The 57,366-nt window shown below is 31.2% G+C and carries 58 protein-coding genes and 1 pseudogene (1 of these 59 only partly in view); 45 read left to right on the top strand and 14 right to left on the bottom strand.

From position 1 onward, the window contains the following. The 4 genes from ftsY to ELQ11_RS00285 all read left to right on the top strand — a co-directional run. Positions 1-544, top strand: partial view of a signal recognition particle-docking protein FtsY gene (gene ftsY, locus ELQ11_RS00300; RefSeq protein ID WP_134225070.1) — the 3' portion only. 323 nt of this gene lie to the left of the window's left edge; only the last 544 of its 867 coding nucleotides appear in the window; its start codon lies off the left edge, out of view; its stop codon occupies positions 542-544. Next, complete coding sequence (gene radA, locus ELQ11_RS00295; protein WP_002870828.1) at positions 544-1,884, top strand: DNA repair protein RadA; 1,341 nt, start codon at positions 544-546, stop codon at positions 1,882-1,884. The genes ftsY and radA overlap by 1 nt, the downstream gene beginning before the upstream one ends. A 68-nt stretch (positions 1,885-1,952) precedes the next feature. Next, complete coding sequence (locus tag ELQ11_RS00290; protein ID WP_002870827.1) at positions 1,953-2,633, top strand: F0F1 ATP synthase subunit A; 681 nt, start codon at positions 1,953-1,955, stop codon at positions 2,631-2,633. Continuing rightward, on the top strand, positions 2,630-2,821 hold the full coding sequence (locus ELQ11_RS00285) for a hypothetical protein (RefSeq protein WP_002870826.1): 192 nt from the start codon (positions 2,630-2,632) through the stop codon (positions 2,819-2,821). The genes ELQ11_RS00290 and ELQ11_RS00285 overlap by 4 nt, the downstream gene beginning before the upstream one ends. Before the next feature lie 21 nt (positions 2,822-2,842). Here the strand turns inward: ELQ11_RS00285 and metF are convergent, their stop codons facing one another. The 5 genes from metF to luxS all read right to left on the bottom strand — a co-directional run bounded on the left by metF (position 2,843) and on the right by luxS (position 8,555). Beyond that, positions 2,843-3,691, bottom strand: a complete 849-nt coding sequence (gene metF / locus ELQ11_RS00280; protein ID WP_052949266.1) for a methylenetetrahydrofolate reductase [NAD(P)H] — start codon at positions 3,689-3,691, stop codon at positions 2,843-2,845. Between the two features lie 9 nt (positions 3,692-3,700). Further along, positions 3,701-5,965, bottom strand: a complete 2,265-nt coding sequence (gene metE / locus ELQ11_RS00275) for a 5-methyltetrahydropteroyltriglutamate--homocysteine S-methyltransferase (RefSeq protein WP_134225069.1) — start codon at positions 5,963-5,965, stop codon at positions 3,701-3,703. Between the two features lie 11 nt (positions 5,966-5,976). Next, positions 5,977-6,747 carry a MetQ/NlpA family ABC transporter substrate-binding protein gene (locus ELQ11_RS00270; protein ID WP_002870823.1) on the bottom strand — a complete coding sequence of 257 codons (771 nt, stop codon included), beginning with the start codon at positions 6,745-6,747 and terminating at the stop codon, positions 5,977-5,979. Between the two features lie 10 nt (positions 6,748-6,757). After that, positions 6,758-7,750 carry an isopenicillin N synthase family oxygenase gene (locus tag ELQ11_RS00265; RefSeq protein ID WP_072223525.1) on the bottom strand — a complete coding sequence of 331 codons (993 nt, stop codon included), beginning with the start codon at positions 7,748-7,750 and terminating at the stop codon, positions 6,758-6,760. Positions 7,751-8,060: 310 nt separating this feature from the next. Continuing rightward, positions 8,061-8,555 (bottom strand): S-ribosylhomocysteine lyase, encoded by a 495-nt coding sequence (gene luxS / locus ELQ11_RS00255; RefSeq protein ID WP_002870821.1) that lies wholly within the window; start codon positions 8,553-8,555, stop codon positions 8,061-8,063. A gap of 114 nt (positions 8,556-8,669) precedes the next feature. Here luxS and gatB point away from each other — a divergent pair, with 114 nt between their 5' ends. From gatB to ELQ11_RS00240, 3 genes are read left to right on the top strand one after another with little or no spacing between them, the layout of a single operon-like run. After that, positions 8,670-10,088: an Asp-tRNA(Asn)/Glu-tRNA(Gln) amidotransferase subunit GatB gene (gene gatB / locus ELQ11_RS00250; protein ID WP_002870820.1), complete on the top strand. Its 1,419-nt coding sequence runs from the start codon at positions 8,670-8,672 to the stop codon at positions 10,086-10,088. After that, on the top strand, positions 10,085-10,981 hold the full coding sequence (locus ELQ11_RS00245; protein ID WP_134225068.1) for an NAD(P)H-dependent glycerol-3-phosphate dehydrogenase: 897 nt from the start codon (positions 10,085-10,087) through the stop codon (positions 10,979-10,981). The genes gatB and ELQ11_RS00245 overlap by 4 nt, the downstream gene beginning before the upstream one ends. Positions 10,982-10,990: 9 nt before the next feature. Next, a complete protein-coding gene (locus ELQ11_RS00240) occupies positions 10,991-12,169 on the top strand; it encodes a metal-dependent hydrolase (RefSeq protein WP_002870818.1) in 1,179 nt (392 codons plus the stop codon). 7 nt (positions 12,170-12,176) lie between these two features. On the opposite strand, the gene ELQ11_RS00235 is transcribed toward ELQ11_RS00240, so the two are convergent. Beyond that, positions 12,177-13,703, bottom strand: coding sequence for an inorganic phosphate transporter (locus tag ELQ11_RS00235; RefSeq protein ID WP_002870817.1), 1,527 nt, complete (start codon positions 13,701-13,703; stop codon positions 12,177-12,179). A 141-nt stretch (positions 13,704-13,844) separates the two neighbouring features. Between ELQ11_RS00235 and ELQ11_RS00230 the strand changes: the two genes are divergently transcribed. Next, complete coding sequence (locus ELQ11_RS00230; protein ID WP_002870816.1) at positions 13,845-14,651, top strand: inverse autotransporter beta-barrel domain-containing protein; 807 nt, start codon at positions 13,845-13,847, stop codon at positions 14,649-14,651. On the opposite strand, the gene ELQ11_RS00225 is transcribed toward ELQ11_RS00230, so the two are convergent. Further along, on the bottom strand, positions 14,648-16,024 hold the full coding sequence (locus ELQ11_RS00225; protein WP_126210824.1) for a cation:dicarboxylase symporter family transporter: 1,377 nt from the start codon (positions 16,022-16,024) through the stop codon (positions 14,648-14,650). The two genes, ELQ11_RS00230 and ELQ11_RS00225, sit on opposite strands and share 4 nt — an antisense overlap. Before the next feature lie 269 nt (positions 16,025-16,293). Between ELQ11_RS00225 and ELQ11_RS00220 the strand changes: the two genes are divergently transcribed. The 17 genes from ELQ11_RS00220 (at position 16,294) to argS (ending at position 33,838) form a co-directional block, all read left to right on the top strand. Continuing rightward, positions 16,294-16,788, top strand: coding sequence for a PAS domain-containing protein (locus ELQ11_RS00220; protein ID WP_070252870.1), 495 nt, complete (start codon positions 16,294-16,296; stop codon positions 16,786-16,788). A 119-nt stretch (positions 16,789-16,907) separates the two neighbouring features. Beyond that, positions 16,908-18,287 carry a bipartate energy taxis response protein CetA gene (cetA, locus tag ELQ11_RS00215; RefSeq protein WP_052949272.1) on the top strand — a complete coding sequence of 460 codons (1,380 nt, stop codon included), beginning with the start codon at positions 16,908-16,910 and terminating at the stop codon, positions 18,285-18,287. A 17-nt stretch (positions 18,288-18,304) separates the two neighbouring features. Then, a complete protein-coding gene (cetB, locus tag ELQ11_RS00210) occupies positions 18,305-18,802 on the top strand; it encodes a bipartate energy taxis response protein CetB (protein WP_002861897.1) in 498 nt (165 codons plus the stop codon). 87 nt (positions 18,803-18,889) lie between these two features. Next, entirely contained in the window at positions 18,890-20,749 is a 1,860-nt protein-coding gene (gene mnmG, locus ELQ11_RS00205) for a tRNA uridine-5-carboxymethylaminomethyl(34) synthesis enzyme MnmG (protein WP_126217544.1), read from the top strand. After that, entirely contained in the window at positions 20,750-22,036 is a 1,287-nt protein-coding gene (locus ELQ11_RS00200) for an arsenic transporter (protein WP_044779087.1), read from the top strand. It begins immediately after the preceding gene. Between the two features lie 89 nt (positions 22,037-22,125). After that, positions 22,126-22,629 (top strand): ubiquinol-cytochrome c reductase iron-sulfur subunit, encoded by a 504-nt coding sequence (petA, locus tag ELQ11_RS00195; protein ID WP_002852880.1) that lies wholly within the window; start codon positions 22,126-22,128, stop codon positions 22,627-22,629. A 1-nt stretch (position 22,630) separates the two neighbouring features. Then, on the top strand, positions 22,631-23,881 hold the full coding sequence (locus ELQ11_RS00190; protein ID WP_002852758.1) for a cytochrome bc complex cytochrome b subunit: 1,251 nt from the start codon (positions 22,631-22,633) through the stop codon (positions 23,879-23,881). Beyond that, positions 23,878-25,002 carry a cytochrome c1 gene (locus ELQ11_RS00185; protein ID WP_002852693.1) on the top strand — a complete coding sequence of 375 codons (1,125 nt, stop codon included), beginning with the start codon at positions 23,878-23,880 and terminating at the stop codon, positions 25,000-25,002. Before ELQ11_RS00190 ends, ELQ11_RS00185 begins: the two co-directional genes overlap by 4 nt. 125 nt (positions 25,003-25,127) lie before the next feature. Beyond that, complete coding sequence (locus ELQ11_RS00180; protein WP_038402156.1) at positions 25,128-26,291, top strand: cyclopropane-fatty-acyl-phospholipid synthase family protein; 1,164 nt, start codon at positions 25,128-25,130, stop codon at positions 26,289-26,291. A gap of 115 nt (positions 26,292-26,406) precedes the next feature. Then, positions 26,407-27,198 (top strand): 30S ribosomal protein S2, encoded by a 792-nt coding sequence (gene rpsB, locus ELQ11_RS00175; RefSeq protein ID WP_002870699.1) that lies wholly within the window; start codon positions 26,407-26,409, stop codon positions 27,196-27,198. Then, entirely contained in the window at positions 27,198-28,271 is a 1,074-nt protein-coding gene (gene tsf, locus ELQ11_RS00170; RefSeq protein ID WP_002852901.1) for a translation elongation factor Ts, read from the top strand. The genes rpsB and tsf overlap by 1 nt, the downstream gene beginning before the upstream one ends. 12 nt (positions 28,272-28,283) lie before the next feature. Continuing rightward, on the top strand, positions 28,284-28,919 hold the full coding sequence (locus tag ELQ11_RS00165; RefSeq protein ID WP_002870701.1) for an ABC transporter ATP-binding protein: 636 nt from the start codon (positions 28,284-28,286) through the stop codon (positions 28,917-28,919). Continuing rightward, positions 28,906-29,673: a flagellar biosynthetic protein FliR gene (fliR, locus tag ELQ11_RS00160; protein WP_002859266.1), complete on the top strand. Its 768-nt coding sequence runs from the start codon at positions 28,906-28,908 to the stop codon at positions 29,671-29,673. The genes ELQ11_RS00165 and fliR overlap by 14 nt, the downstream gene beginning before the upstream one ends. A gap of 56 nt (positions 29,674-29,729) precedes the next feature. Further along, positions 29,730-31,373 (top strand): highly acidic protein, encoded by a 1,644-nt coding sequence (locus ELQ11_RS00155; protein WP_134225067.1) that lies wholly within the window; start codon positions 29,730-29,732, stop codon positions 31,371-31,373. Positions 31,374-31,375: 2 nt separating this feature from the next. Further along, on the top strand, positions 31,376-31,993 hold the full coding sequence (gene gmk / locus ELQ11_RS00150; protein ID WP_134225066.1) for a guanylate kinase: 618 nt from the start codon (positions 31,376-31,378) through the stop codon (positions 31,991-31,993). A gap of 1 nt (position 31,994) precedes the next feature. After that, positions 31,995-32,234, top strand: coding sequence for a twin-arginine translocase TatA/TatE family subunit (locus ELQ11_RS00145; protein WP_002852866.1), 240 nt, complete (start codon positions 31,995-31,997; stop codon positions 32,232-32,234). Between the two features lie 11 nt (positions 32,235-32,245). Further along, a complete protein-coding gene (argS, locus tag ELQ11_RS00140) occupies positions 32,246-33,838 on the top strand; it encodes an arginine--tRNA ligase (protein WP_126229202.1) in 1,593 nt (530 codons plus the stop codon). Positions 33,839-33,855: 17 nt separating this feature from the next. Here the strand turns inward: argS and ELQ11_RS00135 are convergent, their stop codons facing one another. Together ELQ11_RS00135 and ELQ11_RS00130 are read right to left on the bottom strand one after the other, a co-directional pair. After that, the gene (locus tag ELQ11_RS00135; RefSeq protein ID WP_002870473.1) at positions 33,856-34,164 is read right to left on the bottom strand and encodes a multidrug efflux SMR transporter; all 309 of its coding nucleotides are present in this window, start codon (positions 34,162-34,164) and stop codon (positions 33,856-33,858) included. Then, a complete protein-coding gene (locus tag ELQ11_RS00130) occupies positions 34,164-34,505 on the bottom strand; it encodes a multidrug efflux SMR transporter (protein ID WP_002861885.1) in 342 nt (113 codons plus the stop codon). Before ELQ11_RS00130 ends, ELQ11_RS00135 begins: the two co-directional genes overlap by 1 nt. A 105-nt stretch (positions 34,506-34,610) precedes the next feature. On the opposite strand from ELQ11_RS00130, the gene ELQ11_RS00125 reads away from it, so the two are divergent. The 11 genes from ELQ11_RS00125 to copA all read left to right on the top strand — a co-directional run bounded on the left by ELQ11_RS00125 (position 34,611) and on the right by copA (position 43,276). Beyond that, entirely contained in the window at positions 34,611-35,318 is a 708-nt protein-coding gene (locus tag ELQ11_RS00125; protein ID WP_002787769.1) for a YebC/PmpR family DNA-binding transcriptional regulator, read from the top strand. 10 nt (positions 35,319-35,328) lie between these two features. Then, positions 35,329-35,802: a peptidylprolyl isomerase gene (locus ELQ11_RS00120; RefSeq protein ID WP_070274780.1), complete on the top strand. Its 474-nt coding sequence runs from the start codon at positions 35,329-35,331 to the stop codon at positions 35,800-35,802. Between the two features lie 145 nt (positions 35,803-35,947). Further along, the gene (locus tag ELQ11_RS00115) at positions 35,948-37,360 is read left to right on the top strand and encodes a DUF3373 family protein (protein WP_134225065.1); all 1,413 of its coding nucleotides are present in this window, start codon (positions 35,948-35,950) and stop codon (positions 37,358-37,360) included. 10 nt (positions 37,361-37,370) lie between these two features. After that, positions 37,371-37,598, top strand: a complete 228-nt coding sequence (locus ELQ11_RS00110) for a hypothetical protein (protein WP_002822505.1) — start codon at positions 37,371-37,373, stop codon at positions 37,596-37,598. 79 nt (positions 37,599-37,677) lie between these two features. Then, positions 37,678-38,277: a DedA family protein gene (locus tag ELQ11_RS00105; protein WP_070288301.1), complete on the top strand. Its 600-nt coding sequence runs from the start codon at positions 37,678-37,680 to the stop codon at positions 38,275-38,277. An 81-nt stretch (positions 38,278-38,358) separates the two neighbouring features. Further along, on the top strand, positions 38,359-39,135 hold the full coding sequence (locus ELQ11_RS00100) for a threonine/serine exporter ThrE family protein (protein ID WP_002852826.1): 777 nt from the start codon (positions 38,359-38,361) through the stop codon (positions 39,133-39,135). Continuing rightward, positions 39,132-39,626, top strand: coding sequence for a threonine/serine exporter family protein (locus tag ELQ11_RS00095; RefSeq protein WP_002831613.1), 495 nt, complete (start codon positions 39,132-39,134; stop codon positions 39,624-39,626). Before ELQ11_RS00100 ends, ELQ11_RS00095 begins: the two co-directional genes overlap by 4 nt. A gap of 72 nt (positions 39,627-39,698) precedes the next feature. Further along, positions 39,699-39,962 carry a zf-TFIIB domain-containing protein gene (locus ELQ11_RS00090; RefSeq protein ID WP_002870479.1) on the top strand — a complete coding sequence of 88 codons (264 nt, stop codon included), beginning with the start codon at positions 39,699-39,701 and terminating at the stop codon, positions 39,960-39,962. Positions 39,963-40,036: 74 nt separating this feature from the next. Further along, entirely contained in the window at positions 40,037-40,987 is a 951-nt protein-coding gene (gene czcD / locus ELQ11_RS00085; protein ID WP_070261264.1) for a CDF family cation-efflux transporter CzcD, read from the top strand. Further along, a complete protein-coding gene (locus ELQ11_RS00080) occupies positions 40,977-41,171 on the top strand; it encodes a cation transporter (protein ID WP_002870481.1) in 195 nt (64 codons plus the stop codon). Before czcD ends, ELQ11_RS00080 begins: the two co-directional genes overlap by 11 nt. Next, on the top strand, positions 41,171-43,276 hold the full coding sequence (gene copA / locus ELQ11_RS00075) for a copper-translocating P-type ATPase CopA (protein ID WP_072223533.1): 2,106 nt from the start codon (positions 41,171-41,173) through the stop codon (positions 43,274-43,276). Before ELQ11_RS00080 ends, copA begins: the two co-directional genes overlap by 1 nt. Here the strand turns inward: copA and ELQ11_RS00070 are convergent. From ELQ11_RS00070 to rho, 3 genes are all read right to left on the bottom strand, one after another. Then, positions 43,266-45,167 (bottom strand): NAD(P)/FAD-dependent oxidoreductase, encoded by a 1,902-nt coding sequence (locus tag ELQ11_RS00070; protein WP_079755050.1) that lies wholly within the window; start codon positions 45,165-45,167, stop codon positions 43,266-43,268. The two genes, copA and ELQ11_RS00070, sit on opposite strands and share 11 nt — an antisense overlap. A gap of 75 nt (positions 45,168-45,242) precedes the next feature. Then, complete coding sequence (locus ELQ11_RS00065) at positions 45,243-46,775, bottom strand: DNA polymerase III subunit gamma/tau (RefSeq protein ID WP_134225064.1); 1,533 nt, start codon at positions 46,773-46,775, stop codon at positions 45,243-45,245. Between the two features lie 3 nt (positions 46,776-46,778). Continuing rightward, positions 46,779-48,077 carry a transcription termination factor Rho gene (gene rho / locus ELQ11_RS00060; RefSeq protein ID WP_002853705.1) on the bottom strand — a complete coding sequence of 433 codons (1,299 nt, stop codon included), beginning with the start codon at positions 48,075-48,077 and terminating at the stop codon, positions 46,779-46,781. A gap of 108 nt (positions 48,078-48,185) precedes the next feature. On the opposite strand from rho, the gene ELQ11_RS00055 reads away from it, so the two are divergent. Both ELQ11_RS00055 and ccoS read left to right on the top strand, forming a co-directional pair. Next, entirely contained in the window at positions 48,186-50,543 is a 2,358-nt protein-coding gene (locus tag ELQ11_RS00055) for a heavy metal translocating P-type ATPase (RefSeq protein ID WP_072223536.1), read from the top strand. After that, positions 50,540-50,746 carry a cbb3-type cytochrome oxidase assembly protein CcoS gene (gene ccoS / locus ELQ11_RS00050; RefSeq protein WP_002852798.1) on the top strand — a complete coding sequence of 69 codons (207 nt, stop codon included), beginning with the start codon at positions 50,540-50,542 and terminating at the stop codon, positions 50,744-50,746. The genes ELQ11_RS00055 and ccoS overlap by 4 nt, the downstream gene beginning before the upstream one ends. A 22-nt stretch (positions 50,747-50,768) precedes the next feature. On the opposite strand, the gene ELQ11_RS00045 is transcribed toward ccoS, so the two are convergent. Beyond that, positions 50,769-51,071 (bottom strand): cytochrome c, encoded by a 303-nt coding sequence (locus ELQ11_RS00045; RefSeq protein ID WP_002870485.1) that lies wholly within the window; start codon positions 51,069-51,071, stop codon positions 50,769-50,771. A gap of 80 nt (positions 51,072-51,151) precedes the next feature. Between ELQ11_RS00045 and gmhB the strand changes: the two are divergent. The 5 genes and pseudogenes from gmhB (at position 51,152) to ELQ11_RS00020 (ending at position 55,366) form a co-directional block, all read left to right on the top strand. Further along, positions 51,152-51,713 (top strand): annotated as a pseudogene (gene gmhB / locus ELQ11_RS00040) (D-glycero-alpha-D-manno-heptose-1,7-bisphosphate 7-phosphatase). After that, positions 51,714-52,667 carry an ADP-glyceromanno-heptose 6-epimerase gene (gene rfaD, locus ELQ11_RS00035; protein ID WP_072223538.1) on the top strand — a complete coding sequence of 318 codons (954 nt, stop codon included), beginning with the start codon at positions 51,714-51,716 and terminating at the stop codon, positions 52,665-52,667. After that, positions 52,660-54,045, top strand: a complete 1,386-nt coding sequence (gene rfaE1, locus ELQ11_RS00030) for a D-glycero-beta-D-manno-heptose-7-phosphate kinase (RefSeq protein ID WP_072223539.1) — start codon at positions 52,660-52,662, stop codon at positions 54,043-54,045. Before rfaD ends, rfaE1 begins: the two co-directional genes overlap by 8 nt. Beyond that, entirely contained in the window at positions 54,042-54,602 is a 561-nt protein-coding gene (gene gmhA / locus ELQ11_RS00025; RefSeq protein ID WP_002787744.1) for a D-sedoheptulose 7-phosphate isomerase, read from the top strand. The genes rfaE1 and gmhA overlap by 4 nt, the downstream gene beginning before the upstream one ends. Then, positions 54,602-55,366, top strand: a complete 765-nt coding sequence (locus ELQ11_RS00020) for a glycosyltransferase family 25 protein (protein WP_072223540.1) — start codon at positions 54,602-54,604, stop codon at positions 55,364-55,366. The genes gmhA and ELQ11_RS00020 overlap by 1 nt, the downstream gene beginning before the upstream one ends. Here ELQ11_RS00020 and waaF read toward each other — a convergent pair. Beyond that, positions 55,352-56,302, bottom strand: coding sequence for a lipopolysaccharide heptosyltransferase II (gene waaF / locus ELQ11_RS00015; RefSeq protein WP_134225063.1), 951 nt, complete (start codon positions 56,300-56,302; stop codon positions 55,352-55,354). The two genes, ELQ11_RS00020 and waaF, sit on opposite strands and share 15 nt — an antisense overlap. Before the next feature lie 58 nt (positions 56,303-56,360). Here waaF and ELQ11_RS00010 point away from each other — a divergent pair, with 58 nt between their 5' ends. Together ELQ11_RS00010 and ELQ11_RS00005 are read left to right on the top strand one after the other, a co-directional pair. Further along, a complete protein-coding gene (locus tag ELQ11_RS00010) occupies positions 56,361-57,182 on the top strand; it encodes a glycosyltransferase family 2 protein (protein ID WP_072223542.1) in 822 nt (273 codons plus the stop codon). A 70-nt stretch (positions 57,183-57,252) separates the two neighbouring features. Continuing rightward, a partial coding sequence (locus tag ELQ11_RS00005) for an NAD-dependent epimerase/dehydratase family protein (protein ID WP_126264416.1) occupies positions 57,253-57,366 on the top strand: 114 nt, incomplete at its 3' end.

Raw genomic sequence — 57,366 nt, 5'->3', positions numbered from 1 at the left:
AAACCAAAATCAAAAAGTGGTTTTAGGAGCGTGTGATACTTTTAGAGCAGGTGCGATTGAGCAATTAAAACTTTGGGCGCAAAAAGTGGATGTAGATATAGTTTTAACTGCACAAGGGCATGATCCTTCAGCGGTTGCTTTTGATACCATTTCTAAAGCAAAAGCAAAGGATTTTGATAGAGTTATTATCGATACAGCAGGGCGTTTCCAAAATCAAAAAAATTTAGCTCATGAGCTTGAAAAAATTGTAAGAATTTCAAACAAAGCTTTAGAAGGCGCACCCCATAGAAAAATTTTAGTTTTAGATGGAACACAGGGAAATGCTGGAATTTTACAAGCTAAAGCTTTTAATGAGCTTGTAAAACTTGATGGTGTGATTATTACAAAGCTTGATGGGACAGCTAAAGGGGGTGCACTTTTTAGTATAGCAAGAGAGCTTGAGCTTCCTATTTTTTATGTAGGCGTGGGTGAGCAAATGACGGATTTACAAGAATTTAATGCAAATGCTTACTTAGATACTTTATTAGATCCTATTTTTGAATAATGGCAAAAAATAAAGCACTTTTTGAATGCCAAGCTTGTGGAAATCAACAAAGCAAATGGCTTGGAAAATGTCCTGATTGTGGAGCTTGGGATAGTTTTATAGAATTAAAAGCTGAGCAAATTAAAGTTTTAAAAGAGCTTGCACAAGTTAGTATGAAAACAAGTGAGGCTGTTTGTATTGAAGATGTGGAGTTAGAACATTTTACAAGATACAGCACAGATGATAATGAGCTTGATTTGGTTTTAGGTGGAGGGCTTGTTGAAGGTTCTTTAGTGCTTATAGGCGGAAGTCCAGGTGTGGGAAAATCTACGCTTTTGTTAAAAATTGCTTCAAATTTAGCTAAACAGGGTAAAAAAGTGCTTTATGTCAGTGGCGAAGAAAGTAAAGCCCAGATTAAATTAAGAGCTGATCGTCTTGAGGCTAATACTCCGAATTTATTTTTACTTACTGAACTTTGCCTTGAAAATATTTTAGAAGAATTGCACAAAAAAGATTATAGCATTCTTATCGTTGATTCTATACAAACTCTATATTCAAATAAAATCACTTCAGCAGCAGGAAGCATCACTCAGGTGCGTGAGATTACTTTTGAACTTATGCGTGTTAGCAAGGCTTATAATATCAGTACTTTTATCATAGGGCATATTACTAAAGAAGGTGCTATAGCAGGGCCTAGGGTTCTTGAGCATATGGTAGATGTGGTGCTTTATTTTGAAGGAGATGCCACTAAAGAAATCAGACTTTTAAGAGGCTTTAAAAATCGTTTTGGTGGAACGAATGAAGTAGGTATTTTTGAGATGACTGCTAAGGGTTTGATTAGCGCAAAAGATTTAGCAAATCGTTTTTTTACTCGTGGAAAGGCTATTTCAGGAAGTGCTTTAGGTGTTGTGATGGAAGGATCTCGTGCCTTGGTTTTAGAAGTTCAAGCTTTAGTGTGTGAAAGTTCTTACCCAAAACGCAGCGCTACAGGATATGAAAAAAATCGCTTAGATATGCTTTTGGCTTTGCTTGAAAGAAAACTTGAAATTCCTTTAGGGCATTATGATGTATTTGTAAATATTAGCGGCGGAGTAAAAGTAAGTGAAACTGCGGCGGATTTGGCTGTGGTTGCAGCTATTATTTCAAGTTTTAAAAATCGCCCTTTGAGCAAAGATAGTATTTTTATAGGGGAGCTTAGTTTAAATGGAGAAATTAGAGAGGTTTTTAGCCTTGATACGCGTTTAAAAGAAGCTAAAATGCAAAAATTTAAAAATGCCATTGTTCCTTCTAAGCCTTTGGAAGATATAGGGCTTAAGTGTTTTGTTGCTAAAGAACTTTCGCAAGTTTTAGAATGGATGTAAATTTTCATTAAAATATAAGTAAGATTTTGCTAAAATTTCGAGTTTAGAATAAAATTTTTGAGGAAACCATGAAAGATTTATTTTTATTTAGCTCTTTGCTTGATGCAAGTCATAGTTTTTCTTATTTTTTTCACATAGGTTTGGTAGCTTTAATTGCTGTTATAGTGGCTATGATGGCTACTCGTTCTATGCAACTTGTTCCACGCGGTATGCAAAATTTAGGTGAGGCTTTTTTAGAGGGAGTTTTATCTATGGGTAGAGATACCATGGGAAGTGAAAAAGGTGCAAGAAAATATCTTCCTTTGGTTGCAACTTTGGGGATTATAGTGTTTTTTAGTAATATTATAGGTATAATACCTGGTTTTCACGCTCCAACTGCAAGTTTAAATTTGACTTTGTCCTTAGCTATTATAGTTTTTGTATATTATCATTTTGAGGGTATTAGGGCACAAGGTTTTGTAAAGTATTTTGCTCATTTTATGGGACCTATTAAACTTTTAGCTCCTTTGATGTTTCCTATAGAGATAGTCTCTCATCTTTCTCGTGTGGTTTCTTTGTCCTTCCGTTTGTTTGGAAATATTAAAGGCGACGATTTATTTTTAATGGTAATTTTAGCTTTAGTTCCTTATATAGCTCCACTTCCTGCTTATGTGCTTTTAACTTTTATGGCATTTTTACAAGCTTTTATTTTTATGATTTTAACTTATGTATATTTAGCGGGTGCAACTGTTGTTGAGGAAGGTCATTGATCTATATTTTAGAATTTTTCAAAGGTGTATCTTTAGCTTTAATGCTTTTTGGTGCACTTTTCTTCTTTTTTAAATATAATTCTTTTTTCTATCTTTGCTTGGGTATTATACCAGGTTTGCTTTTATCTTTAATTTTTGTTTTACTTATAGAAAACCATAAGCTAAAAAATGAAAATAAGTTAAGATAAAAGCAAAAAATAGTTTATTTTCTAAGCACGAAGCTCTTCTTTAAGCAAATGCTTTACAGCTTCATAAATTTTAATAGCTGCTTTGGATTTATTCATAGTATAAAGATGAATTCCATCTACGCCACTTGTGATTAAATCGACAATTTGATCGCAAGCATACGCGATACCTGCATCTTCTAAAGCCAAAGTATTATTTTCATATTTTTCTAAAATTTTAACAAATTTAGGAGGGATTTTAGCTCCGCAAAGTTGAGAAATTTTTAAAACCTGTCTTTTGTTAGTAATAGGCATAATACCTGCGTAAATAGGTATGTCAATACCTGCTAAAGCACAATTTTGTTTAAAAGTATAAAAATCTTCATTATCGTAAAAAAGTTGAGTAATGAGCTTGTCTGTTCCTGCATTTACCTTAGTTTTAAGATGGTGTATATCCTCGATGAAATTTTTAGATTCATTATGTTTTTCAGGATAGCATGCGGCATAAATTTCAAAATATTCTTGTTTTTTTATAAAAGAAATTAAATCACTAGCATAAGAAAAATCTTTGCTTTTTTCTAAATTCTCACATATATCGCCTCTTAGGGCAAGAATTTGATTAAGATTTTTTTCTTTGCATTTTTGAAGTATCTGAGTGATTTTTTCTTTACTAGAATGGATACAAGGTAAATGTACTATGCTAGGAATTTGATATTCTTTCTGGATTAAGCTTGCAATTTCTAAAGTGTTTTGTGAGTTAACAGAGCCTCCAGCTCCAAAGGTTACGCTGATAAAATTAGGGCTTAATTGCCCTAAATCATCTAAGATAGCATGAAGATTTTTGATATTTTCATCCTTTCTTGGTGGAAAAACTTCAAAAGAAAAATTACACATAAAAACTCCTTATAATTGTTTTCGTATTTTTTGCGTAGCTGTAACTAAATTTTTAAGAGAGGCTATAACTTCTTCATAAGCCCTTGTTTTAAGTCCGCAGTCTGGATTGATCCAAATTTGCTCGTTAGGTAATTTGTTTAAAATTTTTTCTATAGTTAAACTTAATTCTTCTACGCTTGGAACTCTAGGGCTATGTATATCATAAACTCCTGGTCCCACCTCAGTTTTAAAACGAATAGCTTTTAGGGTATCTAAAAGACTTAAGTTTGATCTTGAAGCTTCAAAAGAAATCACATCAGCATCCATAGCGTCAATTTCTTTTAAGATATCGCTAAATTCACTATAGCACATATGAGTGTGAATTTGAGTTTTAGCTTTTACCCCACTATGCACAAGATTAAAAGCAGGGATAGCCCAATCTAAATACTCGCTATGCCAATCACTTTTCCTTAAAGGCAGTTTTTCACGTAAAGCCGCTTCATCAATTTGTATGATTTTTATACCTGCATTTTCAAGATCTAACACTTCATCTCTTATAGCTAAGGCAATTTGCTCAGTGCTTTCTTTTAGACTGATGTCTTCTCTTGGAAAGGACCAATTAAGTATGGTTACAGGCCCAGTTAGCATACCTTTTACGATTTTTTGACTTAAACTTTGTGCAAATTTAGACCAAGCTAGGGTAATAGGCTTTGTGCGTGATACATCACCCCAAATCACAGGAGGTTTAACGCACCTTGTGCCATAGCTTTGCACCCAACCATTTTGAGTAAATAAAAAGCCCTTTAAATTCTCTCCAAAATACTCCACCATATCATTTCTTTCAAATTCTCCATGCACTAAAACATCAAGTCCTATTTCTTCTTGAATTTGTATGCATTCTTTGATTTTTTGTTGGTTAAATTCAGTGTAGTTTTGAGCTGAAATTTTTTCTTGCTTAAAGGCAAGGCGATTAGATCTTACATCGGCACTTTGAGGAAAGGAACCTATGGTTGTGGTTGGTAAAAGAGGGAGTTTTAAAAATTCTTTTTGGATTAAGGCGCGTTCTTTAAAACTAGGCGTTCTGGTAAAATCTTCTTTTTTTAAAGCCTTAAGCCTTGCTTTGACTTTTTCATCTAAACGCTCTGGGATATTTTTAAAAAGCTCTTGATTGGCTCTAAAGAGCGGATTTTCTTCGCTAGAATTTAGAATTTCTTTTAAATCTTTAAGTTCTTGAAGTTTTTCTTTAGCAAAGGCAAAAAGTTTAAGATAGCTTGGATCCAATTTGCTTTCAAATTCAGTGCTATAAGGCACATGTAAAAGTGAGCAAGAAGTGTTTAAGATGATATTTTGTGTATATTTTTGAAGCTCTTTAATAAGCTTTAGGCTTTTAGCATAATCATTAGCATAGATATTTTTGGCGTTAATAAGACCTGCAAAAAGGATTTTATCTTTAGCAAAGCCGTATTTTTGAACTAAGGCTAAGCTTTGTTTACCTTCGATAAAATCAAGCCCCAAAGCATCAAATTTGCTTTCTAAAAGTTTAGGATAAATATCTCTTAAGTCCCCAAAATAGCTTTGAAGTAAAATTTTAAGATTTTTTTTGTGATTTAAAAGTTCTTGGTAAAATTCTTCGAACAAAGCGATATCTTCCTTGCTTAAATCATAAACCAAATAAGGCTCATCAAGTTCAAGCCATGTCACTTTAAGTTCATTTAGTTTATCAAAAAGCTCTATGTAAGCGTTTAAAAGCTTTTCTTTGGCGAGTTTTTGAGTTTTTTCATCTTTAAAGGCAATGAGTTTAAAAAGTGTGAAAATGCCTATTAAAACAGGCTTGCTTTCTATGCCAAGCTCTTTAGCTTCGAGATATTCTTTAAAAATTTTATCCCCTGTTAAAGCTATAATATCGGCATTATCACACTCAGGCACCAAATAATGATAATTTGTATTGAACCATTTTTTCATTGCTAAGGCTGTAACATCTCCATTTTCTCCTTGATAACCTCGACTTTGAGCAAAGTATTCATCTAAAGCATCTAAATTTAAATTTTTATACTTTGTATGAACAATGTTAAAAAGCACAGCCGCATCTAAGACATTATCATAAAGTGAAAAATCATTACTAGGGATAAAATCAATGCCAGCTTTTTGAATTTCTTGCCAGTGTCTAATCCTTAAATCCTTAGCACTCTTTAAAAGCTCCTCTTTAGAACTTTGGTTTTTAAAGTATTTTTCAATAGCAAATTTTAATTCTCTATTTGCACCTATTCTTGGGTAAGAAATGATTGAATTTTTCATATTTGTTCTCCTTAAAATGTAGGGATTAAAGCACCCTGATATTTTTCTTCTATAAATTTTTTAACTTCATCGCTTTGCAAGGCCTTTACTAGGGCTTTGATTTTAGGAAGGTTTTTATTACCTTCTTTAACGGCGATGATATTGCCATATTCACTATATTTACTTTCTGTATAAAGCCCATCTTTTACAGGGTTTAAACCTGCTAAAATAGCAAAATTGCTATTAATAAGAGAATAATCTACATCATCTAAACTCCTTGTAAGTTGAGCGTCTTTTAACTCTACAAATTTAAGCTTCTTAGGATTTTTAGTGATATCTAAAGGAGTGATGAGCTCATTATCCTTAACTTCTATAAGTCCTTTGCTTGCTACAATGCGTAAAGCACGGCTTTCATTTGTAGGATTATTGGGTATAGAAATGCTTTGTCCTTCCTCGGGGTTAAATTTTTTATGTTTTTTAGAATACACTGCCATAGGTTCTATATGGATACTAGCAACTTTTACAAGATGAGTGCCTTGTCTTTGATTGAATTCTTTTAAATAAGGCTCATGCTGAAAATAATTAGCATCTAACTCACCATTTTCAACCATTACATTAGGGATTACTCCATCATTGAATTCATAAATTTTTAAATCATAACCTTGTTTTTGAAGCGCTGATTTTATAAATCTTAAAATATCTGCATGAGGTGTTATAGAAGAGCCAACTTTAAGTTCTTCATTTGCCCATGCAAAACCGGTAAAAAGAGTAGCGACGCAAAAAGCTTTAGTAAATAAAGTCATTTTTTCTCCTTTACGCAAATTTAAATTTTTCTATCAAGTCACTATGATAAATACTTGCTACATCAGGATGAGAGCGTATCATTCTTTTAAAATAATTACTTGCAACATTTCTTAAAAGTGGATTTTTAGGATCAGTATCCACACCTTTGCTTTCTTTAGCAAGCTCTGGATTTAACTTAAAAATAGGTATATCCTTATCAAGTTGCACTCCAAGAAAATAAGCTATGCTAAAGCGTTCTTTTGGGCTTAAATTCACGCGGTGAATAGTAGCTTTTAAATAGCCATTGGTAGCTAGTTCTAAAAATTCTCCTATATTAACTACAACGCTATTTTCAAGTGGGGGTATACTAAGCCATTTACCATCTATAAAAGCTTCAAGTCCGCTTTGTTTTTCTTGAAAAACAAAAGTGATAAGCCCGCCATCTTTATGTGAACCCACGCCTTGAGTAGTGTTTTTTGAACTTTTAGGATAATGTATGATTTTACAATGTTCATAAGAATTTTTTCCATAAAGTTTATCAAAAGCATTGCTAGGCAGATCAAGGGCTTGAGCGAAGGCTTTTAAAAGCTTTAAACAAGCTTTTTTGGTTTGTTCGTGCCAAGTTAAGAAAGTTTTTTTAAGTTCTGGAATTTCACTAGGCCAAAGATTAGGACCTTCTAATCTTTGCCATAAGGGTGAGTTTAAATTCCAGTTTAAAGCATCTCTTTCTGTGCTTATATCCAGTTGTTCTCTATAATCCTTAGCTCCTGCTGTGTATTCAAAACCTTCGCTAGTATAACCTCTAAATTGAGGAGAATGCACCATAGAAATAAGATCTTTTGAACTTCTAGGAAGATTAAAAAATTCTTTGCCAAGTTTGAATAATTTCTTGTTTAAATTTTTATCTATACCGGTATTGATAAGATAAAAAAAGCCTATTTTAGAAGCGATTTCTCTTAAGTTTTTAAGAAAAGTGCTTTTATCTTTTTCATAAGCTTGTAAATCAAGTATAGGTAAATTCATTTTTACTCCTTAAATTAAAATTAAGGATAAGAAGATATTTTGAATTAAATTTTATTAGAGAAATTTTTGTAAGTTAAGATTTTAAATGAGTATTTTGAAAAAATAAACTTTTTTGACTTTCTTACACATTATATCTCCTTATCCACTTTTTGGACCTTTGGAAACATAATGTTAAGCCAAAGGACGCACTAGATACTACACATCTCGCACATCAGTTTCATTTTTTCTCCTTTTAAAATAATAAAATTTCAAAATCATATATCAAAATATATTAATTAAAGCTTAATCGTTTAAAAAATAAAGATTCTTTTTAAGCATTCTCGAGTTTTAATTCTTTGTTATTCATTATGCTAATACCTAGATTTAAAACCTTTTGGGCAATTTGTTTGGCTTCATCTAAAGAATGCATGGCACAAGTTCCGCATTGATAGATATTAAGTTCAGGAATTTTGCTTTGATCGCTTACGCTTAAAACATCTTTCATAGCTTCTTCCCAAGCTTTTGCAATACTTTTCTCATCAGGTGTTCCAATTAAACTCATATAAAAACCCGTGCGACAACCCATAGGTGAAATATCAATAATTTCAACTGAATTTGAATTTAAATGATCTCTCATAAATCCTGCAAATAAATGTTCTAAGGTATGAGTGCCTTTTTCGCTCATAATGTCTTTATTTGGTATGCAAAAACGCAAATCAAACACACTAATATCATCACCCTTAGGTGTTTTCATAACTTTAGCTAAACGCACAGCAGGAGCTGGCATTTTAGTATGGTCAACTTTAAAGCTGTCTAATAATGGCATTTTAACTCCTTAAATATAAATTGCCTAAGGATTATAGCATTTAAAGTTAATATTTAAAGCCTTTCTAAAAGAAAAAAAGATAAAATAAAACATTTAAAAATTCAAGGAAATTTTATGTTTGAAGTAGTTATAGGTCTTGAAGTTCATACTCAGTTAAATACAAAAACAAAAATCTTTTGCTCATGTGCAACTTCTTTTGGAGAAGCTCCAAATACTAATGTTTGTCCCACTTGTTTGGCCTTACCAGGAGCTTTGCCTGTTTTAAATGAAGAGGCTGTAAAAAAAGCTATAGCTTTTGGAAAAGCTGTTAATGCAACAATTAATAAAAAAAGTGTTTTTAATCGCAAGAATTATTTTTATCCAGATTTACCTAAGGCTTATCAAATTTCACAATTTGATATCCCTATAGTAGAAAAGGGTGAGCTTTTTATCAATGTAAATGGTGAAAATAAACGCATAGGTATTACAAGAGCGCACTTGGAAGAAGATGCAGGTAAAAATATCCATGAAAGTAATTTTTCTAAAGTGGATTTAAATCGTGCAGGAACTCCTTTGCTTGAGATTGTCAGTGAGCCTGAGCTTAGAAGTAGTGATGAGGCAGTAGCTTATCTTAAAAAACTTCATTCTATTATACGCTTTTTAGATATTTCAGATGCAAATATGCAAGAAGGAAGTTTTAGATGCGATGCAAATGTTAGCATAAGACCTAAGGGCGATACAAAACTTTATACTAGAGTAGAGATTAAAAATCTTAATTCTTTTCGTTTTATCCAAAAAGCCATAGAATATGAGGTAAAAAGACAAAGTGAGGCTTGGGAAGATGGAACTTACGAACAAGAAGTAGTTCAAGAAACCAGACTTTTTGATACGACAAATTTAGTTACGAGAAGTATGCGTGGCAAAGAAGAAGCAGCAGAATATCGATATTTTCCTGATCCTGATTTATTGCCTGTTTTATTAAAAGATGAGTTTTTAGATATTAAAATCCCTGAACTTCCTGATGAGAAGAAAGCACGCTTTATAGACGAGCTTGGTATAAAAGAAAGTGATGCTGAGGTTTTAATCAGTTCTTTAGAAATGAGTCGTTTTTTTGAAAGTCTTATTTCTCAAAATTTAAATCCTAAACTTTGTGTAAATTGGTTAAATACTGAACTCATGGGACTTTTAAAAGGAGAATTGACTATAGAAAATTCTCCTGTAGATGCTCAAAAGCTTGGAGTTTTAATTAAACGCATAGAAGATGGCACTATCAGTGCAAAGGCGGCTAAAGATGTTTTGGCTTTTGTATTTGAAAATATTAGTGTGGAAATTGATGAAGCTATAGAAAAGCTAGGACTTAAGCAAGTAAGTGATGACTCAGCCATAGAAGCGGTGATTGAACAAATTTTAAATGCAAATGCTGATAAGGTTGCAGAATATAAAAGTGGTAAAGAGAAGCTTTTTGGATTTTTTGTGGGTCAAGCAATGAAAGAAGGTAAAGGAGCTTTTAATCCTGCAAAAGTAAATGAAATTTTAAAAGCAAAGCTTGGTTGATGCGTATAGCGGTTATTGGTGCGGGAAAATGGGGCAGTGCTTTACATCTAGCCTTAAAAGAAAATCACAATTGTTTTATCAGTTCTTTGCATCAGCGTGATTTAGAAGATTTTGTTAACATAAAAGAAGCTTTAGAATGTGAATATCTTGTTTTTGCTTTAAGTTCTCAAGGAATGCGTGCTTGGCTTAAAGAAAATTTTATCAACAAGGGACAAAAAATTTTAATTGCTTCAAAAGGCATAGAAGATCAAAGTTGTCAATTTTTAGATGAAATTTTTTTGGATTTTGTGTCAAAAGAAAATTTTTGTGTTTTAAGTGGCCCTTCTTTTGCTGCTGAAGTAATGCAAAAACTTCCTACAGCCTTGATAATTAGCGGGCTAAATCAAGAGCTTTGTAAAAAATTTGCAAGTTTTTTCCCTGATTTTATTAAAACTTATACTGATAATGATGTGCGTGGTGCTGAAATTTGTGGTGCTTATAAGAATGTTTTAGCGATTGCAAGTGGGATTAGTGATGGGTTAAAACTTGGCAATAATGCAAGAGCAGCACTGATTTCAAGAGGACTTGTAGAAATGCACCGTTTTGGTAAATTTTTTGGTGCTAAAGAAGAAACTTTTTTAGGATTAAGTGGAGCAGGGGATTTGTTTTTAACTGCAACGAGTATTTTATCAAGAAATTATAGAGTGGGTTTAAAACTGGCGCAAAATCAAAAATTAGATAGTATTTTAGCTGAACTTAATGAAGTAGCAGAAGGTGTAAAAACTGCTTATGCTATAGAAAGATTAGCAAAAATGAAAGGAATTTATACTCCTATTGTAAATGAAGTAGTGGCAATTTTTAAGGGTAAAAGTGTGCAAGAAGCAACGCAGAATTTACTAAAGCAAAATGATTAAGGAAAAATCATGATAATTAAAAATGCAAAAATTTATGGAAATTCTTTACAAGATATAGAGGTTAAAGAAGAAAAAATTACTAATATTGGTTCTAATTTACAAGGTGAAGAAATTTTAGATGCTAAAGGTATGACTTTACTTCCATCTTTTGTGGATTTGTGTGTGAGTTTAAAAAACGATAAATTTTCTTTAGCTAATTTAGAGCTTTTAGAAAATGAGTGTCTAAAAGGAGGAATTTCTAGTATAGTTTTGCGTGATTGCATGGATTTTGATGAAGAAAGTTTTGCTTTATTTTTACAAAATTTAGCTCAAAGAAAGATGCAAATTTTTTCAAGTGTGCGGGTTAAGGATACAAACGGAAAGCTTAAAAATTTAGCCACTCTCTTAAATAAAGGTGCTTGTGCTTTAGAGCTTGATAGTTCTTTGGATGCAAATACTTTAAAAGTAAGCTCGCAATATGCTTTTATGAAAGACTCTCCAATTTTTGTGCGTTGTTATGATAAGAATTTTGATGATAATGGAGTGATGAATGATTGTGAAATGAGTTTTGAGCTAGGGCTTATAGGCATGAGTAAAATTGCTGAAACTAGCCAGATAGCTAAAATGAAAGAATTGGCTAAATTTTATAAAAATAAGGTTGTTTTTGATCTTTTAAGTTTGAGAGATTCTTTAGTATTATTAGATGAAAAGGATTTAAAACTTGTAAGCATTCATCATCTTATCAAAGATGATAGTGCTTGTGAAGATTTTAATACTGCTGCGAAACTTATGCCACCTTTAAGAAGTAAAGAAGATGTTTTGGCTTTAAGAGAGGCTTTAAAAGAAGGAAAAATTAGTTTTTTAACTTCTTTACATAGTGCAAAATCAATTTCTTTAAAAGATTTAGCTTTTGATGAAGCGGCCTTTGGAATCCATAGCGTATGCGAATTTATAAGTCTTTGCTATACTTTTTTAATCAAAGAAGGATTTTTAAATTGGCAAGAGCTTTGTCAATTTACAAGTAAAAATCCTAGTGAATTTTTAGGTTTAAATAGTGGAGTTATAGAAGTCGGAAAAGAAGCTAATCTAGTTCTTTTTGATGAGAATGAAGAAATTTTTGCTCCAAAAAGTTCTCTTTATTCTGAGGATAAACTTTTTGGAAAGATTAAAATGCATATAATTAAAGGAAAAAATATTTTAGAAAAATAAGCTTTACTTAAATTCCTAAAGATAGTTTAAATCCTAAAAATACAAGTGCTGCCATAATACCAGCGGCTGGTAAAGTGATAATCCAAGCCAATCCTATAGGCTTCATCATAATCCAATTTGCGTTTTTGTTATACACTCCTATACCCAATATAGCACCTATGAGTATATGGGTGGAGCTAACAGGAATCCCAAATTGTGTAGCTAAGAGTATAACTATGCTTGCACCAAGTTCTGCAGAAAATCCAGTAGTAGGGCGTATGGTTGCAAGTTTTGAACCCACTGTAGTAATCACTTCTTTACCTAAAAACCAAAGTCCTACAACTAGAGCAACTCCAAACATAGCTAAAGCAGCAAAAGGTACAGGAGAAGTTGAGTTAATTGTGCCGTTTTTTAAGACATCTAAAATCGCCGCAAAAGGACCTATAGCATTGGCTATATCATTGGCTCCGTGTGAAAATGCAAAACTAGAGGCTGTAAATATTTGAAACCATGAGAAAATTCTATCAGTAGTTTTATTAAGTTCTGTTTTTTTAACGATTTTGACTATAGCAAATGTTACAACATAACTTATAGTTCCTATAATTCCGATAATCCAAAAGTTTTGTAAAATATCTAAAGTGCTAACATTATTTAAACCTTTAAATAAAAACATTGCCGAAATGATAGCAGCAGCAATACAAGCAATGATTGGCATATGAGTTTTTAAAATAGAGTAAATATCTATATCTTTTTCTTGATCCTTAAATTCCTTCATTTTATTTCTATAGAAATTATTTTCTTGTTCTTCCTCATCTAAAGCTATAGCGGAAAGTTCTTTAATTTGTTCTTCTTGGGATTTTGTTTTTAAATCTAAAAAATATTCTTCTTTGAATTTCTTTCTTTCTTTTTTGATATTTTTCAAATCATCGTTTAGTTTTTCTGATGGTTTCAAAATTTTCTTATCAATGTATGAATAAATAGTATAAGCTACAATACCCCCTAAAAGAGGCGAAGCTACCCAAGAAATAGCTATTCTTAAAATTTCACTCCATTTAACCATGGAGAGTGTTTGAATCCCATCAAATTTTAAAAGCCCCATCATAATACTAGCACCTACAATCCCACCAACTATACTGTGTGTGGTTGATACAGGTAAGCCTTTCTTGGTTGCAATAAAAATCCAAACTCCAGAGCTTAAAAGTGCAGCAAGCATAATGATAACAAAAAGCATGGGATCTAAAGAATTTGGAAAAACAACAATACCGCTGCGTATGGTCTTAGTAACTTCTGCGCCTGCGAAGATTGCTCCACTTAGCTCAAAAACAGCTGCTATAATTAAAGCTTGTTTAATGGTTACTGTTTTTGCACCAACGCTTGTTCCAAAAGAATTGGCTACATCATTTCCACCTATATTAAATGCCATAAAAATACCAAATATAGAAGCAAGAATAAAAAGAATCAGTTGATGTTGCGAAATATAACCAAATCCCCAAATAACAAATGCGATAGTACTGATAATAAAAATAACAAAAGCTATGAGGTTGTCTTTTTGCATTAATAACCTTTTTTTATTTTAATTATACACTTATTTACTTGAAATTTGCTAATTTTATTTTTTAGTCTTTGTGGAATTTTTATTTATATTATTTTTTTATAATAAATATTCAAACAAGAAATAATAAGGAATATAAGAATAATGAGGGGTATTTTTTATATAATGGCATTGTTTTCTTTACTCAATGCCGATGAACTTACAGAGGCTTTGGCAAAAAATAATAATCAAAATTCTTGGGAGCACTTTGATTATAAAAATACTAAAGAAGCTCCAAAAATTCAAGAAGAGAATGTGGATTTTAAAAGCACTTTTGATAGCTTGCTTTCAAAAACTTTAGAAAATAATAATGGTATAGATAAAACAGATGGGAATTTAGATTTTCAAAACGAAAACGCGCAGGTTAAAAATTTAAGTTCTCTTTATGAGGGAGAGAATAATTCTTTGCTTTTTCAAAAAGAACTTTTTGTGGCTCAAGATAATTATAATTACTCAGGGGGCTTAATCAATCGTTATGAAAAAGATGATTTTTTATTTGGAGTTAATGGTTTTATTGACAAACAAAAAGAACAAAAAGATACTAAAAGCTTTGGTACAGAGTTTGGTTATAGTAAATTTATAAAGGCTTATAGTAATTATTACATACCCAATGAAGCAGAAAAAAATTTACAGCTTGGAATGAGTTTTGTAATTCCAACTTACACCGCTTTTGCTTTTGATATAAGTAAAGATAATGATAAAACTAATTATCAAGTATCTTACTCTCCTTATAGTGTATTTAGTTTAAATTTATTGCGTCGTGATTATAGCGCAAGAGAGAGTGTTGATGATACTGTTGTTCAAGTTGGATTTAGTTTTAATTTCAATGAAAGTTTTTTAAAGCAATTTAGAAAAAAAGATAATACTTTAGAGGAGGTTAATCGATATGATTTCCTCCAAAGAACCCATTAGTTCATTCCAGCATTATGAAATTTTTCTGGATTATCCATAGCATAGTTGAATTTTTCTCGATCAATTTGTTTATCCCAGATGGCAACGATTAAGGCTGCTACTGAATTTCCACAAAGATTTCCAACAGCCCTCATTTCAGACATAAATTTATCAACACCTAAAAGAACGCCTATAGCAGCTACTGGTAGAACTTGCGCTAAGGTTGCATTTGCTTCTGAAATTTCCATATTTCCTAGAGCTGCAAGCGTACTTCCAAGTACTATAAAACCTGATCCAGTTACACCCACTGCACCTTTTGAAGCTATCATTAATACTATTAAAATACTGATTTCGTGTGCTAAACTTAAATTTACATTGAAAGCTTGTGCTAGAAAGATTAAGCTCATAGCTAGATAAATATTTGTACAATCAAGATTAAAACTATATCCCGTTGGTAAAACAAGTCCGACTGTTGCTTTAGAAAGTCCTGCTTTTTCTAGTTTTCTCATTAAAGGAGCAAGTGCAGACTCGCTTGAACTGGTTGCAAAAACGATCAATACTTCTCTTGAGATAAATCTCATAAATTTGAAGATATTTACTTTTGCAAAATAACAAATCAGACCTAAGATTCCAAATATAAAAACAAGACATGAAATCAGCATTACTAAAAGTAAATATGCCAAGTTGATCAAAGAGCCAATTCCGTATTGAGCTATGAGTACAGCCATTGCTGAAAAGGCGGCAATAGGACTAAAATACATAATGATTTGTAGAATTTTAAAAACAAAATTTTGTACCACTTCAAAAACTCTTTGAATTGCCTGTTTGTCTTCTATTCTCATTAAAGAAATAATCAAAGCAGTAATTATAGCAATAACTAAAACTTGTATGGTTTTTCCTTCTGTAAAAGGCGTGATAATATCAGTAGGCATAGCATCTTTTAAAATATGCATAATCTCAGAGCTCGCGCTTACTTCTGTGGTTTGAGAAATATATTTTTGAACGCTTTTTGTATCAAGTTGACTTGGATCAAGATTCATTCCATGACCTGGTTGCATAACATTTGCCATAAAAATACCTATAGCAAGCGCTAAAGTACTTACAACTTCAAAGTAAATAACCGCTTTAGCACCAATACTACCTACTTTTTTTAAACTTTCAAGACTAATGATGCCCAAAACCAAAGTAACAAAAATAATAGGACCTATAAGAACCTTTAGAGCACCTATAAAATAATCAACTCCTGGTTTGCTAGCAATGGCTAATTCTTTATCTGTATAGCCAAGCACAATACCTGTAATAATGCCTATAATCACCCAAAATCCAAGACTTTTTATAATACGTTTATATAAAGGCGGTTTTCTTTCAGCTAAAGTTTGACTTAAAGTTTCCAAGTTTATTCACTCCTTTTGATCTTTGTAAAATATAATTTTAACAATGCGTATTATAAATTTTAACAAAAAAACAAATCTAGAAATACTTTCTTTTATATGATATGACAATTTTATTATATAAATGTTACAAAATTTCTCATTATTTGCATTATAAAATTTAAAATATTTTTTAAAATTTTATAATTTTGTAATTCAGTTTGCTTTTTGTTATTTATTATTGGTAATAATTCTATTTTTGATTTATTTGTTTTATTGGGATATTTTAAATTATGAAAGAAATAATTTTGTCTGAAAATGCTTTAATTACTTCTAAAACAGATCTTAAAGGGAATATCATTTATGCCAATAATGATTTTTTAAAATACGCAGGTTATAAAGTCGATGAGCTTTTGTATAAATCTCATAATATAGTAAGACATGAAGATATGCCACGTACTCTATTTAAATGTCTTTGGGATTATATTCAAAAAGGAGAAGAAATTTTTGCATTTGTAAAAAATAAAGCTAAGGATGGTAGTTTTTACTGGGTGTTTGCAAATGTAAGTGCTTCATTTGATGCCAATGGAAATATCATCAACTACTATTCTGTTCGTCGTGCGCCCAATAGAAAATCTCTTCCTATAATTAAAGAAGTTTATAAAATTTTACTTGAAAAAGAGCAAAAATCAGGCATTAATGCTGGAGTTTCGGCTTTAATGGATATTGTAAGTTCTTATAAAATGACTTATAATGAACTTGTTTTTAACTTACAAAAAGATAACTAAATAAGATATATTTAATATTTTTTATTGTATAATTTTTAGTGATTAAATTAAAGTAATATATATTACTAAAATATACTTTAATTTATGACTTCAAAAATTTTTAATAAAGGGGTAAATTTATGGTGAAAAATGGATTATTATCAACTATTTTTCTAAGTATTATCGGTGTTTTAGGCGCCATTTTTATTCATATTTATATTGGAGTGATAATTTTTATTTTAATCGCTGTTTTAACGATTTATTTGCTTAGACAACACAAAGATGAGCAAATAATGATAGATAAACTTTTGGTTCTTTGTAGAGAGTTAAAAGAAGGAAATTTTGACAATAGAATGATCTATGTAAAAACAAAAAGCAAAAAATTAGCCGAAATAGCAGATAATCTTAACAATACTATTGATGGGCTAGAAGCTTACTTAAGGGAAATTAATACTTCTATTTCTTGTTCCCAAAAAGGCGAATTTTATCGTAAGGCTTTGCCTGAAGGTTTAAAAGGAATTTTTGCTCATAATATCGAATTTATAAATAAAGCTTTAGCAAACATAGAAGTGACAGCAAGATCCACTTTTAAAAATGCTTTATCAAGAACTTTAATGGATTTAAGCCTTGGAAATCAAAATAAAGATATGTCTCAAATTTCTAGCTCATTAAATCAAGATATTAGCATGATGAAAAATGTATATGATACAGTTGATGCCATTACTCATACAGCTACAGAAAATGGCTCAGAGGTGGATTCTTTGCAAAGTGCTATGGGTTCTTTAATGGATGTTGTAAATTCGAGTAAGGAAACAGTGCAAACTTTTGTGGCTAATTCCCAAAATATTACTTCAGTGGTTGAAGTAATACGTGATATAGCCGATCAAACCAATCTTCTAGCTTTAAATGCCGCTATTGAAGCTGCGCGTGCAGGAGAGCATGGTAGGGGCTTTGCTGTTGTAGCTGATGAAGTTAGAAAGTTAGCAGAAAGAACTCAAAGATCTACAAGCGAAATTTCTATTGCAATTCAGACTATGCAACAAGATTTTGTAAATATCCAAAGTGGCAGTGAACAAGTTTTTAACATTGTTAGTGAATCTGAAGAAAGAATTAATAAATTTTCTCAAGCTTTTAAACGTCTAGAAGAAAATAGTAGTGCTCTTGGTGTTAATTTTGGATCCTTTGCAAAGAGATTGATTTTGTCTGTGGTTAAAATCGATCATATTCTTTATAAATCAAATATATATTTAAATTTAAATGGGGCTCAAAATTTTAATCTTGAAAGCGTAGATCCAATTTCTAATCTTTGCCAAGATGAGAGAGCTCAAGGTGTTATTAATGAACTTAGTTCTGAAACTGAGTTAAATTTAGCTAAAGAATTTATAAAAGATAACGCTAAAAAAGCAATAGAAGAATCAAGTCAAGATTATATCGATCAAAAAGCTTATGATGCGATTGTAAATGATATTAAATCACTAGAGCAAAGAAGTGCTGAAATCTTAGCAAAATTAAAAATATAAATTAAGAGGGTGGGGAAATGTCAAGAGAAATTTTTTTACAAGAAGATAGTTTAATTACTTCTAAAACAGATTTAAAAGGTAAAATAGTTTATGCAAATGATGATTTTTTAAAGTATGCAGGTTATACCATGGGTGAAGTTTTAAATAAACCTCATAACATAGTAAGACATGAAGAGATGCCAAAAACTGTTTTTAAATATTTATGGGATTATATGAGAGAGGGTAAGGAAATTTTTGCTTACGTAAAAAACAAAACTAAAGATAACAATTACTACTGGGTTTTTGCAAATGTAACTCCATCAATAGACATTAATAATAATATCATAGGCTATTATTCCGTTCGTCGTATGCCAAATAAAAGTGCTATTTCTACAATAGAAAGCCTTTATAGCGATCTTTTAAGAGTAGAACAGCAACAAGGTTTAAATAAAGGTGTTGAGATGCTTAAAAATTTCTGCAAAGATGCAGATAAAACTTATAATGAGTTAATTTTCTCTCTCCAAGAAGCTAAATAAATTTTTGTTAGACTTAAAACGAGTTTGTTTTAAGTCTAAATATTATATAATCTTTCTTTTAAAAATTCACATTTTTCAAGGCAAAATATGTTTGATGTCATTGTTATAGGTGGTGGACATGCGGGTGTTGAAGCAAGTGCTGCTGCTGCTAGAATGGGTAAAAAAACCTTACTTTTAACTACATTGATTGAGCAAATAGGAGCAGCAAGTTGTAATCCAGCTATAGGTGGACTTGCAAAAGGGCATTTGGTAAAAGAACTTGATGCCATGGGTGGTCTTATGGGTGAAATCACCGATGAAGCGGGAATACAATTTCGCATTTTAAATGAAAGTAAGGGTGTAGCCGTTCAAGGAAGTAGGGCGCAAATTGATATGGATAAGTACCGTATCATTGCACGTAATAAACTTTTAAAACTTCCAAATTTAGAAATTTCTCAAGAACAAGCGAATGCTTTAATCGTAGAAAATGATGAAGTTAAAGGCGTAAAAACAAATTTAGAAAATACATATTTTGCCAAAAAAGTGATACTTACAACAGGGACTTTTTTAAATGGACTTATTCATATAGGCGAAAATAAACTTCAAGCAGGAAGGGTAGGGGAGCTTGCTTCAGTAAATTTAGGCAATTATCTACAAACTTTGGGTTTAAAAATGGGGCGTTTAAAAACAGGAACTTGCCCAAGAGTAGATGCAAAAAGTATTGATTTTAGCGCACTTGAAATCCAAGATGGCGATGTAAATCCTAAAGCTTTTAGTTTTCGTTCAAGAAATTTTAATCCTACTCAACTTCCTTGTTATATCGCACGCACTAATACAACTACACATGAGATTATTAAGAATAATTTTTATCGTGCTCCACTTTTTACAGGCCAGATTGAAGGTGTGGGGCCAAGGTATTGTCCTTCTATAGAAGATAAGATTAATCGTTTTAGCGACAAAGAAAGTCATCATCTTTTTATAGAGCCTCAAACTATCGATGCGACAGAGTATTATATCAATGGTTTTTCTACTTCTTTACCTTATGAGGTGCAAATTCAAATGTTGCGTTCTATAAAGGGTTTTGAAGATGCTAAAATAACCCGTTTTGGTTATGCTATAGAATATGATTATATAGAGCCAACTGAACTTAAGCATACTTTAGAACTTAAAAAGATTAAAAATCTTTATTGTGCAGGACAGATTAATGGAACTACTGGTTATGAAGAGGCTGCAGCACAAGGCTTTATGGCAGGAATCAATGCAAGTTTAAGCATAGATATGAAAGAGCCTTTGATTTTAAGGCGCGATGAAGCTTATATAGGAGTTTTAATCGATGATTTGGTAGTAAAAGGCACAAAAGAACCTTATAGAATGTTTACTTCAAGAGCGGAATTTAGACTGCTTTTAAGGGAAGAAAATGCTATACTTAGACTTGGAAAATATGGCTATGATTTAGGGCTTTTAAGCGAGCAAGATTTTACTTATATACAAAATATCGCAAACAATCTTCAAAAAGGACTTGAATTTTTACTTTCTAAAGAATTCACACCTAATAACCAAAATAATGCTTTTTTAGAGAGTTTAGGAGAAGATAAAATTTCTTCTATAGTCAATCTTCAAAAAATTGTCGCAAGAGCAAGTTTTGATATAGAAAAATTAAAAAAACTTGATCCTATGTTTGAAACTATGGATCATTACTCCTTAAGAGAGATTTTAAATGAGGCAAAGTATTATCATTACATTAGTATGCAAAAAGCTCAAGTAGAAAAAATGAAAAATCTTAGCGAGCTTAAAATTCCTGAAAATTTTGATTTTAAAAGTGTAAGCGGTTTGAGTAATGAAGTTGTAGAAAAGCTTAATCATCATAAACCTCCAACTATTTTTGCTGCAAGTCAAATCAGTGGAATCACTCCTGCGGCGTTGGATATTTTGCAAATTTATATCAAAATGCAAAAGAAAAAAGCTTAAATGCTTGCTTTTTTTATTTTTTTATCTACTTTAATTTTACTTTTTTGGCGTCCATGGAATTTACCTATTTGGGTATTTTCTAGCTTGGGAGCTTTTTTTGTTTTTATTTTTCAATTGGTAGATTTTACAGACGCTTATTTTGTTTTTTCTTTGGTTTGGGATAGTTCTTTAACTTTGGTTGGGTTGATTATCCTTTCTTTTAGCTTGGAAGCTTTGGGATTTTTTGATTTTATTGCGAGTAAAATTTTGCATTTTTCTAGAGAGAAAAATCAAGAAAAAATTTATATTAGCACAAAAAAATTGATGTTATTTTTGTTGATTTTTGTCTTTTTTCTTTCTGCATTTTTTGCTAACGATGGAGCGATTTTAATCATTACACCTATTATTATAGCTTTATTTTCAACTCTTAAAGATTGTAAAAATCATGTTTTTATTTTAAGTTCTTTTTTGCTTAGTCTTTCTTTTTTATGTGATGCAAGTTCAAACGCTTTGGTTATTTCAAATTTAACCAATATTATTACAGCAAATTATTTTAAGATAGAATTTTTAGAATTTGCTAAAAATATGTTTTTGCCAAATTTTTTTGTTTTGCTTTCTACTATAGTTATGGTTTTTATGCTTTATGGGAGAGTTTTGCCTAAAAGGCTTGAATTTAAATTAGTCAAAAAAGAGCAAATTTCATTGAAATTGTTTTTTCTTTGCATAGTATTTTTACTTCTTTTTGTGATCAGTTTTTTTATAGGTGAAATTTTTGATATTAAAATAAGTTTTTTTGCTTTGCTTTGGGCGGGAATTTTTTGGCTTATTGTTTTAAAAATTCAAGGTAAAAAAAGTGTTAAAATTCTTTTTGAAGCACCTTATGGAGTTTTGCTTTTTAGTTTTGGGCTTTATATGGTGGTTTTTGCTTTACATAAAATAGGCGTGAGCGAAATTTTGGTTAAAAGCTATGCTTTTTTGATGCAAGATAAGAGTGGAATTTTTGGTGTGGCTTTGATTTCAGCTTTTGGATCTTCTGTGTTTAATAATTTGCCTATGGTTTTAATCGGAGATTTAGCATTAAAAGAATATTTTGAAAGTTTTTCTTTTGATTCCTTGATGATTTATGCGCATCTTTTGGGGGTAAACATAGGCCCAAAACTTACGCCAATAGGTTCTTTGGCAACTTTGCTTTGGCTTGGAGTTTTGGCTAGAAAAGGCATTAATATTTCTTTTTGGCAATATTCTAAATTTGGCTTTTTGATAACTTTACCTGTGCTTGTTTTTTCTCTTTTTGCTCTTATTGTCTAAATATCAAAATTTGTTAAACAAAGAAAAAATTTATTTTAATTTCGATAAACTTTTAACTTGGTTAAAAAATAAAATCGAAAGGACAAGTTATGGCTACATCTGAGAGTAGACGAAGCTTTATGGGCTTTGCATTTGGAAGCGTAGCTGCTGTAGGCGGTGTTTTCTCGCTTGTTGCGATGAAAAAAACTTGGGATCCACTTCCAAGTGTCAAAGCTGCAGGTTTTACTACAGTAGATTTATCAGGAATGCAAGATGGAGAGCTTAGAACTATAGAATGGCGTAAAAAGCCTATTTTTATATTAAAAAAAGATGCGAGTATGCCAAAAGATGAAAAACGTGATGTTGTGGTAGATAACGCAGCTTATACTGTGGTTATAGGACTTTGTACGCATTTGGGTTGTATACCTGCTTACCAACCAAGCGAGCAATTGTTTAAATGTGCCTGTCATGGTGGAGAATTTGACACAAGTGGAAAAAATGTCTTTGGACCTCCTCCAAAGCCTCTTGAAATTCCTCCTTTTAAGATCGATGGAACCAAACTTGTTTTAGGCGAAGAGGGTCCTGAATATAAAAAAATGATAGCGGAGGCTTAAGATGGCACAAATTAGAAAAGCTAATGGTCTTGTAGATTGGCTTGATCAAAGACTTGCAGTACATAAACTACTTGATGTTTTAATGGTAAAGTATTGGATACCAAAGCAAATTAACTTTCTTTGGGCAATGGGGGTTATTTTAACCACTCTTTTTGCAGTGCTTTTTGTTACAGGACTTTTACTTGTAATGTATTATAAACCAGATACTGCACTTGCTTTTGATAGTGTGAATAAGACTATTATGCAAGAGGTGGATTATGGATGGCTTTGGCGTCACATGCATGGTGTTGCCGCTTCTGTTGTATTTTTGATTATATACATACATATGTTAACAGGAATTTATTACGGTTCTTATAAGAAAGGTCGTGAAATGATTTGGGTTAGCGGTATGCTTTTGTTTGTTGTATTTTCTGCTGAAGCTTTTAGTGGGTATATGCTTCCTTGGGGACAAATGAGTTATTGGGCAGCTCAAGTAATCACTAATCTTTTTGGAGGGATACCATTTATTGGCCCTGAACTTGTGATTTGGATTCGTGGAGATTATGCGGTTTCTGATCCAACTTTAACAAGATTTTTTATGCTTCATGTGTGCTTGCTTCCTATAGTTATCATTGCTATTATAGCATTTCACTTCTATTCTTTAAGAATTCCTCATGTTAATAATGAAATTTCTGAAGAACTTGACTTTGACTTAGAGGCTGAAAAGTACATGGCAGGTGACACAAAGGGTTCTAAAGTGATTCCTTTTTGGCCAGGATTTTTATCAAAAGATTTTATGTATATAAGCTTTTTTATGATTTTCTTCTTTTATTTAGTCTGTTTTAAATTTGAATTTGCAATGGATCCAATTAATTTTGATCCGGCTAATGCGCTTAAAACACCAGCTCATATTTATCCTGAGTGGTATTTCTTATGGAGTTATGAAGTTTTAAGAGGATTTTTCTTTGATATTGCAGGTATTAAAGCTTTTGATATAGGTTTGGCTGCATTTGGTATTGCTCAAGTGATTTTCTTCTTGCTTCCTTGGCTTGATAGAAGTGATGTTGTAAAACCGGCTCATGAAAGACCTTTATTTTTCATTTGGTTTTGGATATTGCTTATCGATTTAATTGTTTTAACAGTTTATGGAAAATTACCTCCAACAGGTGTAAATGCTTGGGTAGGATTTTATGCTTCTATAGTATTTTTACTTTTACTTATTGTAGTTTTACCGGTTATTACTATTATGGAGAGAAAAGGAGCTAAACAATGAGAGAAATAAAAATATTTTTAGTTGTAGTAGTTTTTACTGCACTTGTATATTGGGGGGTAGAGCCTTATGCTCATTCAGTGATGAAACCTCATGTTGCTCCTGCAAATTTTGATTTTGCTGTTGAAGATACTACTTTTGCAAAAGGTATAGTTGAAGCTAAAGAATTAGCTCTAAAAGATGCACAAGCTTCAGGAGATGCTAAAAGAATAGAGAGTGCAAACAAAGAACTTGAAAAAGCAAAAGAAGAATTAAGCAAAGTTGAAACACTTTGGGCAGATGTTGCAAAGATCGATTTTGCTAAGGGTGATGCAAAAAAAGGTAAAGAATTTTTTGAAAATAACTGTTTTGCATGTCATGGTGTAAAAGAAGATGGAATAGCAGCTAATATTACCGATTCTTCTATGGGAGTAATACCACCTGATCTTAGTGCAGCTGGTGCTATTTTTGATGAAAAATTTTTAGCTGCTTTAATTATGCATCCTGCGCTTGCTTTAAAAGTAGATCATAAATTTGGTGATGCTTTTATTATGACAGCTTACAATAAAGATACTTCAGGAGAAAGTGAAGAAGCTACAAATGCAAATATAGCCAATGTAATTGCTTATCTTAAAGATGTGAGTGTTAAATTTGAAGCCAATGAAGATGCTACTATTAAGAAAGATGTTGAGGCAAAATATGCTAAAATGGAAAATAGTGCTCAAAAAGCGGCTTTAATGGAAAAAGATATAAAATTTGCTAAAGATAAAGCAACTTTTATTGAGGCTTGCGGACGTTGTCATGATATGAAATACGATAGCTTTTTTACTCCATCAAATCAAAATGATTTAAAAACTTATTTAGGTTCTGTTCCGCCTGATCTTTCTATGATGATAAGATCTCGTGGTGAGCAATATTTACATGATTTTATTAATAACACTCAAAAACTTCTTCCAGGAACCGCTATGCCAAGAGTAGGTTTAACAGAAGCTGCACAGGCTAAGGTTGTATCTTATATTGATCAAGTGGGTGATAGCAAGAAAGAAGAAAGAAAAACTACAGGAATTTATGTAATGATATTCTTTGTAATTTTAAGTATTTTTGCTATAGGTTGGAAGCGTTCTGTTTGGTCTAAATTACATTAATATTACATTTTTTGCCATTATTTAGTGATAATGGCAAAAATCTTATTTTTTCTTCATTTTTATTAATTTTTAAACCTAATTAAGAGATACTATCTAATAATAATTATTATTAATTGGAGTATGTCATGCTTGAAAAACAAATGATTAAATTTATTCTTTCAAAATGGAATTATGGAAATTTTAGAATTGTATTTTGGGATCAAGAAGAATTTCATGTGGGTAATCAGTCTGCTAAATTTTCTTTAATTTTCAAAGAAAAAATACCTTTTTTAAAATTATTTAGTGATACGAGTTTAGTTTTTGCAAAACATTATATGGAGTCTAAACTAGAAATAGAAGGTGATTATGATGAAATAGCTAAAGTTTTGTATTATTTTTCAAATAAGCGTTTTTTAAAAAATACAGAGGATATCTTGAGTAAAATAGCCCAAAAACAGGAAAGTAAAAATATTAAAAGTCATTATGATATAGGTAATGATTTTTATAAGCTTTGGCTTGATGATACTATGAGCTATTCTTGCGCTTATTTTAAAGAGCCTAATAATACTCTTTATGAAGCTCAAATTAACAAAATAGAACATACCCTTAAAAAACTTGATTTAAAAGAAGGAGAAAAGCTTTTAGATATAGGTTGTGGTTGGGGTTGGCTTTCTATTATGGCGGCTCAAAAGTATGGGGTTAAGGTTGTTGGAATTACTATTTCAGAGGAGCAGTGTAAAAAAGCCAAGGAAAGAGTAAAAGAACTTGATCTTGAAGATAAAATAGAAATAAGACTTCAAAATTATCAAGATTTAGAATTTGAAAATTATTTTGATAAAGTTGTTTCTGTGGGTATGTTTGAACATGTAGGCAAAGAGAATTTAGGACTTTATTTTATGAAAGTAAAACAAGTTTTAAAACCTGGAGGTTCTATGCTTTTACATTCTATTTTAGCCATGTTTGAAGGAAAAACAAATGCTTGGATAGATAAATATATTTTTCCAGGAGGATATTTACCTTCTTTAAGAGAGGTTGTAAGTGCTATGAGTGAGTGGGATTTTCATCTTCTTTTAGCAGAAAGTTTAAGAATGCACTATGCAAAAACTTTAGATTTATGGGATGAAAATTTTAACAAAGTATTGGACAAGGTAAGGGAAAAATATGATGAAGAATTTATAAGAATGTGGGATTTATACCTTCGTTCTTGTGCCTCTGCTTTTCGTGTTGGAAGCGTGGATTTGTTCCAATTTTTAATCACAAAAGAAATCAATAATAATCTAAGCCTTACTAAGGACTACATATATAAGTAAAAACTAAACTTAAATTTGATAGAATCTTAGCTTCATTTCACACACATCAATCCTTTTTAGCTTGTGTAAATTAAGGGATGTGGAGGAATAAAGCTAAATTTATAAGGAGAAACTCATGGTTAGTATGAGAGATTTATTAGAATGCGGTGTGCATTTTGGACACCAAACAAGACGCTGGAATCCAAAGATGAAAAAATTCATTTTTGGCGAGAGAAAAGGTATTTATGTAATTGATTTACAAAAAACTTTAAGATATTTTAGATATACCTATAATATCGTTCGTGACGCTGCTGCCGAAGGAAAAACTATACTTTTTGTTGGAACAAAAAAACAAGCAGGTGGAGCGATTAAAGAATACGCTGAAAAATGCGGTATGCCTTATGTAAATCATAGATGGCTTGGCGGTATGATGACAAATTTTGGTACTATTCGCCAATCAATTAGAAAATTAGAAGTAATTGAAAAAATGGAAGAAGATGGAAGTATTAAGCTTTTAACTAAAAAAGAAGCTTTAATGCTTACAAGAAAAAAAGAAAAATTATTAGCTTATTTAGGTGGAATTCGTTATATGAAAACTCAACCTGATATGATTTTTGTTGTTGACACAGTAAAAGAAAAAATTGCTGTTCAAGAAGCAAATAGATTAAGAATTCCTGTTGTAGCTCCACTAGATACAAACTGCGATCCTGATTTGGTAACTTATCCTATTCCAGGAAATGATGATGCAATTCGTTCAGTGCAACTTTTCTGTCAAGAAATGGCTGAAGCGATTAATGAAGGAAAAGCTTTAAGAGAACAAGATGGTGAAGCTTTAGCAAATGAAGAAAAAGAAATCACCGATGAAGAGAAAAAAGAAGTTTTAGATGAAGCGATGAGCGAAGAAGACTTCGGTGAGGAGCAAGAATAATGGCTGAAATCACTGCTGCAATGGTAAAAGAACTCCGCGAAAGTACAGGTGCGGGGATGATGGATTGTAAAAATGCTTTGAGTGAAACTAATGGAGATTTTGATAAAGCAGTACAACTTTTAAGAGAAAAAGGTTTAGGTAAGGCTGCTAAAAAAGCAGACAGACTTGCTGCAGAAGGTTTAGTAAGTGTAAAAGTAAGCGATGATTTTACAAGCGCAACTGTAAGCGAGATTAATTCCGAAACAGATTTTGTGGCAAAAAATGATCAGTTTATCGCTTTAACAAAAGATACTACAGCTCATATTCAAAGTAATAGCTTACAAAGTGTGGAAGAACTTCATTCAAGCACAATCAATGGCGTAAAATTTGAAGAATATTTAAAAAGTCAAATTGCAACTATAGGAGAAAACTTAGTTGTAAGAAGATTTGCAACTTTAAAAGCAGGTGCTAACGGCGTTGTAAATGGTTATATCCATACAAATGGCCGTGTTGGTGTTGTGATCGCTGCAGCTTGCGATAGCGCTGAAGTGGCTTCAAAATCAAGAGATTTGTTAAGACAAATTTGTATGCATATTGCAGCAATGAGACCAAGTTATTTAAGTTATGAAGATTTGGATATGACTTTTGTTGAAAATGAATACAAAGCTTTGGTTGCTGAACTTGAAAAAGAAAATGAAGAAAGACGCAGACTTAAAGATCCAAATAAACCTGAACATAAAATTCCTCAATTTGCAAGTCGCAAACAATTAAGCGATGCAATTTTAAAAGAAGCTGAAGAAAAAATCAAAGAAGAGCTTAAAGCTCAAGGTAAACCTGAAAAAATTTGGGACAATATTATCCCAGGTAAAATGAATAGCTTTATAGCAGATAATTCTCAACTTGATAGCAAACTTACTTTAATGGGTCAGTTTTATGTAATGGATGATAAAAAAACCGTAGAACAAGTAATTGCCGAAAAAGAAAAAGAATTTGGCGGAAAAATTAAAATTGTCGAATTTATTTGCTTTGAAGTTGGCGAAGGTTTAGAAAAGAAAACTGAAGATTTTGCGGCTGAAGTTGCTGCACAACTTTAAAAACGGTTAAAAATGGAACTCTTAAGAGCGGAAAATTTAAGCCATAGTTTTGATTATCCGCTTTTTGAGGGTTTAAATCTTGCTTTAAATACTAAAGATTGCATTGCTATTCAAGGGAGTAGCGGTTGTGGCAAATCTACTCTTTTGCATATACTTTCTTCTTTATTAATTCCAAAAAAAGGTGAAGTTTTTTTTAAAGGTTCTAGTCTTTATCAGATAGATGAAAACGAAAGATTAAAAATTCGCCGTTATGATTTTGGTATTATTTTTCAGACACATTATCTTTTTAAAGGTTTTTCAGCTTTAGAAAATATCGAACTTGCTAGTGTTTTATCGGGTCAAAATTTAGATGAGAAAATTTTAAAAAGATTAGGTATTGATACGCTTTTACATCAAAAAATAGGAAAGCTTAGCGGCGGACAACAACAGCGTGTGAGTATCGCGCGCGTGCTTTGTAAAAAACCAAAGATTATTTTTGCTGATGAAGCAACTGGAAATTTGGATTTTGATAATGCTAAAAATGTTATCGAACTTTTAATTTCCTATGTTAAAGAAAATGATGCAGCTTTATTTTTTGTAACTCACGATAGTAAGCTTGCAAGTTTTTGTGATAAAACTTATACTATAAACGCCAATGGAATTTGTTAATTATTTAGGCGATAAAAATGTTGTAACTTTTATGTTGCTTCTTGCTAGAATGAGTGGTCTTATAGTTTTTTTTCCTTTTTTTTCACATAATTCTATCCCTATGGTGATAAAAAGTACTATAGTTTTATTTTTGACTATGTATTTATATCCTTTGGCTAGATTAGAATCTTTGCATTTAGATAGTTTTTTTGTTTTACAGCTTATTAGTGAAGTGATTTTTGGAATGATAGCAGGATTAATGCTTCAAATTATTTTTGCTATTATTATGATGGCAGGTGAGCAGATTGCTTTTACTATGGGATTTACTATGGCAAGTATATTAGATCCAAGTTCTGGAACGAGTATGCCTATTACGGCACAAATTTTAAATTTGCTTGCTTTGATGTTTTTTCTTGCTTTTGATGGTCATCATTTAATGCTTTTGTTTTTAAGTCATTCTTTAGGTTATATTAGTTTAGGTGGATTTTATCCGCATGAGAATTTAATGCATTATTTAAATATGGGTATGTTTAATATTTTCATCATAGGTTTTACTATGAGCTTTCCCATACTTGGAATTTCACTTTTAGCCGATGTTATTTTTGGACTTTTGATGAAAACAATGCCACAATTTAATCTTTTAGTTATTGGCTATCCTATAAAGATAGCTTTAGGCTTTGTAGTTTTGATCGCTATTTTATTAGTTATGATGCAATATTTTAAAAATTTAATTTTAGAACTTTTTACTCATATGCAAACTCTTTTTTTCTCCTAAGGAAAGGATAAATGAAATTATCGTAAAATAGTGATTATTTTTCAAGGATTAAAGTGATGAAAATTTTACTTTTAAATGAAAACCCTGTAGTTTCAAGACTTGTAAGCCTTAGTGCTAAAAAAATGTCTTATGATTTTGAAGAACTTAATGCTTATAGTGAAAATTTGGGTAATTATGATGTGATTGTTGTAGATAGCGATACTCCAGCACCTTTAAAAATTCTTAAAGAAAAATGTGATAGATTGATTTTTTTAGCTCCGCGAAACCAAAATGTAGAAGATATAGATGCGCAAATTTTACAAAAACCTTTTTTACCTACAGATTTTTTAAATTTACTTAATAATAAAGATACAAACAAACATACATCTATTGATTTGCCAATGTTAAGCAATGATGAAAATCCTTATGCTGATATAAGCTTGGATTTAGATAATTTAAATTTAGATGATTTGCCTGATGAAAATTCTTTAGATATAAATTCAGATGGAATGGAAGATTTGAGTTTTGATGATGATGCGCAAGATGATAATGCAAACGAAACTTTAGAAACTCAAAATTTAGAAGATGAAAATTTAGAACAAGAAGCAACTAAAGAACAGACTCAAGAAGACATTCAAACTGATTTAGATTTAACTTTGGAAGATGGCGGAAGCGAAAAAGAAGACTTAAGCCAAGAACATACAGCTTTGGATACTGAGCCTAGTTTAGATGAACTAGATGATAAAAATGATGAAGATTTAGAAATCAAAGAAGATGACAAAAATGAAGAAATAAAAAAGCAAGAATTATTAAACGATTCTAAAGCAAATACATTAGAAATGCAAGAAGAGCTTAACGAATCTCAAGATGATAATGCAAACGAAACTTTAGAAACTCAAAATTTAGAAGATGAAAATTTAGAACAAGAAACAACTAAAGAACAGAATCAAGAAGACATTCAAACTGATTTAGATTTAACTTTGGAAGATGGCGGAAGCGAAAAAGAAGACTTAAGCCAAGAACATACAGCTTTGGATACTGAGCCTAGTTTAGATGAACTAGATGATAAAAATGATGAAGATTTAGAAGATAACAAAGAATTACAAGCTAATATAAGCGACTTTGATGATCTTCCTATGGTCGAAGAGCAAGAAAAAGAAATGGATTTTGATGATATTCCTGAGGATGCTGAATTTTTAGGTCAAGCAAAAGATAATGAAGAATCAGAGGAAAATTTAGAGGAGTTTGCTCCCGTTGTGGAAGAAGATGTTCAAGATGAAATGGATGATTTTATTTCAAATTTGAGCACTCAAGATCAAATCAAAGAAGAACTAGCTCAACTTGATGAGCTTGATTATGGTATTGATAGTGATAATAGTAGCAAGATTTTAGAAGATTTTAAAGATGAGCCAATTTTAGACGATAAAGAATTAGGAACAAATGAAGAGGAAGTGGTTGTGCCAAATTTAAATATAAGTGATTTTGATGCATTGAAAGAAAGTGATATACAAGAAGCTCTTGGAGAGGAAATTGTAGAAAAAAATGAAGAGCCTATAGTAAGTAATGTAACTAAAGATGATAATAGCGAAGAGATAGTTAATGAGCTTAGCCAAAGTATAGTAGGAGCGATCACTTCAAGTATTAAAGATGATACCTTAAAAGCTGCTCTTAAGGGTATGAATATGAATATAAATATAAACATTAGTTTTAAAGAGGATTAAAATTGCAAGGTTTTATTTTGTTGATTTCAGGTCCTAGTGGAGCTGGAAAATCAACTCTTTTAAAAAAACTTTTTGATGAATTTGAAGATGAGCTTTATTTTTCTATTTCTTCAACAACTCGCAAACCAAGAGAGGGTGAAAAAAATGGAATACATTATCATTTTATATCCCATGAAGAATTTCAAAAAGGTATAGATGGTGATCATTTTTTAGAATGGGCTAAGGTGCATGAAAATTTTTATGGCACTTCTTTAAAGCACACTCAAGATGCTTTAGATAATGGAAAAATAGTTGTTTTTGATATTGATGTGCAAGGATTTAAAATAGCCAGAAAAAAAATGGCTGATAAGATTGTTTCTGTTTTTATTACTACAAAAAATAAAGATGAGCTAAAAAAAAGACTTATTAAGCGAAATACTGATACAATAATACAACTAGAAAAAAGATTACAAAACGCTAGTAATGAAATGAAAGAGCTTAGCGAGTATGATTATCTTATCATTAATGATGAGCTAAAGCAAAGTTATGAAGCATTGCGAGCGATTTTAATCGCCCATAAATTTAGAACCAAAGGGCAGAATCTAGGACAAATTCAAAATATTTGGAATGAAGGAGAATAAAATGGGTGGTTGGTCAAGTCCAAGTCATTGGTTGATTATTTTATTGATTGTTGTATTGCTTTTTGGAGCAAAAAAAATTCCAGAACTTGCAAAGGGTTTAGGCAAAGGTATTAAAACTTTTAAAGATGAAATGAATAATGATGATGAAGTAGCAAAAAATACTCAAAAAATAGAAGAAAACAAAAACACAACTAATAATACAAATGCTGATGCAAGTATAGACGAAACAAAAAAAGCTTAAGGTTTAGTCTTTTGAAAAGTATTATTTTTAATGAAATTAAAAAGATTTTAGAGTGTGATTTTACACTTGAAAATCCAAAGGATAAAAATTTGGCACATTTTGCTACCCCTTTGGCTTTTTCACTGGCTAAGGAATTAAAAAAATCTCCTATGTTGATCGCTAGCGACTTAGCGAGCAAATTTCAAAATCATGATTGCTTTGAATCGGTTGAAGCTGTAAATGGGTATTTAAATTTTAGAATTTCCAAAACTTTTTTAAATGAACTTGCAAATCAAGCTTTAGCAAATCCAAATGATTTTACTAAAGGAGAAAAAAAACAAGAAAGTTTTTTGCTTGAATATGTGAGTGCAAATCCTACCGGACCTTTACACATAGGACATGCAAGAGGCGCTGTTTTTGGAGACACCTTAACAAGACTTGCAAGACATTTGGGCTATAAATTTGATACAGAATACTATGTCAATGATGCGGGTAATCAAATTTATTTACTAGGGCTTTCTATTTTACTAAGTGTGAAAGAAAATATACTTCATGAAAATGTTGAATATCCAGAGCAATATTACAAAGGCGAGTATATAGCAGATTTGGCAAAAGAAGCTTTTGAAAAATTTGGTAAAGAATTTTTTAGTGAAGAAAATATCCCTAGTTTAGCTGATTGGGCAAAAGATAAAATGCTTGTTTTGATTAAACAAAATTTAGAACAAGCAAAGATTAAAATTGACAGCTATGTAAGCGAGAGATCGTATTATGACGCTTTAAATGCAACTTTAGAATCTTTAAAAAAACATAAAGGAATTTACGAGCAAGAAGGTAAAATTTGGCTTGCTTCTTCGCAAAAAGGCGATGAAAAAGATAGGGTAATTATCCGTGAAGATGGACGCGGGACTTATTTGGCAGCAGATATTGTTTATCATAAGGATAAAATGAGTCGTGGTTATGGCAAGTGTATTAATATCTGGGGAGCAGATCATCATGGTTATATCCCTAGAATGAAAGCTGCGATGGAGTTTTTGGGATTTGACTCTAATAATCTTGAGATTATTTTAGCACAAATGGTTTCCTTGCTTAAAGATGGAGAGCCTTATAAAATGAGTAAAAGAGCAGGAAATTTTATCTTGATGAGCGATGTGATTGATGAAATAGGAAGTGATGCTTTGCGTTATATCTTTTTGAGTAAAAAGTGCGATACTCATTTGGAATTTGATATTAGTGATTTGCAAAAAGAAGATAGCTCTAATCCTGTGTATTATATCAACTACGCACACGCTAGAATTCATCAAGTGTTTGCTAAAGCTGGTAAAACAATCGATGATGTAATGGGAGCTGATTTGCAAAGTTTAAATCAAGATGGTGTAAATTTACTTTTTGAAGCTTTGAATTTAAAAGCTATTTTAAATGATGCTTTTGAGGCTAGAGCTTTGCAAAAAATTCCTGATTATCTTAAAAATTTAGCTGCAAATTTTCATAAATTCTACAATGAAAATAAAGTTATAGGCTCTGCAAATGAAAATGATTTACTTAAATTATTTTCTTTGGTTGCTCTTAGTATTAAAACCGCATTTTCTTTAATGGGTATTGAAGCGAAAAACAAAATGGAACATTAAAACAGCATTTTGCTGTTTTAATAATTTAGTAAAAATACTGCTATTATTACGATAATGATGCCTAAAATTCCTATTTTGTTTAATTTTTCTTTATATAAAATCCATCCACCAAGACAAGTTCCTATGATGCCTATAGCACCCCAAGTTGAGTAAGCTATGCTTAAAGGAACGTATTTTAAAGAAAAAGAAAGTAGAAAAAAAGCAAGTATAGCATTGACAATCGCAGCCAAGCCCCAAATTTTATGCTTAAAACCATCTGATTTTTTTAGCAATAAATTTGCTATGATATCTAACAATGCTGATAAAACAATGATAAAAATATACATTATTCTTTAACCTCGCCTATATTAATCATGATAATTCCAACGATAGAAAGAACAATGCCTAGAATTTGAGTTAAGGTTAAACTCTCTTTAAAAACTATAAAAGAAACTAAAAGTATAAGAATAATCCCTAAAAGTTCCCATACAGCATAGGCTATGCCTACTTGAATTTTTTTAATCGCTTTGCCCATAAAAAAATAAGAAAAAGCTATAAATAAAGCCATAAATATATAGCCTAAAATTTGATTTTCCATTTTTAAAAAACTAGTACCTAAAACTTCAAATACAATAGCAACAATCAAGAAAAACCAAGCAACAAAAAGTTCTTTTTTTGCGATATTCAAAAACTTCTCCTAAAATAAGTGGTAAAATCATACCATTTAAAGCTTTAATTAGCCTTTTTAGTTTATACTTTTAAGTTTGAAAATCTTTAAAGAAAGTGAGAATTTATGGGACGAGCATTTGAATACCGAAGAGCTTCTAAAGAGGCTAGATGGGATAAAATGAGCAAGCTTTTTCCTAAGCTTGCTAAAGCCATACAAGTAGCTGCTAAAGAAGGTGGCACTGATCCTGATATGAATCCAAAATTAAGAAGTGCTATAGCTACAGCAAAAGCAAATAATATGCCAAAAGATAATATAGATGCGGCTATTAAGCGTGCGAGCGGAAAAGATAGCGCAGATATTAAAAACATTCATTATGAAGGAAAAGCTGCACATGGAGCTTTGGTTATAGTTGAATGTATGAGTGATAACCCTACACGCACCGTGGCCAATGTAAAAGCTATTTTTAGCAAGAATGGTGGAGAAGTTTTACAAAATGGATCTTTAGGCTTTATGTTTACAAGAAAAGCGGTTTTTCATCTTGAAAAATTTGCAGGGGATTTAGAAGAATTAGAACTTGATTTGATCGATGCAGGGCTTGAAGAATTAGAACAAAATGAAGAAGAGTTAGTAATTAGCGGTGATTATACTGCTTTTGGTGAGCTAAGCTCTGCTATAGAAACTAAGGGTTTAGTTCTTAAAAAAGCAGGACTTGAGTATATACCAAACAATCCTGTAAGCTTTAGCGAAGAACAGCTTAGTGATATAGAAAAACTTTTAGATAAGTTAGAAGATGATGATGATGTTCAAGCTGTTTATACAAATATAGATTAAGGAGAAAAATATGATAAAAACAATCGACACAAGCAAAGTAAATGAATACAAATTTGCTCTTATAGAAACTGAAAAAGGTACAATGAAGCTAAAACTTTTTGGTGATGAGGCTCCACAAACGGTTTGTAATTTTGCTACTTTGGCTATTGAAGGATTTTATAAAGATTTAAATTTTCATCGTGTGATTCCAAATTTTGTCATACAAGGGGGTTGTCCACACGGCAATGGTATAGGTGGGCCTGGATATGAAATCATTTGTGAATGTGATGATCAAGAACATAAGCATGAGCGTGGAACCTTATCTATGGCGCATGCAGGACGCGATACGGGTGGATCCCAATTTTTCATTTGTCATAGCCCTCAAGCTCATTTAGATGGGGTTCATACTGTTTTTGGGCAAATTGATCCAAAAGATGAAGAAAGTTTGGAAGTTTTAGACTCTATACGCCAAGGAGATAAAATTTTAGATATAAAAATTTTGTAATTAAATTTAAATCTTATAATGTAAAGCTAGTCATAAAATTTGACTAGCTAAAAATAATTAACACATAATTTTTTTTAAAGCTTTTTTTTCTATAATTATAATTTTATTTCAGTGAAATGTAACAAAATTACAAGGAGTTATGATTATGAAAACTAAGTTTTCACTTATTTTAAGTGCTTGTCTTCTTTCATCTTCACTTTTTGCTAAAAATACAGATGATGAAATAACCAAGCTTCAAAAACAGCTTGCACAAATTCAAGCTGAACTTGCACAAATCAGAAAAGAAAGGGAAGCTCAAGCTAAGCAAAATGAAGCTGTAAAAGCTGAACTTGCTGATCTTAATGATAGAGCTGATGAAACAGAATTTCAAGCTGCTTTAAGCAAGGTTAAATTTGGACTTGAGTTTTCAACAGCGGTTTCAAATACAAACTATAAAGTTAGCGGACAAGATTATAGTGCTAATAACAAATGGATGAATGAGCTTCATTTAAATATGAATGCTGATATTAATGATAAAACCAAATTCTATGGTCGTTTATCTATGGCTAAAAACTGGTCTCAAATGGGTTGGAGTGGTACTCCTTATGACTTAGATGCAGGAAGAAACACAAGAACAAGTGGGCCTGTACTTTATGTAGATAGAGCTTATCTTGACTACTATATCACGCCTGAGTGGATTGCAACTATAGGAAGACAGCCAGGAACCGATGGCCCAGGAAGTAATCTTAGAAACAATGCTTTAAGACAATCCACTTATCCAGCCTTAGCGATTAATGCTCTAGGTGATGCAGCAGTGATCACTTATAAGCCTGAAAATTTGCAAGATCATAAGATAGCTATCCGTGCAGCTTATGGTAAAACTTATCAATGGGATGAAGAAGGCAAAGTAAGAGACTGGATGAGCGATCAAAAAGATGCTGATGCAAATCTTTATTATGCTGCAGTAGAAGGAGAGCTTCCTATAGAAGGTATGGGAGATAATCTTATTATCTTCAATGTGGCTCATATGACTGATTTTGCATTACCATTGCCTAGCATTAATTTAGGGCAAATGGTTTTATTAAATCAAGGTGTTTATAATCTTGGGGATTTAACTTTAGCAAATATTCATTTTGAAAATTACAAAGCTTTTGGAACAAATTTTAATTATTTTGTATCTTTAGGGTATTCTAACGGAGCAAACGCACATACTCTAAGTGCAATTCCTGGTGTACAGTCTCAATTAAATTTCAATGAAGAAGATGGCTATGCTGTGCATGTAGGTGGACGCTATGATTTTACCAAGGCTTTAAAAGTAGGATATGAGTTCTTCTGGGGAAGTAGATACTGGTATACTATGAGCCGTCCAAGTATCAATGATCCACTTAATATAAGAATGACAAGAGGAACGGCTCACGATGTTTATGTGATTTATCAACTTGATAGATATCAATTCTTACGCTTAAGCTATACCAATATCCAAAATAAATGGGGTAATCGTGGCTTACCATTTGGTGGAGCGAAAAAAGATAAAGCAAGAGCTGATAATATCATGTTAATGTATAATGTAAAATTCTAAGGAGCAAAAGATGAGAAAAATACTTTTTGCAAGTTTATTACCTATCATTGCTTTGGCTGATTGTGCAAGTTTGATGGCAAAATACGAAGCTCCAGAGCCAGAGTCAAAAACAATGAAACAAGTTGAACGCTGGATTAATAAAAAAGTTAGCGATCCAGCTGATGCTGCTGTTTTAAAAGAGTGTATGATCGCTCGTGCAGCGGACAATCCAAATCAAGTTTCGGTTGCAGGTAAATAAAAAAAGCGGTATAAAACCGCTTTTTACTGTTTAATCTTTTAAGCTACAATTTTTTAAAATTTCTTCAAATAAGGCTAATATGCAAGAAATCATTTCTTTTATTGTTGAGACGGCTAGTGCTTGGGGGTATTTGGGTATTATTATCTTAATGACCTTAGAGAGTTGTTTTATACCTTTTCCAAGTGAAGTTGTTATGATACCTGCTGGATATTTGGCACATAAAGGCGAACTTGATATCACTCTTTGTATACTTAGCGGGACTTTAGGTTCTGTTTTAGGGGCTTTGATTAATTACTATATTTGCTTTTTTTGGGGTAAAAATTTTGTATTAAAATGGGGCAGGTATTTTGGTATAAATGAAGCCAAATTTGCTAAATTTGAAGAATTTTTTAACAAACACGGGGAATTTTCAACCTTTACTTGTCGTCTTTTACCAGGAATTCGTCAGTACATCTCTATGCCTGCAGGTTTGGTAAAAATGAAACTTGTAAATTTTATACTTTTTACTGCACTTGGTAGTGCTATTTGGGTGGCTATACTTGTATTTTTGGGTTATTATATAGGACAAAATGAAGAGTTGATTAAAACTTATTTAACTCAAATTTTAATCATTATAATTGTTTTTGTGATTTTAGCAAGTTTAATTTATATCAAAATCAAAAAGCCTTTTAATAAATGATTTAAATTATAAATATTTTTTTCTTTATTATTTTCAAATTTGCTATAATTGTAATAAATTCAAGTTAAAGATGATCAAAATATGGAAAAACCTGATATACAAAGATTAACTAATTTTTTAATCATATATACTAAAACTTTGCTAGGTGCTGGAACTTATACAGCTAGGGTGGCAAAATGCGTAGGAAGAATAGCCGAGGTTTATGGCTATGAGATAAATATCAATTTCTTTTTTCATCATATTACTTTAAATGTTGTAGATATGGATGATAACTCCATTCAAAGAACTTATGTCATACCCAATCATCATGCCCATGTTAATTTTAAACTTATTTTTGATTTAAGTGCTTTAAGCTGGGCTATATATGATCACAAATACGATCTTGAAAAAGCAAAAGTCGTTTTTGGGCAAATTTCTCAACAAAAAAAGCATTCTTATTTGCTTAATCTTTTATTTGTTTCTATGGCAAATTCGGCTTTTTGTAGGCTTTTTGGCGGTGATTTTGGCGCTGGAAATTTGGTGTTTTTTGCAACTTTCGTGGGATTGTTGTTAAGATATATTTTAACTAAAGCAAAGATTGATTTAAGAATTCAATACATCCTTTGTTCTTTTATCTCATCGTGGTTTGTATTTTTTGGACTGGATATGGGATATACCAATACTTCTGATGTGGCTTTGGGTTCTAGTATTTTATATCTTATACCAGGGGTATTTTTTATAAATTCTGTGATTGATATATTAAAAGATCATATTTTAATGGGGCTTAGTCGTATTATCAGCGTGGCTATTTTGATTTGTTGTATAGCACTTGGAATTTACATGACGCTTAGTATTTCGGATTTTGGGATTTTAAGATGATTGAATTTATTTTAAGAGATATGTTTTTTGCTGCTGTGGCGGGATTTGGCTTTGCTTATGCTTGCAATCCACCTTTAAAAACCCTTATTTTATCTGCTCTTTTAGCAGCAATTGCACATGGGCTTCGTTTTACCTTGGTGGAATATTTTCATTTTCAAACTTTAGCAATCGCAACTTTTGTTGCTTCATTTTGCATAGGATGTTTAGGAATTGTTCTAGCAAAAATCATTAAAACCCCTGCTGAAATTATCGCTTTTCCTGCTCTTATTCCTATGATACCTGGAATTTATGCTTATAAAGCGATTTTGTATCTTATTTCTTTTATACGCAGTGATGATTTGAAGGCTAAGTCTGAATTTTTGGTTCAATTTTTTGATTATTTTTTTACAACTGTTTCTGTGACTTTGGCTCTAGCTATAGGAGTGAGTGTTACTTTGCTTATATTTTTTGAACAAAGTTTTATGATGACTAGACATGCAAAAAAACATTAAAACTTGTTGTAAAATTGTTTAGTATTTCTTTTTATAATTTTAAATCAAAAATTTAAAAAAAGGCGGTATTGTATGTTATGTCCAGTTTGCAATGTGGATTTGGTTATGAGCGATAGGAGTGGAGTTGAGATTGATTATTGTCCAAAATGTCGTGGCGTTTGGCTTGATCGTGGAGAACTTGACAAAATCATAGAACGCAGTGTCCCTAATACAGCAAATTTTAACCAAGCTTCAAGACAAGAGTCAAGATATAATAACTCAGCTTATCATCAGCACAATGATTACTATAAAAAGAAAAAGAAAGAAAGTTGGTTAGGCGAACTTTTTGACTTTTAATTTTTATAAGAATAACAAATATTTATATTCTTTTTAGCTTAATATCTTAAAATGTCAAGCAAAAAGGATATAAAATGTATAAATTTTTATCACACGAGCCTTTAGCTAACAAATCTTGTCATCATAATCACGAAGAACATTCTCATGAACATCATCATTCCCATGCTGATGCAAGGAGTATGGATAAAAAGATTTTAAAAATTTCTCTTTTAATGACTTTTTCTATGATGCTTGTGCAATTTATTTATTCAATCCTTTCAAATTCTTTGGCACTTTTAAGCGATACTTTGCATATGTTTTCTGATGTTTTTGCCTTAGCTCTTAGTTTTTTAGCCATCATAGCTGTAGAAAAATGGCAAGATCATCAAAAGACCTTTGGGTACTTTCGTCTTGAAGTTTTAGTGGCTTTTGTCAATGCTTTAACCATTATTTTATCGGCTTTATTTATCATTTATGAGGCTATAGAAAAATTTATTAATCCAAAAGAAATTGACGCTAAAACCATGATAATTGTAGCTATTTTGGGCTTTTTGGTAAATGGGATTAATGCTTTGATGATGTTTAAGGGTGCAAATTTAGAAAATGTCAATATGAAGTCCGCTTTTTTACATATGATGAGTGATTTATTGGGTTCTTTAGTGGTTATTATAGGTGGGATAGCGGTGTATTTCAGTGGTATTGTTTATATAGATACGATTTTAGCTATTGTATTATCAATCTTACTTTTAAGATGGGCAATTATCTTGCTTAAACAAAGCGCTAATGTCTTACTTGAAAGTTCTCCTGTGGATATAGAAAAAGTAAGACAAGTTTTACTTTTAAATCCTAGTGTGGATGAGGTGGTGGATTTGCATATTACTCAAATCACCAATAAAATGCTAGTAGCTTCTATGCATTTAAAAGTGAAAGTTTGCGATCTAAAGGAATTTGAAAAACTATCTCAGGATTTATCCCATAAATTACTACATGAATTTGAAATCGGGCACATTACCATACATCCTATAAGGAGTGAAAATGAAATTTAAAGTAAAAAATGTTAATTGTATGAATTGTGTAAATTTGATCAAAAATTCTCTTGAAGATGAATTTGGTAATATAGAAGTAGATTTGGAGCAAAAAATTTTAAGTTTAAATTTAGAAGAAAATCAAGTATCAAATTTTACAAAAGAATTTCAAGATTTAGGTTTTGAAATCATAGAGCGTTTATAATGGAAGAATTGCGTATAAAAATAGGTAAAATGACTTGCGTTAATTGTTCTAACGCTATAGAAAGAGCTTGTAAAAAAATTGATGGTGTTAAAGATGCTAGTGTTTCTTATGTGAATTCTAGCGGAGTTTTTTTACTTGAAGATCAAGAAAAACGCAAAGATATCATCGCAAAAATTAAAAATTTAGGCTTTGAAATTTTAGAAGATGAACAAAGCTTGAACGCATACAAGGCAAAAAAACACTTAGAATTAAGAAAAAATTTGCTTTTAAGTATAGTTTTGAGTGTGATTATTATGTATTTTGAAATGTTTGTTAAAACTTCTTTTTCGCAAAATATCCAAATGGCTTTGAGTTTTTTTGGGATATTTTATTGCGGGAGAGATTTTTTTTCTCATGCTTTTTTAGGACTTAAAAGTAAAAATTTAGATATGAATACCCTTGTAGCTTTAGGGACTTTGAGTGCTTTTGTGTATTCTTTTTTAGTGTATTTGCAAATTTTTAAAGAAGAAGATTTGTATTTTAGTGGTGCAATGATGATTATTTCCTTTGTGCTTTTAGGAAAATATCTTGAAAGTAAAGCTAAATTTAAAGCACAAGATTATCAAAGAATTTTGGAAAATATAGATACAAAAAAGACAAAAATTTTGCTTGAAGATGAAAGTATTAAAGAAATTCCAAGTTCTTTTGTCAAAAGTGGCGATGTGCTTTTGGTAAAAGAAGGAGAAAGCATTGTTGCAGATGGAGTAGTGCTTTTAGGGAGCGCAGAGCTTGATATGAGTTTTTTAAATGGAGAGTTTTTGCCTGTTTTAAAAAAAGAAGGCGATGAAGTTCAAGCAGGAGCAGTAGTTTTAAATGGCGCTTTAAGGATCAAAGCAAACAAAAAGGCTATGGATAGTACTTTAGAACAAATCAAAAATCTAGTTTTTGAAGCAGGAAATATCAAAAGTCCTTTGGCAAATTTAGCAGATCAAATTTCTAAATACTTTGTAGGGGGTATAATATTTTTTGCTTTTTTAGTTTTTGTTTTTTGGGCGGTAAAAGCGGATTTAAATACAGCTTTTTTACACGCTTGTGCTGTGCTTTTGATTTCTTGTCCTTGTGCTTTAGGGCTTGCAACGCCTATAGCTTTGGTTGTGGCAAGTGCAAATGCGGCAAAAAATTTCATTCTTATTAAAAATCCTGCTGCTTTAGAAAAATTAGCCTTAGTTAAGTACGCTTTTTTTGATAAAACAGGTACATTAACAAAGGAAAATTTGAGTATTTTTAAGCACAATCTTTCTAAAGATGATTTTGATAAATTATGTCAAATTGAAAGTTTAAGCTCTCATCCTATAGCCAAGGCTTTGCATAAAGATCAAATTTTTGATTTAAAGGGCGAGGGAAGAGTGATTGTGGGTTCTGGTATAAAATATAAAGAAGATAATAATATTTATCTTGTAGGTAGCGCGGAGTTTTTGCACAAAAATGAAGTTGACACAAAAGAAAGCGATATCTTTTTTGATTCTTTTAAAGAATATGTTAGGGTGTATTTTGCTAAGAATAAAAAGTGTTTAGGTGGTGTTTTGTTAAGCAATGCTTTAAAAGATGGGGCTAAAGAGCTTGTGTTAAATTTAAAAAAGCAAAATCTTAAAACTTTTATTTTAAGTGGTGATCATATAAAAAATGTAGAAAAAATAGCTAAAGAATTACAAATAGACGAATTTCATGCCCAACTTAAGAGTGAAGAAAAACTACAAATCATTCAAAAATTTAAAAAAACTCTTTTTGTAGGAGATGGGATCAATGATGCGGCGGCTTTATCTGCTGCAAGCGTGAGTATGAGTTTTTCAAAGGCAAATGAACTTGCAAAAAAAACAGGAGATTTTATCTTGATAAAAGATGATTTATCAGCGATTTTTAAATGTTTTAAACTTGCTAAAAAAACACGCAGTATTATTAAGCTAAATCTTTTTTGGGCTTTTATTTATAATGTACTTTGCATTCCTATCGCAGCAGGATTTATACCTTTTATCACTTTAAGTCCTCATATAGCAGCACTTGCAATGTGTTTTAGTTCTGTTGCTGTGGTACTTAATTCTTTAAGGCTTAGAAAATCTAAGCCTTGATCTCATTAATAGCGCGATAAGCTTGGTCGATAGCTGAATGCATATAAGCTGACCAATCTGAATCTGAATTAGCTATAACAATATTGCCAAAAGGTTTTCTAGCTATAAGCCTGGTTTGCTCTGCAATTTTAGGATCATCATAAAGACTATTTTCTGTATAGGAGTAACAATGCCCCCAGCGATTTACAACAATTGCTAATATATCTTTTTCGTGGTTAAAACCTGCAGATCCCAACATTCCTTGAAGTTGTTCCCTAATGATTTTTTCATGTTCTTCAAAACTCATCGTAAATAATAGATTTCTACCTACTCTGGCTCTATCTCTTGCATCAAGCCCTTCAAGATCAATACCTTGAATATTGGCTAGAGCTAAAGGAGAGCAAACCATATGAATACATATAGGTTTTTTTGGATCTCTTGGATGATGATAGCCACCCATATCAACCGGATAATCAAGTTTTGTTCTAGCGTAAGGCATTTTCGGTGAATAAATTTCATGAACCCCTAGTTTAATAAATGGTTCCCAATTGCTTATAATTACTTTGGTGTGAAGTAGAGATGTTTTTACATTTTTACTTAAGGCTTCTTTTTGTTCTTTAGGTAAACTAGGGATAATATAAGGAATCATACTGTTATAATTAGCCATTACAACACTTTTTGCTTTAATTCTATATTTTTTTCCTTGATTGATATAGCTTATTAAGGTTCCATTTTTTGTATTTTCTACATGAATAACAGTGCTATTTAATCGTAAACGAACTTTATTATTAGGGTCATCAAGTTTTGAGTAATCAAAATGGGCTAAGGTGATATCGTCCATATCTTTACCTTTTTGTGACACTGTAGGAATCAGCTTTCTTACCATTAATCTTGCTACTGTAGCATTTCCATCGGCACAATGATAAATGTAAGGTTCTTCCATTTCGGCCAAAGCTTCTCCTTCGATAGGATCAAGTCCTAATTTATCAAACCCAGGTAAAAAAGAAATTCTTGCATCCTCACAAGAGATTGCATCTATACCTAAAGCTAAAAAATCATCCGTCATTCCCTCAAAAAATGTTATGGCTTTTTGGGATAATTTTACTTTTTCTTCTAAGAATTTTTTATAACTTGTTTTAGCCATATATTCTTCTTTTTCCTCTTTGCTTAAACCTTTGAGATAATCTTTATTGCTTTTAAAAAGAGATATTAACTCTCTTTTATCTTTAGAAGTCATAGGAAAATCTTTAATAAAATTTTCAATACTTTTTCCATTATTTTTAGAATCTGGGATATCATCGCAAATAACTTTTCTAGGATTTCCATTGACAACTTTATCAACACCAAAATTTTCTTTTGAAAAATATACCCCTCTGCTTAATTTTAAATCTGGGTAAAAATTTACATCAAATCGTTTTGCTAATTCATCTATACTGACTCCAAGTGATTTTAAGAGTTCGATTACTTCTTTAGAATAAAGTGCTTTTGGGGATTGAAAACTTTCACTTCCTCCGTAACTTAAAATGGTTCCTTCATCAAGTTGTATTTCATTGCGTCTAGCATGTCCTCCAAAATCATCATGATTGTCAAGAATTAAAATTTTTTTATTCCCCCCAAATTTTTGTTGATAAAAACAAGCTGCAGCTAGCCCACTGATTCCAGCTCCAACGATTACTAAATCATAATTTTCTTTAGGTTTTATACTGCTAAAACCAAATTTATTTCCATCTCTTAGCATGTGAGCGTATTTATAGCTTTTATTATTACTACCTCTTAATCCAAGTAGATTGGGAGGATAATATTCTTTTGTAAAGTCTTCAATTTTGCTATCTTTTCCATAGAGTAATTGTAAGGGTGTCATGCCGGCAACGACAGCTAAGGCCATGCCATTAAGAAAGTCTCTTCTTTGCATTTTTATTCCTCTTTTTAAATAATTTATAAAAAATATTGTAGCTAAAGATCAATTATATTATTATTAAGCAATACCTTAATCTATATTTTGGATTTGAGGCTCCCCAAAACAATCTTTAAGAGCCTCTTTAAGATCTTCTTGTGGGTCAAATTTTTTAGCTCCTTCTTTAAGCATATTAATAGAACTTTGAATATTGTTTTTATTTTCACTGTTTGGTAATTCTTGAGTTAAGGATTGAAGCTTATTTTCATCAATTGTTAGTGCTTTTTGCACATTAATTTTTGCATTTTCTCCAAATTTAGCTTTAAAAAGTTCTTGTATGAGTTTAAAACCTTTATTGAGCGTATCGCGATTTTGTCCTTGTGCGTTTGAGCTTATATTTAAAGTATTGCTTTCAAAACTAATAAATTTTGTGCTTTGTTTAAAGCATTCTGCAAGACCAAAATCCCTATCATAAATACTATCAAGCAAGATTTCATAAGCATTTTTTTCTATTTTTTTCTCAAGATGAGGTATGATGGGAGAAGGTGTGATCTTAGGTGTAGTATTTGTTATATTTTCTTGTTTAATTTCTTGGATTTGTGCGTCAATTTCTTTTAAATGACTTGCTTCCATCATCATAAAAGCCATAACACAAAGCGTAAAGCCATCATCATCGCAAAGCATATTTTTAGCTTTTGATAAAATACGGAAAAATCTTTCATAAATTAAAGTAGAAAATTCTGTACTTTTTGCAAAAAAACTTTCTTTTAAATAAAAAAGCATTTCATCAATCACGCTTGAAGCTTCATAGTCTTGCAATTCTTCTAAATATGCAAAAACTTTTTCTTTGTCTTTTGTTAAAATAGCCTGATAAAAGGCTTTGATTTTTTGAGGATCTAAAAAGCCTAGCATATCTGTAATTTTACTAATGCTGATTTCATTTTGACAAAAAATAATAGCTTGATCAAGTAAGGTTAAAGTATCTCTTAAAGATCCATTGCCACTTCTTGCTATGAATTTTAAAGCTTCTTCTTCAAATTTAACATTTTCTTTAAGTAAAATTTTTTTAAGATGATTTAAAATTTCACTTTGTGGAATTTGTTTAAAGCGAAAATGTTGCGTTCTTGAAAGCACAGTGGCTGGAAGTTTTAAAGGATCTGTGGTTGCAAGTATAAATTTAACATAACTTGGTGGTTCTTCTAAGGTTTTTAAAAGTGCATTTGCAGCTTGCGGGGTAAGCATATGTACTTCATCGATGATGAAAATTTTAAATCTTGCCATAGAAGGGGTGTATTTGGTTTGCTCGATTAAGGTTTGTATGTCTTCAAGTCCACGGTTGCTTGCAGCATCCATTTCTATAATGTCTATATGTTTGCCTTCAAGTGCTGCAAGACAGTGCTTGCAAGTGCCACATGGAGTATCACTTGGTCCTTGTTCGCAAACTAAAGCACGAGAAAAAATTCTAGCACTTGAGGTTTTTCCGCTTCCTCTAAGTCCTGAAAAAAGATAAGCATGAGCTAAGCGATTATGATTTAGAGCGTATTTTAAACTTACGCTAACTGTCTTTTGTCCTATGAGTTCATCAAAGGTTTTTGGTCTGTATTTAATCGCTAAAGCTTGAAGCATTTTCTACTCGTTCATTATAGATAAAAGTTCTACATTGTCTTTGGTTTTAAGCATTTTAGAATATAAAAATTTCAATGCCTCAACATCATCCATTTGAGAAATCGCCGAACGGATCGCCCAAATTTTTTGAAGATTTGCTACGCCTTGGAGTAATTCTTCTTTTCTTGTTCCTGATTTGATAATATTAATCGCAGGATAAATTCTTCTATCAGCAATATTTCTATCAAGAACTATTTCGCTATTTCCTGTGCCTTTAAATTCTTCAAAAATCACATCATCCATCCTTGAACCTGTGTCAATTAAAGCCGTAGCAACTATGGTTAAAGAGCCTCCATTTTCTATATTTCTAGCTGCACCAAAGAAGCGTTTTGGTTTGTGCAAAGCATTAGCATCCACCCCACCGCTTAGGACTTTTCCACTGCTTGGAGTTGCGGTGTTATAAGCACGCGCCAGTCTTGTGATGCTATCAAGCAGGATAATAACATCTTTTCCTGTTTCTACCATTCTTTTGGCTTTTTCTATCACGAGTTCAGCTACACGCACATGATTATAAGCAGGTAAATCAAAAGTAGAACTAAAAACTTCGCCTTTTACGCATCTTTGCATATCGGTAACTTCTTCAGGTCTTTCATCGACTAAAAGCACGATTAAATGCATTTCTGGGTGGTTTTTTGCAATAGCAGTAGCAAGTTCTTTCATAAGCTCTGTTTTACCTGTGCGTGGTGGAGCAACGATGAGTCCGCGTTGCCCTTTTCCTATAGGAGTAAAAAGATCCAAAACACGACCTGTAAGCTTCATTGCATCGTATTCGAGTTTGATTTTTTCTGTTGGAAAAATAGGGGTTAAGTTATCAAATAAAGGTCTTTCTTTAGCTTCTTGTAAAGGCAGATAATTGATTGCTTCGATTTTTAAAAGAGCGTAGTATTTTTCTTGATCTTTTGGTTCTCTAACTTGTCCTGTAACGATATCGCCTACACGTAGAGCAAATTTTCTAATTTGCGAATTTGAAACATAAGCGTCATTAACACTATCGCTAAGATTAGAGTCCATGCCTCTTAAAAAGCCATAACCTTCAGAAGAAATTTCTAAAATCCCTGTAAAAAGTATGAAACCGCCTTTTTTTGTTTGTGCTTTTAAAATTTCAAAAATAAGTTCTTGACGGCGAAATTCTCTTGGGTTTTCGATTTCACATTCATTAGCGATTTTAACTAGATTTTCTAAATCTAATAATTTTAATTCTTCGATTTTATAACCTTCCACTGGAACGTGGGTTCTTTGATGTTGTTTTTTTTCTTTTTCCATGAGTCCTCGTAAGATTTAGCAGAATAATTTTTGTAAAATGTGATTTTAGTAAAAAAATGCACTTTTTGTCAAATTTGTCTATAATTATAAAAAATATTTTTTTAAAGAATGATTATGAAATGTGAACATTGTAGACTTGATTATAAACAAGCCCAAATGATAAAGTATAAGGGTAAATTTTTTTGCTGTAAGGGTTGTGAGAGCGTTTGGGAAATTTTACATGAAAGTGGATTAGATGAGTTTTATGAAAAGCTTGGAAATCAAACTTTAAGCCCTGTAAATTTTCAAAATGAAATGAAAAATTATGATGAGTTTATTACTAAAACTAAAGAAGGATTTAGTGAAATTTATCTCATGATACACGGTATAGAATGTGCAGCTTGTGTGTGGCTTAATGAGAAAATTTTAACGAAACAAGAAGGAATTTTAGAACTTGATATCAATCATTTAAGCCATAAAGCACGCATTGTTTTTGATGAACAAAGTATTTCCTTGGTGCAAATTTTAAGACTTATTGAAAGCATAGGTTATAAAGCGAGTGCTTATGATGCGAGCAAGGCTTCAAAAAAAGCGGATTTACTAAAAAGAGAATTTTATTCTAAGCTTGTTGTGGCTATAGCTTGTGTGATGAATATCATGTGGATAGCAGTGGCAAAATACGCAGGATTATTTAGCGGTATGGATAAGGATACTAAGGATATTTTAAATTTTGCTGAATTTATCCTTTGCTCTCCTGTGCTTTTTTATACGGGATCTCATTTTTATAAAAGCGCTTTTAAAACTTTAAAAATGCATAGTTTAAATATGGATGTATTGGTGATTAGCGGAGCGAGTTTGGCTTATGTTTATTCTTTATGGGCTATGTTTTTTAGGGTGGGGGAAGTGTATTTTGACTCTGTGGCGATGATAGTTTGCTTTGTTTTTATAGGAAAATATCTTGAGATGTTTAGCAAAAAGCGTGCTTTAGATACTATAGATGGGCTTAATGATTTTTTGCAAAATGAAGTTTTGGTTTTTGATGGTAAAGAATTTGTTCCTAAAGAAGTGCAAAAGGTTTGTTTAGGGGATAGAATTTTGCTTAAAACTGGAGATAAAATTTTAATCGATGGGATCTGTAAAAGTGGTGAAATGAGTGTGGATACTTCTTCTTTAAACGGAGAAAGTATTCCAAAACTCATACAAAAAGAAGATGAAATTTTTTCAGCTTGTATAGTGCTTGATGGAAGTGTGGAGTATGAAGCAACAAAGCTTTACAAGGATTCAAAACTCAGTCAAATTATCCAGCTTTTAGAACTTGCAAGTTCTAAAAAAGCAAAACTTGAAAGTTTGGTCAATAGTCTTTCGGTTTATTTTTCTAGAACGGTTTTATTGATCGCTTTTATTTGTTTTGCTTTTTGGTTTTTTTATAAAGAAGAGAGTTTCGAAATTTCTTTAGTCAATGCGATTGCAGTTTTGATTATCGCTTGTCCTTGTGCTTTGGCTTTAGCAACGCCCGTGAGCAATCTTGTGGCCTTAGGTAGGGCTTTAAAAAAGCATATTTTATTTAAAAGTTCTAGCGTGATAGAAGATTTAAGCAAATGTGATTGCGTGGTGTTTGATAAAACGGGTATTTTAACCAAAATAGAGCTTGAACTTAAAGAGGTTTTTTTAGATGAAGCGCTTGATTTAAATGAGCTTTATAATTTTGTAAAACTTTCTAAACATCCTATCTCTCAAAATATTGCGTCGTATTTAAAGCAAAAAGGAGCTAAGAATTTAAATTTGGATTTTAAAAAGCATTCGAGCATTCAAGCTAAAGGTTTAAGTGCTGAGTTAAATGAAGGGTTGCTTTTAGGCGGAAGTTCTAAATTTTTGCAAGAAAAGGGTATTGTGGCTAAAGAATTTGATAATACACATTTTATTTTTGCTAAGGAAGGTAAAATTTTAGCTTCTTTTGAGTTTGATAGTGTTTTAAGAGAAGGTGCAAAAGAGCTTATCGCTTATCTTAAAAAAGAAAAGAAAGAATTAATGATACTAAGTGGCGATCATCAAAAAGCAGTGGAAAAAATCGCTAAAAAGTTAGAAATTCAAAATTATCAAGCTTCTTGTTTGCCAGAAGATAAAATGAAAACTATAGAAAATTTAAGCAAAAATTACAAAGTTTTATTTGTAGGTGATGGGGTAAATGATGCACTAGCTTTAAAATATGCAAGTGTTTCGATGACTTTAAGAGAAGGAAGTGATCTAGCTATAGAAAGTAGTGATGTTTTACTTTTGAAAAATGACTTGCTTTCTTTAAAAAAAGCCATCAAATTATCTAAAAATACCTTTAAAATTATCAAGCAAAATCTTGCTTTTTCTTTGTTTTATAATGCTTGTACCATACCTTTGGCTTTTTTGGGTATGATTAATCCTTTATTCGCTGCTATTTCTATGTCTTTTAGTAGTATAATAGTTATTTTAAATGCTTTAAGGATTAAAGAATGAATAGTATAATCATGATGATGATAGGGGTTTCTATCTTAGCGTTTTTTATCATTTTGGCAACTTTGCTTTGGGGGATTAAAAATAAACAATTTGATGATGATTATAAATTTACTACTTTAAATGATGATGAGGATTCTTTGCGTGATGCTATAGAATTAGAAAGGCGTAAAAAAGAAGCTTTGGATAAAAAAAGGCTTTCTTAAAAAGAAAAGCCTTTTTTAGAAATTATTTTAAAGTTTCAATATGAGCTTCGATAGCTTTAAAATCTTCTTCAGTTAAACCTTTAAGGTTAAGTTTCATGATCGCACCTTGACCATAAGCATTTCTTTTGCCTTCTGAATATTCTTTCATGTATTGAAGTCTTTCAGCAGAAGAAAGAGTTTTTAAAGCTGGAACTTTGTTTAAATAAACTTTATCTGCTTTTGCACCATGGCATACTGCACATTTTTTAAAAAGTGTAGCACCATCTGCAGCAAAAGCAGAAACACCAAGACATGCCAAAGCAGAAACTACTAATAATTTTTTCATTTGTTTTCTCCTTAGTAAAAATTAGATTGCTAGGTATTATATATCTTTATTTTTATAAAAATCTTAAGAAATTAAAGATAATGTTTATTTTCTTTTTAAAAAAGCTATATTATAATGTTTTTTATGAAAACAAAAGCATTATTTTTAGATAGAGACGGTGTGATTAATATAGATAAAAAATATGTTTATAAAATAGAAGATTTTGAATTTTGTGATGGAATTTTTGAACTTTGTAGATATTTTTTAGCTAAAAAGTATTTGCTTTTTATAGCGACAAATCAATCAGGCATTGCAAGAGGATATTACAAGGAAAGTGATTTTTTTAAGCTTTGTGATTATATGCTTAAAGAATTTGCCAAACAAGATATAAAAATTGATAAAATTTATCATTGTCCGCATTTAGAAGGTTGTGAATGTCGCAAACCTAAAGCAGGAATGCTTTTAAAAGCAAAAGATGAGTTTGATTTAGATATGAAAAATTCTATTTTTATCGGAGATAATCTAAGCGATATGCAAGCAGGATTAAATGCTGATATTGGCACTTTGATTTTAGTGAATGAAGAAAAAAAAGAAGGCGATTTTTTTAGACAATTTAAAAATTTAAAAGAAATTTTGAGCTTTTTTAAAGAAAAGGACATTTAAATGAGAATAGCAATCACAGGTGGCGCAGGATTTATAGGTTCGCAACTGGCTTTAAATTTGCAAGAAAAACATGAAATTTTAATCATCGATAAAATGCGTAGTAGTGCGACTTTTGAAAATGGAAATTTGCAAAGTTTTGGGCATTTTAAAAATTTACTTGAATTTGATGGAGAGCTTTTTGCAGGTGATATTAATGATGAAAAAGTTTTAAAAAAGATTGAAGATTTTAAGCCAGAGATTATTTTTCATCAAGCAGCAATTTCAGACACTACAGTTTTTGATCAAACTAAGGTTTTACAAACCAATCTAAATACTTTTAAAGATTTTATAGAACTTAGCATAGATCTTAATGCAAAGCTTATTTATGCAAGTTCAGCTTCGGTTTATGGTGATGCAAAAAGTCCACAAACTGTAGGTAAAGATGAAGAACCAAAAAATCCTTATGCTTTTTCAAAATTGATGATGGACAAGCTAGCGAAAAAATACTACGATAAAGCCCATTTAGTAGGACTTAGATATTTTAATGTTTATGGAAAAGGCGAATTTTATAAAAACAAAACCGCTTCTATGGTTTTGCAATTTGGCCATCAAATTTTAGCAGGAAAAAATCCACGCTTGTTTGAAGGAAGTGATAAAATTTATAGAGATTTTACCTATATCAAAGATGTTATTAATGCCAATTTAATCGCCCTTGATTCAAAATGTGGAGTTTATAATGTAGGCAGTGGTAAAGCAAGAACTTTTCAAGATATAGTTGATATTTTGCAAAAAGAGTTAAAGACTGATTTGCCTTGCGAATATATCCCAAATCCTTATGTAAAATCTTATCAATTCCACACTGAAGCAAAACTAGATCAAACTTGGGATTATCAGCCAAAATTTAGTCTTGAAGAGGGTATAAAAGATTATTTAGGTGAGATAAAAAGACTTTTTGAAAAGGAAGTAAATGCTTGAGTTTTTAAGTCAGCAAAAACCTAAAATTTTAATTATAGGGGATTTTATGGTGGATAATTATACTTGGTGTGATTGTTCGCGTATCAGCCCTGAAGCCCCTGTTTTGGTAGCTAAAACTCTTAAAGAAGATAAAAGATTAGGCGGGGCTGCGAATGTTTATGCAAATTTGAAAAGTTTAGGTGCTGATGTTTTTGCACTTGGTGTTGTGGGCGATGATGAGAGTGGGAAATTTTTACAAGAAAATTTAAAAGGAGAATTTTTGATCCAAAAAGGACGCAAAACCCCTTTTAAAAATCGCATTATGGCGCACAATCAGCAGGTTTTAAGACTAGATGAAGAAGATATAAGTGAAATTTTACTTGAAAATGAACTTATAGCTTTGTTTGATGAAAAGATCAAAGATTTTAAAGCTGTGCTTTTAAGCGATTATGCTAAGGGTATTTTAACGCCTAAGGTTTGCAAGGCTGTGATAGAAAAAGCAAATTTCTTAAACATCCCTGTTTTAGTCGATCCTAAAGGGAATGATTTTAGTAAATATAGCGGTGCAACCTTACTTACACCTAATAAAAAAGAAGCTTTAGAGGCTTTGAAATTTGAAAATTTAGAGGGTGAAAATTTAGAAAAAGGGATTAAAAAATTAAAAGAAGATTTTGCTTTGCGTTATTCTATTATCACTCTTTCAGAAGCAGGGATTGCACTTTTTGATGAGAAATTAAAAATCGCACCTGCCAAAGCCTTAGAAGTTTATGATGTAACGGGGGCTGGTGATAGTGTGATCGCCATTTTGGCTTTTTGTTTGGCAAATGGGATTGAAATTTTTAAAGCTTGCGAACTTGCCAATGAAGCTGCAGCTGTTGTGGTAAGTAAAATAGGTAGCGTGAGTGTGAGTTTTGATGAGATTAAAAGTTTTAAGCGCGTGGATTTTGAGAAAAAAATCAAAAGCAAAGAAGAACTTTTGGTACTTTTGAAACAAAATAATAAAAAGATTGTTTTTACAAATGGTTGTTTTGATATAGTGCATTTTGGACATATAAAATACCTTGAAAAAGCTAAAAGATTGGGTGATGTTTTGATTGTAGGTTTGAACTCAGATGCGAGTGTGAAAAGACTCAAAGGTGAGAGTCGTCCTGTAAATTCAGAGTTTCAAAGAGCTTGTATGTTGGCAGCTTTTTATTTTGTAGATTTTGTAGTGATTTTTGATGAAGATACGCCTTTGGAACTTATAAGCTTTTTAAAACCTGATATTTTGGTTAAAGGAGCTGATTACAAAGATAAGCTTGTTGTGGGTGCGGATATTGTTTCAAAGATTGAATTAATCAACTTTGAAGAAGGATTTAGTACAAGCAAGATCATAGAAAAGATTAAGGATAAAAAATGATAAATTTAGTAGAAAAAGAATGGCAAGAACATCAAAAAATCGTTCAAGAAAGTGAAATTTTAAAAGGACAAATCGCTAAAATAGGTGAGCTTTTATGTGAATGTCTTAAAAAAGGTGGCAAGATTTTGATTTGCGGAAATGGTGGAAGTGCAGCTGATGCCCAACATTTTGCAGCTGAACTTAGTGGGCGTTATAAAAAAGAACGCAAGGCTTTAGCAGGTATAGCACTTACAACCGATACTTCAGCACTTAGTGCTATAGGAAATGACTATGGTTTTGAGTTTGTTTTTTCAAGACAAGTGGAAGCTTTAGGAAATGAAAATGATGTTTTAATCGGCATTTCAACGAGCGGAAAAAGCCCTAATGTTTTAGAAGCTTTTAAAAAAGCAAAAGAACTTAATATGCTTTGTTTAGGGCTTAGCGGAAAGGGTGGTGGAATGATGAATAAGCTTTGCGATCATAATCTTGTCGTACCAAGCGATGATACGGCTAGAATTCAAGAAATGCATATTTTGATCATACACACACTTTGTCAGATCATAGATGAGAGTTTTTAATGAAAGTTTTTATCATCAATTTAGAGCGTTCTTTAGATAGAAAAGAGCATATGAAAAAACAAATTCAAAAGCTTTTTGAAAAAAATCCTAGTTTAAAAAATAAATTAGAATTTATTTTCTTTAAAGCTATTGATGCTAAAAATAAAGAACATTTGGAATTTAAAGATCATTTTCCTTGGTGGGGTTCTTGGATTTTGGGTAGAGAGCTTTCTGATGGAGAAAAAGCTTGTTTTGCTAGTCATTATAAACTTTGGCAAGAATGTGTGAAGCTTGATGAGCCTATAATCATCCTAGAAGATGACGTGGAATTTAGTGATGAATTTTTAAATAATGGGATAGAATATATAGATGAGCTATTAAAGAGCAAATATGAATATATAAGACTTTGTTACTTATTTGATAAAAGATTGTATTTTTTGAGTGAGGGTGGATATTATTTAAGTTTTGAAAAACTTGCTGGAACTCAAGGCTATGTACTGCAAGTAAGTGCTGCAAAGAAATTTCTTAAATGCGCTAAAAATTGGATCTATGCTGTAGATGATTATATGGATATGTTTTATAAACATAATGTGTTAAATATAGTGAAAAAGCCTTTATTTCTTAAGCAAGCAAATTTTTCAAGTGTTATTGTAGAATATGGAAGAAAATTTTCAATAAAATTAATATTATATAAAAAAATTGCTAGAGAAATTTTTAGATTTTACTCAAATATTTTAAGGTTGTTATCTATTGTATATATAAAAAATCGATTAAAGCTTAAGTAAATTTCTAGCCTCTTCTATAACCCTTTGAGGCTTTAAATCTTTCATGCATTTGTGGTGTTTTAAAGGGCAGGTTTTTTGCATACAAGGCATACAAGCTAGATCTAAATGCACTAATTTTGCGTTTTCATTTTGCCAAGGTGAAGTTTGAGTAAATTTCGTAGGGCCAAAAATAGCTACGGTTTTTACCTTATAAACCGCACTTATGTGCATAGGTCCACTGTCATTTGTGATGAAAAGATCGCAAAAAGCGATATTTTGACAAAGGGTTTTGATGGTGGTTTTATTGCAAAGATTTTTTACTTTTATGTTTTGTTCTTTTAAAATTTGATAAATTTCATTACAAAGTTCTTGTTCGGCTTTTCCTGCACCAAAGATTAAAATATCATGACTTTGGCTGAAATTTAAAGCCACTTTAGCAAAATAACTCGCATCCCATCTTTTTGCACTTCCAAAGCTTGCACCAGGGTTTAGTCCTAGAATTTTTTTGCCATTTTTTAAGACAAGAGGGTTTTGAAATTTTAGTTTAAAGGGAAGTTTTAAGTTTTTAAAATGAGCTTTTATGCCAAGTGAGTTTTCTATAAAATAAAGGTATTTTAAAACTTGATGTTCTTCTTTGTGCTTGTTTTTGTCAAAAAAATATCTTTGTCTTGTTTTAAGAATATGTAAGATAATCTTAGAAGAAAACGCAGATCTAAAAGCAAAGCTAAAATCGATATTACCAAGTTCTTTGCGTAAAGATAGGGCTTGTTTATAGCGGGATTGTTTATTTTCTATGATGATTTTAGAATTAGGAAATTCTTTAAAAAGTGCCGTAGAAACCAAAGAGCCATAAAGGATAAATTGGGCATTTTTAAAATGTTCTTTTATAGTGTATAAAGCAGGTGAAGCCATCGCTGCATCGCCTAGCCAAGTGGGAAGGTGTATAAAAATTTTCATAAATTTCCTAAATTTTGATAGAATTGTTTTTATTATTTTAACAAAATTTAGGAAAAATATGCCACAACTTTCTATCATAATCCCGCTTTTTAATTCTTGCGATTTTATCTCAAGAGCTTTGCAAAGTTGTATAAATCAGACTTTAAAAGATATTGAAATTTTGATTATCGATGATAAAAGTAAAGATAATAGTTTAAATATGGTTTTAGAATTTGCAAAAAAAGATCCAAGAATAAAAATCTTTCAAAATGAAGAAAATTTAGGCACTTTTGCAAGTAGAAATTTGGGGGTTTTGCATTCTAGTTCTGATTTTATAATGTTTTTAGATAGTGATGATTTTTTAATTCTTGATGCTTGTGAAATAGCACTTAAAGAGATGAAAAAAGGTTTTGATTTGCTTTGTTTTGATGCCTTTGTACATAGGGTAAAAACCAAGCAGTTTTATCGTTTTAAGCAAGATGAAGTTTTTAATCAAAAGGAATTTTTAGAATTTTTAAGCAAACAAAGGCATTTTTGCTGGTCGGTTTGGGCGAAGTGTTTTAGAAGAGATATCATCTTAAAAAGTTTTGAAAAAGTTAAAATAGATGAGCGTTTGAGTTACGGTGAAGATGTGCTTTTTTGTTATGTTTATTTTATGTTTTGTGAGAAAATAGCTGTTTTTAAAACTTGCATTTATCATTACGAATTTAATCCAAATGGAAGATATGAGAATAAAAATAAAGAAATTTTAAATCAAAATTATCAAGACAAAAAGAAAAGCAACGAAATCATAAAAAAATTATCCAAAGAGTTTTTACATGATGAATTTCATCGAAAATTATTTGAAGTTTTAAAGAGAGAGGAAACAAGTATGAAAAGTAGAATTAGAAGTTTTGTTTAATATAGAATTAAAATTAAAGTTTTTTATAGTAAAATATTATTTTAATTTAGAAAAAAGGATGCTTTAATTTATGAAATCCATTTTAATCACTGGGGGAACGGGATTTCTAGGTTCTAATTTATGTAAAAGACTGCTTAGTGAAGGCAATAAAATTATTTGTGTAGATAATAACTATACAGGTAGA

The sequence above is a fragment of the Campylobacter sp. US50a genome (genome assembly GCF_004379015.1).
Taxonomy (GTDB): Bacteria; Campylobacterota; Campylobacteria; order Campylobacterales; family Campylobacteraceae; genus Campylobacter_D; species Campylobacter_D jejuni.
This window is presented reverse-complemented; position numbering and strand designations above follow the sequence as displayed.

Excerpts from the sequence above, each read along its gene's own strand:
- radA (WP_002870828.1), top strand. The coding sequence starts at position 544 with ATGGCAAAAAATAAAGCACTTTTTGAATGCCAAGCTTGTGGAAATCAA.
- ELQ11_RS00290 (WP_002870827.1), top strand. The coding sequence starts at position 1,953 with ATGAAAGATTTATTTTTATTTAGCTCTTTGCTTGATGCAAGTCATAGT.
- metF (WP_052949266.1), bottom strand. The coding sequence starts at position 3,691 with ATGTGTAATTTTTCTTTTGAAGTTTTTCCACCAAGAAAGGATGAAAAT.
- metE (WP_134225069.1), bottom strand. The coding sequence starts at position 5,965 with ATGAAAAATTCAATCATTTCTTACCCAAGAATAGGTGCAAATAGAGAA.
- ELQ11_RS00270 (WP_002870823.1), bottom strand. The coding sequence starts at position 6,747 with ATGACTTTATTTACTAAAGCTTTTTGCGTCGCTACTCTTTTTACCGGT.
- ELQ11_RS00265 (WP_072223525.1), bottom strand. The coding sequence starts at position 7,750 with ATGAATTTACCTATACTTGATTTACAAGCTTATGAAAAAGATAAAAGC.
- luxS (WP_002870821.1), bottom strand. The coding sequence starts at position 8,555 with ATGCCATTATTAGACAGCTTTAAAGTTGACCATACTAAAATGCCAGCT.
- gatB (WP_002870820.1), top strand. The coding sequence starts at position 8,670 with ATGTTTGAAGTAGTTATAGGTCTTGAAGTTCATACTCAGTTAAATACA.
- ELQ11_RS00240 (WP_002870818.1), top strand. The coding sequence starts at position 10,991 with ATGATAATTAAAAATGCAAAAATTTATGGAAATTCTTTACAAGATATA.
- ELQ11_RS00235 (WP_002870817.1), bottom strand. The coding sequence starts at position 13,703 with ATGCAAAAAGACAACCTCATAGCTTTTGTTATTTTTATTATCAGTACT.
- ELQ11_RS00230 (WP_002870816.1), top strand. The coding sequence starts at position 13,845 with ATGAGGGGTATTTTTTATATAATGGCATTGTTTTCTTTACTCAATGCC.
- ELQ11_RS00220 (WP_070252870.1), top strand. The coding sequence starts at position 16,294 with ATGAAAGAAATAATTTTGTCTGAAAATGCTTTAATTACTTCTAAAACA.
- cetA (WP_052949272.1), top strand. The coding sequence starts at position 16,908 with ATGGTGAAAAATGGATTATTATCAACTATTTTTCTAAGTATTATCGGT.
- cetB (WP_002861897.1), top strand. The coding sequence starts at position 18,305 with ATGTCAAGAGAAATTTTTTTACAAGAAGATAGTTTAATTACTTCTAAA.
- mnmG (WP_126217544.1), top strand. The coding sequence starts at position 18,890 with ATGTTTGATGTCATTGTTATAGGTGGTGGACATGCGGGTGTTGAAGCA.
- ELQ11_RS00200 (WP_044779087.1), top strand. The coding sequence starts at position 20,750 with ATGCTTGCTTTTTTTATTTTTTTATCTACTTTAATTTTACTTTTTTGG.
- petA (WP_002852880.1), top strand. The coding sequence starts at position 22,126 with ATGGCTACATCTGAGAGTAGACGAAGCTTTATGGGCTTTGCATTTGGA.
- ELQ11_RS00190 (WP_002852758.1), top strand. The coding sequence starts at position 22,631 with ATGGCACAAATTAGAAAAGCTAATGGTCTTGTAGATTGGCTTGATCAA.
- ELQ11_RS00185 (WP_002852693.1), top strand. The coding sequence starts at position 23,878 with ATGAGAGAAATAAAAATATTTTTAGTTGTAGTAGTTTTTACTGCACTT.
- ELQ11_RS00180 (WP_038402156.1), top strand. The coding sequence starts at position 25,128 with ATGCTTGAAAAACAAATGATTAAATTTATTCTTTCAAAATGGAATTAT.
- rpsB (WP_002870699.1), top strand. The coding sequence starts at position 26,407 with ATGGTTAGTATGAGAGATTTATTAGAATGCGGTGTGCATTTTGGACAC.
- tsf (WP_002852901.1), top strand. The coding sequence starts at position 27,198 with ATGGCTGAAATCACTGCTGCAATGGTAAAAGAACTCCGCGAAAGTACA.
- ELQ11_RS00165 (WP_002870701.1), top strand. The coding sequence starts at position 28,284 with ATGGAACTCTTAAGAGCGGAAAATTTAAGCCATAGTTTTGATTATCCG.
- fliR (WP_002859266.1), top strand. The coding sequence starts at position 28,906 with ATGGAATTTGTTAATTATTTAGGCGATAAAAATGTTGTAACTTTTATG.
- ELQ11_RS00155 (WP_134225067.1), top strand. The coding sequence starts at position 29,730 with ATGAAAATTTTACTTTTAAATGAAAACCCTGTAGTTTCAAGACTTGTA.
- ELQ11_RS00145 (WP_002852866.1), top strand. The coding sequence starts at position 31,995 with ATGGGTGGTTGGTCAAGTCCAAGTCATTGGTTGATTATTTTATTGATT.
- ELQ11_RS00135 (WP_002870473.1), bottom strand. The coding sequence starts at position 34,164 with ATGTATATTTTTATCATTGTTTTATCAGCATTGTTAGATATCATAGCA.
- ELQ11_RS00125 (WP_002787769.1), top strand. The coding sequence starts at position 34,611 with ATGGGACGAGCATTTGAATACCGAAGAGCTTCTAAAGAGGCTAGATGG.
- ELQ11_RS00120 (WP_070274780.1), top strand. The coding sequence starts at position 35,329 with ATGATAAAAACAATCGACACAAGCAAAGTAAATGAATACAAATTTGCT.
- ELQ11_RS00115 (WP_134225065.1), top strand. The coding sequence starts at position 35,948 with ATGAAAACTAAGTTTTCACTTATTTTAAGTGCTTGTCTTCTTTCATCT.
- ELQ11_RS00110 (WP_002822505.1), top strand. The coding sequence starts at position 37,371 with ATGAGAAAAATACTTTTTGCAAGTTTATTACCTATCATTGCTTTGGCT.
- ELQ11_RS00105 (WP_070288301.1), top strand. The coding sequence starts at position 37,678 with ATGCAAGAAATCATTTCTTTTATTGTTGAGACGGCTAGTGCTTGGGGG.
- ELQ11_RS00100 (WP_002852826.1), top strand. The coding sequence starts at position 38,359 with ATGGAAAAACCTGATATACAAAGATTAACTAATTTTTTAATCATATAT.
- ELQ11_RS00095 (WP_002831613.1), top strand. The coding sequence starts at position 39,132 with ATGATTGAATTTATTTTAAGAGATATGTTTTTTGCTGCTGTGGCGGGA.
- ELQ11_RS00090 (WP_002870479.1), top strand. The coding sequence starts at position 39,699 with ATGTTATGTCCAGTTTGCAATGTGGATTTGGTTATGAGCGATAGGAGT.
- czcD (WP_070261264.1), top strand. The coding sequence starts at position 40,037 with ATGTATAAATTTTTATCACACGAGCCTTTAGCTAACAAATCTTGTCAT.
- ELQ11_RS00080 (WP_002870481.1), top strand. The coding sequence starts at position 40,977 with ATGAAATTTAAAGTAAAAAATGTTAATTGTATGAATTGTGTAAATTTG.
- copA (WP_072223533.1), top strand. The coding sequence starts at position 41,171 with ATGGAAGAATTGCGTATAAAAATAGGTAAAATGACTTGCGTTAATTGT.
- ELQ11_RS00070 (WP_079755050.1), bottom strand. The coding sequence starts at position 45,167 with ATGCAAAGAAGAGACTTTCTTAATGGCATGGCCTTAGCTGTCGTTGCC.
- ELQ11_RS00065 (WP_134225064.1), bottom strand. The coding sequence starts at position 46,775 with ATGCTTCAAGCTTTAGCGATTAAATACAGACCAAAAACCTTTGATGAA.
- rho (WP_002853705.1), bottom strand. The coding sequence starts at position 48,077 with ATGGAAAAAGAAAAAAAACAACATCAAAGAACCCACGTTCCAGTGGAA.
- ELQ11_RS00055 (WP_072223536.1), top strand. The coding sequence starts at position 48,186 with ATGATTATGAAATGTGAACATTGTAGACTTGATTATAAACAAGCCCAA.
- ccoS (WP_002852798.1), top strand. The coding sequence starts at position 50,540 with ATGAATAGTATAATCATGATGATGATAGGGGTTTCTATCTTAGCGTTT.
- ELQ11_RS00045 (WP_002870485.1), bottom strand. The coding sequence starts at position 51,071 with ATGAAAAAATTATTAGTAGTTTCTGCTTTGGCATGTCTTGGTGTTTCT.
- rfaD (WP_072223538.1), top strand. The coding sequence starts at position 51,714 with ATGAGAATAGCAATCACAGGTGGCGCAGGATTTATAGGTTCGCAACTG.
- rfaE1 (WP_072223539.1), top strand. The coding sequence starts at position 52,660 with ATGCTTGAGTTTTTAAGTCAGCAAAAACCTAAAATTTTAATTATAGGG.
- gmhA (WP_002787744.1), top strand. The coding sequence starts at position 54,042 with ATGATAAATTTAGTAGAAAAAGAATGGCAAGAACATCAAAAAATCGTT.
- ELQ11_RS00020 (WP_072223540.1), top strand. The coding sequence starts at position 54,602 with ATGAAAGTTTTTATCATCAATTTAGAGCGTTCTTTAGATAGAAAAGAG.
- waaF (WP_134225063.1), bottom strand. The coding sequence starts at position 56,302 with ATGAAAATTTTTATACACCTTCCCACTTGGCTAGGCGATGCAGCGATG.
- ELQ11_RS00010 (WP_072223542.1), top strand. The coding sequence starts at position 56,361 with ATGCCACAACTTTCTATCATAATCCCGCTTTTTAATTCTTGCGATTTT.